We start from the raw sequence: 43997 nt of genomic DNA on the forward strand, positions 1-43997 counted from the left end.
AGAGGTCGCTCTTTGTACCATGAACTTGGCTCTATGCGGGAGATGTCTAAGAATTCACAAATTGCATCAACAGAGCTATTGCAAAGATTTGTTGGGGCAGCATCTTCAATGATGACATACCCATTTTTTTCTAAGAATTCCTTTTTTTCATTGGATAAAATACTTTCAAAATTATTGCTTTCTGATAAATACGGTTGCTTTTCTACAACGCTTTTATATTGGCTAATCATTTCCACTGTACAACCTAACCTTTAAAAATCAGGTTGTATAATATGCGGGAAAATTGCGCTTAAACAGGTGCGAAAGTATTAACTTTTATAGAGAAAATTACTATTTATCTTCAGTGTCATGCTTAGTTCGTAGATTCTGAACTCACCCTTGGCTTGATGTTGCCCCGAAAAGTAGGGTCGCCTTCCTAACGCTTCTCCCAGCCATGCTCTCGCGTCGATGAACCCTGGAATGAAGAAGTATCAATGGGTTGCTTTGCGAGAGTCATAAGCTGTAGCCAAAGCACCGGCGATACTCATCAAGAAAACTGCTCCCGAAAGTGCACCTTGTTGCTTTTATGTGTATTTTTTTTGCTCTTGGTTACAAAATTCACTTGTGTTCAAAAAGTAGCTTTGTTATTTTTCGCAACAATCTCGAACATCGCGCTTTTCGAGACACACGTGGCACGGCTTTTTTGAGTCTTGTTGTCGCACCGTAGGTACTGGGGACAACTCTCCAGTAGAAGGGCATTGATAATGCAATCCAGAAGGTCTGGGGCATATTGAGGAACCCAACTGTGATTAAGTCATACACACATTTCAGCTTCGTCTTACCCAACTGCAGTATCATTACTGAGCCTTGAACATTCCGTTCCATTGAGGCGCACTCCTAACGCTTGAGCTTTTTTCACGATCTGATCGTGCCGCTTTGCGTTCTAGAATCCGCGCTTCAATACACACTTTGGTTTCCGATGACTATGCATGATGCATTTGTCGCGGGTATTTCCCGATGAATTCGGGGGTGTGCGCTACCTACATTCTGATAATAACCGCATTTTCATGCACTTACGCCGTGCTGGGGGGTTGTGGTCGTCATTCAAACTGAATGTTGGAAGTGGAACATGGAAGATCAAAAATAATGATTAGCTTTACCAACAATAATATTCAAGACACAAACACAGCCCAAAACGTACCTGTTTTGAGTGGGCTACACGATCTTACACCTGATGAGCTGTTGCTGAGTCAGGAGCACTACGAATCCGAGGTTCGCTCTTATCCTCGTCGATTACCACTTGCCATTGCGAAAGCCTCTGGCGCGATGGTTGAAGACACCCGCGGTCAAACTTATCTGGATTGCCTTGCTGGAGCAGGAACGTTAACACTTGGCTATAACCACCCAGAAATTAATCAGGCAGTGATTGAGCAGTTGAATGCGGGTATTCCGTATCAAACACTTGATATCACGACCCCTGCTAAAGACCATTTCATTCGTGAATTGATGGCCTTCCTTCCGCAAGATTTCTCTGACAATACCAAGGTGCAGTTTTGTGGCCCTTCTGGTGCTGATGCTGTTGAAGCTGCTATCAAATTGGCGAAGCAAACCACCGGCAGAAATACCATTGCCGCCTTCCACGGTGCTTATCACGGTATGACAAATGGCACCATGGCGCTGATGGGCAATCTAGGTACTAAATCTCGTCGCCAAGGCCTGATGGCCGATGTGCACTTTTTACCATTCCCTTATGATTTGCGTTGTCCGTTTGGTCTTCAAGGTGAGCAAGGCGCGCGCCAAGGGCTTCGCTATATTGAGCGTATGTTGGCTGACGACGAAAGTGGCGTTCAAAAACCTGCGGCTATTATTGTTGAACCAGTACAAGGCGAAGGCGGTGTGATTCCAGCCCCTGCATTTTGGCTACAAGAACTGCGCCGTATTACCGAAGAAAACGGCATTTTGCTTATCTTTGATGAAATTCAGTGTGGCATTGGCAAAACTGGCGAGCATTTTGCTTTTGAAGAATCCGGCGTTACGCCAGATATCTTGTGTCTATCGAAAGCCGTTGGTGGCGGTCTACCCATGTCGCTACTGGTGTTTGATAAAGAGATAGATACTTGGTTGCCAGGCGAGCATACCGGTACCTTCCGTGGCAACCAGCTCGCGATGGTATCTGGTGCGAAAACAATGGAGATTATTCGCCGCGATAACCTTGCGAACAAAGCCAAAATCACGGGTGATTACCTTCGCCGTGGGCTTGAAAAGATCGCATCAACAACCAGTTGTATTGCAGAAGTGCGTGGCAAAGGTCTAATGCTAGGCGTTGAGATTTGTGACCCTGAGGGTGGCAAAAACAAATTTGGCGAACCGCTTTCTGCGCCCGAGCTGACAGTCGCTATTCAACGCGCTGCGTTAGAACGTGGTTTAATTATTGAGAAGGGCGGGCGTGAAGGATCGGTGCTTCGTTTCTTACCACCCATCATTATTACGTTCGAGCAAATCGACTTTGCACTCAAGTCTTTGCAAGACGCGATTGAATCGCTCGTTGAGCCAACGCAAGCTGTGCAGCCTGCCGATACTCTTCAGCAAAACTGGCGTGATCACTTTATCCATACGGGCAAAGATGGCGCAGAGAGCTTTGAAGCGGCGATGAACGCCACCACCCAAGCGTTGAAGAAGATCTTCGAAAACTCGGAATCGCCATACAGCGGCTTAGATCCTACTGTGTTGGCGTCGCAAATCCGCCATGCGAATTTGGGTGAAACGCCGCAGTCGTTAGATGACGTAATCGAAGAAACCAGCGATCTGATCGCGAAGAATTCGATCATCGTTCAGCATCCTCATTGTATTGCCCACCTTCACACGCCACCGCTGATCCCTGCTGTTGCCGCGGAAGCCTTTATTACTGCGCTGAACCAGTCGATGGACTCGTGGGATCAAGCAAGTGCAGCGACCTTCGTCGAACAAGAAGTGACGGATTGGTTATGCCAGCGCTTTGGGTTTGATGACAAAGCAGACGGTGTGTTCACGAGTGGTGGCACACAAAGCAACTTGATGGGTCTATTGATGGCGCGTGACTACGCCATTGAAAAGCTCTCGGGTAGTGATGTTCAAAAAGATGGCTTGCCAGAATACGCAGATAAACTGCGTCTCATCACCTCGAAGAACTCGCACTTCACCATGCAAAAATCTGCGTCCTTGTTAGGCCTTGGCGAGCATGCTGTCATCTGTGTTGATACCTATAGCGACGGCACCATGGACATTGAATCTGCCGATGCAACATTGGCTGCGTTGAAAGCCGAGGGATTAATCCCGTTTGCCATCACTGGCACGGCAGGTACCACAGACCATGGTGCGATTGACGATCTGGACGATGTAGCGATGCTTGCAGAAAAACACGGCCTATGGATGCACGTTGATGCGGCCTACGGCGGTGCGTTAATACTCAGCAGACACCACGCACGTTTGGAAGGCATCGAACGTGCTGACTCGTTAACTATCGACTTCCACAAGATGTTCTTCCAGCCGATCAGCTGTGGCGCTGTGATCCTCAAAGATAAAAACCACTTTGGGTATATTCGCCACCATGCAGACTACCTCAACCGTGAAGAAGACGTTCTGCCAAACTTGGTCGATAAGTCTATCGCGACAACACGCCGCTTCGACGCGCTCAAGCTGTGGATGACGTTGCAGAATGTTGGGCCTCAAGCGCTCGGTTCTATGGTTGATCACTTGCTTAATCAAACGCAGCTTGTGGCTGACATGGTCAACAACCGATCTCAATTTGAACTACTGGCAGCACCGTGTTTATCAACGGTTCTGTTTAGATATGTGGGTGTGAATCAAGGTCTCGACCTTGACTACCTCAACAAGCAAATCCGATTAGATGCTCTGGTCAAAGGGCGCGCAGTGGTTGGCGAAACCGTGGTTGATGGAAATGTGGCACTTAAGTTCACGCTTCTTAATCCATGCTTGAAGCTAAGCGACTTCGATAGCTTGTTGAATGAATTGGAGAGCCTTGCTGACGATGCGGTTAAGCAAGTTCAGGGTTAAATATTGAGTTTGATGTCTTTGCTTCATTGCTGATAGGCAAAGGCATCGCACTGTTTTCAAGACTATTTGTCTTATAAGGAATTAAGAACATGGCAATTTTACAGATTGGTGCGGGCGGTGTTGGTTGGGTGATTGCGCACAAAGCGGCACAGAACAATGACGTATTGGGCGACATAACAATCGCATCGCGCACGGTGGTAAAATGTGATGCGATCATTGCATCGATCAAAGGGCGTAATAACTTAAAAGATCCAAGCCTAAAGCTCGAATCACGCGCTGTTGACGCCGATGATGTAGACGCGCTTGTTGCGCTGATCCAAGACGTGAAACCGGACTTGGTGATAAATGCGGGGCCTCCATGGGTAAACATGGCAATCATGGAAGCGTGTTACCAAGCAAAAACCTCTTACCTTGATACGTCAGTCGCTGTTGACCTTTGCTCTGAAGGTCAGCAAGTGCCACAAGCCTACGATTGGCAGTGGGGCTACCGCGAGAAATTTGAAGAAGCGGGTATTACGGGTATTCTTGGTGCGGGCTTTGATCCGGGTGTGGTGAGTGTGTTTGCAGCATACGCAGTGAAGCACCTGTTTGACGAGATCGACACCATTGATGTGATGGATGTGAATGCCGGCGACCATGGTAAGAAGTTCGCGACCAACTTTGACCCTGAAACCAACATGCTAGAAATCCAAGGCGATTCTTTCTACTGGGAGAATGGCGAGTGGAAACAAGTGGCGTGTCATGCCCGTATGATGGAATTTGAATTCCCGCTGGTGGGCAGCCATAAAGTCTATTCCATGGCGCACGATGAAGTGCGTTCAATGAAAGAGTTCATCCCTGCAAAACGCATCGAGTTTTGGATGGGCTTTGGCGATGCCTACTTGAACTACTTCAACTGCATGCGCGACATCGGCCTGTTGAGCCCAGAGGCTGTCACTCTGCAAGACGGTACAGTGGTCGAGCCGCTAAAAGTGCTGAAAGCACTACTGCCAGACCCAACGTCGCTCGCACCTGGTTACACAGGTAAAACCTGTATCGGTACGTGGGTACAAGGCACGAAAGACGGTAAAGCACGCAGCGTGTTCATCTACAACAATGCTGACCATGAAGTGGCTTACAAAGATGTTGAGCATCAGGCCATTGCGTACACCACTGGCGTTCCTGCGATCACTGCCGCATTGCTTTACTTCAAAGGCGCATGGAACGGAAAAGGTGTGTTCAATATGGAACAGCTGGACCCAGACCCATTCCTTGAGTTAATGCCTTCAATTGGCCTCGATTGGGGTGTCGAAGAGCTTGAGCCTCAAGCGCCAACCATCAATACCCTGAAGTAAGTTTGCTGATAAAGCCTGCGATAGTTCGAATGAACGTCGCAGGCTTTTTGTGAGAAAAGTAATGAATGCATCGCCAATGAAAACATCGCAATTGACCCCATCGCAGTTAAAGACCCCGTACTTTCTGATTGATGAAGACAAACTGATCCGTAATCTCGAGATTGCAAAGCGCCTGAAAGCCTTGTCCGGTGTGAAACTGGTTCTGGCGCTGAAATGCTTTTCTACGTGGGGCGTGTTTGACATCATCAAGCCTTATCTTGATGGCACCACGAGCAGCGGCCCGTTTGAAGTGAAGCTTGGTCACGAAACGTTTGGCGGCGAAACCCATGCGTATAGCGTTGGCTATAGCGAAGATGACGTGCGTGAGGTTGCGGATATTTGTGACAAGCTGATTTTTAATAGTCAGTCTCAACTGAAAGCACACCGCCACTTAGTGGAAGGCAAAGCGTCGCTCGGCCTTCGGCTGAATCCAGGCGTGAGCTATGCCGGACAAGATCTTGCGGATCCTGCGCGTCAGTTTTCGCGTTTGGGTGTGCATGCTGACAAGATTGACCCTGAGGTGTTTGCATCGCTAGATGGTGTAATGTTCCACATGAACTGCGAAAACAAAGATGTGGATGCATTCATTGGGTTATTGGATGCCATTTCGGATCAGTTTGGCACTTATCTCGACTCGCTAGAGTGGGTGAGCTTGGGCGGCGGAGTGTTCTTCACATGGCCAGGGTATGACGTTGAAAAACTCGCGTCTGCGCTAAAAACATTCAGCGAGCGACACGGCGTGCAGCTGTATCTTGAGCCGGGTGAAGCCATTATCACCCAGACGACGGATCTTGTTGTCACTGTGGTCGATATTGTCGAAAACGACATGCAAACCGCCATTGTAGATAGCGCGACGGAGGCGCATCGCCTAGACACGCTGATCTACAACGAACCAGCATCGATTGAGGAAGCAACTGAAAGCGGCGAACACACGTATGTGATTGGCAGTTGTTCATGTTTAGCGGGTGACCAATTCTGTGTGGCAAACTTTGATGAACCGTTGCAGATTGGTCAACGTCTACATATTTCCGATAGCGCAGGTTACACCATGGTGAAGCTGAACTGGTTCAATGGGTTGAGAATGCCATCCATCTATTGCCAACGCAGCAACGGGGAAGTGCAGTTGTTGAATGAATTTGATTACCAAGATTTCAAGCGTACTCTGTCGCAATGGGCTGTGTCGTAGCCTGCTATGAGCGAAGATCAGCGGCAAGGAGTAGCGATTTAACCGTCTGTTATTCGTCAAATAAATATCAAAAGTGAGCGCCAAGTGCGCTCTTTTTATTCATATATATGATGTAACTCCTAGCATTTCTTCTACTCAATAGCGCAATTCCCCTAACTCCCTTATAAAGTCGGTGACCATGGATGGAGGAAAGAATATGGATGTGTTCTTGTTTGTGTTTGCCACCGTTGCTGTCGCGTTAGCGGCGAAAACGTTGCGTAGTTACTTTGTTTATCGTGCACAATTACGCGAATTTGAGATTAACCATCAAAAAACGACGGGCCTAAATCACGCATATCAGAAGGAACTGGATACGCTGAGATCCCGTGTGGAAGTGCTGGAAAAGATAGTCAGCAGTAAAGGCTATATCATCGATGAAGAGATCCAATCGCTAAGAAGTATTTAGCGGCGTCCTTCACTTAAAGGGAGAGAAAATGTTTTCTCTCCTCGCTATCTAGTTTTTCGATCGCATATCGCAGCATAGTTCTTGGTATATCTGCGATATGAGTGTTGAGAAAGCTTCGCAATAGAGCCACGTCTCGATTTCCGACGTCACGCAACATCCAACCGCAAACCTTGTGGATCAAGTCTTCTTTGTCAAACAGCAACTTTTCTGCAAGTGCAATTGTGTCATCAAACTGGTTGAGGCGAATAAAGGTAAAGGTTGCCATCATGGCAATGCGGCGTTCCCATAGGGATGTCGAGTCTGCTAGTTCATAGAGTATGGAACGATCTTTATCAGCTAAATAGCCACCCACGATATGGTGTGCAGAGCTGTCGACTAAATCCCAATTGTTGATGCGATGAGAGTGGGACAAGTAGAAATGGTAGATCGTTTCTCTGTCAGCAGTGTTCGCTTTCTTAAATTGCTCTGATAACAGTATTACTGCAAACAAGCGTATTTCATGCCACTCACTGGCAAGCAGTTGCGCGATGGTATCAAGAGTTGCTGCTCGGTGGAGTTTGACTGCATGTCGAAGAGCGGGTACTCGTACGCCAATAAACTTGTCGCCTTCTCCATATTCCCCTGGCCCTGATTTAAAAAAACGCGCGGAACTCTGGGCGGATTTTGGATCGCCTTGGCTTCTTAGCGATTCAATAATGGATGCGACATCGTTCATGGCATTCCTTTCTTTATAAAAGCGGCAATATACCCAAACAACCTGAATCGAACATCTTCAGGCTGATTGGGTAAATGCCAAAGATGCTAGCAGGCGTTGTTAGCGAGATATGTGGGTTCATCGCAGTGAGAGAAAATACGTTAACACATATGAATAATCTATGCGTTTGCGGTTGGCACTTGTTGTTTGTTGCATCTATACAGCCTGTGATTTTCATTGGTATCGGCAGTTTTTTAGCAGTTATTTCACACGTTCTGTTGCATAACATATTGATGTGACTCGGAAACCCATCATGTTAAACCTTTCGGGTGGGGCTACTGGCATTTGGCTCTCATTTTCACATTCCCACAGTGAATATATTGGTTTGGCTGTGAGGCAAAAATAGTCGCCACTTCTCCTTTTCAATCACAAAAACAGTCACGACACCGTATCGCATATTTCGTCGGTGGCGTTGGGCAAAGGTACAAGGTTGAGTAAGGCACAGATCCCGCAGCGTTAATTGGTTAAACCAGTGTACACACTGAATCAAATTTTCGATAAGGAACATTAACGATGAAACATTCAGTACTGGCCAGTGCTATTTTTAGTGCTAGCTTCCTCGCTCAAGCGGGCGTGACAATGAACCCACAACCAGACCCAGATAATCCTGGGGGATACGTTTTGTTGCGTTCAGAAGTTCAGGCCGCAGAATCAATGAAAGTGACAGACCCTATGTATGACGTATGGGCGCAAGCGCTTAGGACGGAATCAAATGCAGTCGTAGATGCCATTGATTCAGGGTTGGCATCTAACCCGGATAATGTAAAACGTGCTGAAAGGGTATTCACATCATCAGATTGGCAATTCCTGACGCAAATGGCCGCTCCTGAGTATACCTACACGCGTTTTCTTAAAGCGATAGGTAAGTTCCCGGCATTCTGTGGCGATTACACTGATGGTCGTGATGCCGATGCTATCTGTAAGAAATCCATCATTACTGCTTTTGCTCACTTTTCTCAAGAAACCGGCGGACACATTGCCGTTGATAATGTTTGGGATAACCCTTTAGCGTTGGAAGAATGGCAGCAGGCTCTGGTGCATGTCCGTGAGATGGGGTGGTCCGAAGGTCAGGAAGGTTATACGACCGGGTGTGGGCAAACCGATTGGCAAAACGCGCGTTGGCCTTGTGCAGCGGGTCAAGGCTATTTCGGTCGTGGTGCTAAACAGCTTTCCTACCATTTTAACTATGGCCCTTTCTCTGAAGTCATGTTCGATGGCGATGCCACCGTATTACTGAACAATCCTGCGCTTGTCGCGGATTCATGGTTAAACCTAGCGTCTGCAATTTGGTTCTTTTTGACGCCTCAAGCACCAAAACCCGCCATGTTGCATGTTATCGACCGTACATGGGCACCTTCTCAGCGCGAGACCGATGCAGGTATTGGTTATGGGTTTGGTACCACTATTAATATCATCAATGGTGGTATTGAATGTGGTGAGCAAAACAAAGACAAAGGCCAGCCAGTAAACCGAATTCGTTATTGGGAAGGCCTTGCTGCCCACTACCAAATCCCCATTGAAGCGGATGAAGCGAATACCTGTTGGCAACAAACGCCATACGGTAGCTTGAACCTCAATGGCGCGACGGATGTGCTCTATACCAATTGGGAGCAGGATTACACTTACACCCCAGGTTTCCCCGTTTCTTTCCAATGTAAGTTGGTGGGTTATCAAACCGCGTATTCTGCGCTCGTCCCGGGTGACTATGAAGCATGTGTCACCAATAAATATGGTTCGCATCAGGGCTATCCGAGCGTGAGAGTGATTGATGATGCGGGTCCTGTCACGGGTAAGCCTGTTTTCAATGGAGTTGATAACACGAGCGTACGTCAAAACGCAGCGTTTAATCCTTTGGACGGCGTGAGTGCCAGTGACAAAGAAGACGGTAGTTTGACAGCGAGCATCGTTGTTGAAGGCGCTGTTGATACAACCCGTTTGGGCACCACAGGTTTAGTGTACTCGGTGACAGATGCCGATAATAACGTCACGACAGCTAACCGCACGGTAGAAGTGTTCAGCGATAAGCCTGTGTTCGTGGGCACTGACAATGCCAGCATCAAAGTTGGTGCAGCGTTTAATGCGCTGAGTGGTGTGTCTGCCAGTGATACTGAAGACGGTGACCTTACATCTGCCATTAAGGTTATGGGACAAGTCGATACAGCGACTGTCGGCACGTATACCTTGACCTATTCAGTGGCAGATAGTGCCAACCAGTCAGTCTCTGTTTTGCGCACGGTTGAAGTAACCAGTGATAGCGTATGTGTTGTAACTGCTTGGGATTCAACATCGACCTATAACACCGGCGACGTTGTTAGCCATGCTGGAAAAACGTGGAAAGCTGGCTGGTGGACTCAAGGTAAAGAACCTGGCACGACAGGACCGTGGGGCGTTTGGACTGAAACGAGCGACAGCAGTTGTGGCGGCGATGTGACACCAAATCCCGATCCAACACCAACACCAACACCAGATCCTGAGCCAACACCGACACCAGACCCAACGCCAGATCCTACACCGGGTGACTCGACTTGGAATGCAACAGCAGTCTACGGCGGCGGTGATCAAGTGACGATAAATGGCGTGACTTACCAAGCGAAGTATTGGACTCAGGGTGATGACCCTACAGCCAGCGGAGAGTGGGGGCCTTGGCAAGTTATCTAAATTAGGAAAAATAACCGATAAAGGCTGCGTTTTTACGTGGCCTTTTCTTTGTCTGTTGAGAACAAGGTTCAAAGAACGCCGAATAGATTAGTTGCAACTGAAGAGTTGTTGGTTTTTATTGCTTTTAAAACAATAGGTTGGAAGCGAGGTGCGGCAGTGAGGAGTGTGGTTTTGGACAGTTTTTCAAGGATGTAATCTGATAAAAGGTATCATAAAAAAAATACTAATATCAGTCTTGTTAATAATATTTCTGTTCCTATAATGCTGAAAACCGGAGCGTCTGCCAACGCTCCGGTTTTTTTGTGCCTGCTCATTGGTGAATGTTTGCACTATCTGCCAATAGTGAAATGTCTCATGAGCATATGTCCGAAAGGGCAACGTCTTAATCAGTAAGGAAAAGACACATGCGTATCGAACAAGACTTGAAGTTGGGTTTCAAAGATGTACTGTTTCGCCCGAAACGTTCTACCCTAAAAAGCCGCTCTCAAGTTGAATTAACCCGCGATTTTACATTCAAGCACAGTGGTCGTCAATGGTCTGGTGTACCAGTTATTGCTGCGAACATGGATTCAGTCGGCTCATTCAAAATGGGCAAGGTGCTTGCTGAGCATGGTTGTATGACGGCAATTCACAAGCATTACACCGTTGAAGACTGGGCGGCGTTTGTTGCTGATGCTGATGTGAAGACACTAAACAATGTGATGGTGTCTACCGGTACGTCTGACGCTGATTTTCAAAAAACCAAAGATATCATGGCATTGTCTGATGAGTTGATCTTCATCTGCATCGACATTGCTAACGGTTATTCTGAGCATCTTGTTCAATACGTTGAGCGTGTACGTGCGGCATTCCCTGACAAAGTGATCAGTGCAGGTAACGTTGTGACTGGCGACATGGTTGAAGAGCTTATTCTTGCGGGTGCAGACATCGTGAAAGTGGGTATTGGCCCAGGTTCAGTATGTACCACTCGTGTGAAAACGGGCGTAGGTTACCCGCAACTTTCTGCCATTATTGAATGTGCGGATGCTGCGCACGGCCTTGGTGGTCGTATCATCGGTGACGGTGGTTGTTCATGCGCGGGTGACGTGTCTAAAGCCTTTGGTGGCGGTGCTGATTTCGTGATGCTTGGCGGTATGCTAGCAGGCCACGAAGAAAGCGGCGGTGAAGTGATTGAACAAGACGGTAAGCAGTTCATGAAGTTCTACGGTATGTCTTCTGAAAGCGCGATGGCGAAACACTCTGGTGGCGTTGCAAAATACCGCGCGGCAGAAGGTAAAACCGTGCTGCTTCCATTCCGCGGCACAGTGAATGACACTATTTCTGACATTCTTGGCGGCGTACGTTCTACTTGTACTTACGTTGGTGCTGCGCAACTAAAAGAACTCACAAAACGCACCACGTTCATTCGCGTTCAAGAACAAGAAAACAACGTGTTCGGTAAAGAATAAATCCGAAAAAGCAGATAAGAATTGTTGAAACAACCATAAGTTATAAGTTGGTTGGTTAAAATAATGCCACCCATTAGGGTGGCATTATTGTTTTTAGCGTTTCAATTATACTGTGGTGAAATCAAAGATATCTGCGGTTACATGGTCTGCATTAAACTGCTTGAGTGTAATGATTGTATTGTCGCCATCAAAGGTAATCACTGTTGATGCGCCCACTTGTTCAGCATTGACTTGAGAAAAACGCGTAATCAAAGAGGCATCGATTTCAATGGTGTCTTGGAACCTATTGAAGTCTTGAATGGTGTCATGACCATCACGGTCGCGAAAAACAAAAACGTCCTTGCCTGTGCCGCCGATGAGGTAATCGTCACCATTATGGCCCATGATGCGATCACTGCCATCTTGGCCTGCCAATTTGTCATTGCCAAGGCCACCCATCAGGATATCACTGCCTGAACCGCCCCATAAAGTATCATTTCCATCATGACCGGCAAGGTAATCGTCCCCAGCATTGCCCCCGAGAATGTCGTCGCCACCGCCACCATAAACAGTGTCGTTGCCATCACCACCCCAAACGCTATCATTTCCTTCATTGCCATTTAACGTATCGTCGCCGAGCCCACCACGCAAAATGTCATCACCAGTCCCACCAACGATTGTGTCCATACCATCGCCGCCGTCAATTTCGTCGTTATCGGCACCGCCATTGAGGTTGTCGTTGCCATCTCCCCCAAACATACGGTCGTTACCATTGCCGCCGCGTAAATTATCGTTACCAGTACCGCCCGACATCCAGTCATCGCCATTGGCACCAGCGAAATTGTCATCACCTTGGTTGCCTTTGATGATGTCGTTGCCCCACCCGCCGTCACCATAGTCGTTGCCATAGCCGCCTTGGATGGTGTCCTCGCCATAACCACCCCAGATACCATCATCGCCGTGGCCGCCTTGAATGTTGTCGTTGCCGTTGTCACCTTTGATGATGTCGTTGTCGCCACCACCGTGGATGCGATCATCGCCGTCACCACCGAGCAACATGTCTTCGCCAGTGTCGCCGAATATTTTGTCGTCGCCAGCACCGCCGTTTATGTTGTCATTGCCCCCATTTCCATGGAGGTAGTCATTGTCATCACCGCCATCGATAGCGTCATCTCCTTGACCACCATCAATATAGTCTGCGCCGATACCGCCTGAAAGGGTGTCGTTGCCACCATTGCCGTAGATTTCGTCCGCACCAGCGCCACCATTAATGACGTCATCACCTTCACAGTCATCGATGTTATACAGCGTGACATTATCAATCAGTGCACCAAACCCATCTGCAGCGCCATGGCCACTGAAGCTGACTGTGATGGATGAGGTGCTTTGAGGTATCGCTACCTGACCGTCAAACGTTTGGTAGATATCAATGTTCAATTCATTTTTGATAGACTTAGAAAACAGGACATTGCCGTCTTGGTCTGTTACGTCGATAGTAAAACCACTGGTTTTATTATCTCCGTCTTTAATTCGACTGGCATAATCAAATGAAAGATTGAAAGTGGTATCACTATTTGTTGTTAGGTATGCAACATTGACAGTCTGTTCAATAGATTCACCAGCAAGGTCGACTTCCATGACAGTATTTGTCACTGCATTGTGTGGCGTGCCGATAAACGAGCCTTGTTGCATTTCTACGGTACTGCCGTTGGACGAGTGCCATCCAACCAGTTCTGTTTCGTCGAGTAAGGCCCATTCATTCCCGGCGTTACTGCCCCAAGCTTCAAAGTTGCCGTTAACTAACAAGTTTGGAGAATCACCATAAATGATGTCATTGCCCGCGCCGCCTTCAATATCGTCGTCGTGACAACCGCCAGAAATCGTGTCGTTACCGTCACCGCCGTCAATAATATCGTTGTCATCACCAGCCCAAAGGTCATCATCACCAGCTCCGCCGATCAGCGTGTCTTCGCCAGTAAAGCCTTCAAGTTTGTCGTTACCTTCACCGCCGTTCAGGTAATCGTCACCTGCTTGGCCAAACAACATGTCATCTCCATCGTCGCCATACATGGTGTCGGCGCCATCGCCACCTAGTAGTGTGTCATTGCCTTCATCGCCATGCAGAAGGTCGTCGCCATTCTGACCTGACATGTAATCATCGCCAGTGCCGCCATTTTGGGTGTCATTGCCTTCGCCACCCCAAAGCACATCATTACCTTCTTCGCCGTTTAATATGTCGTTACCGTCATCGCCGAATAGAATGTCATTATCATTGCCACCATAAATGAGGTCGTCGCCATTACCACCAAACAAGCGGTCATCACCATCACCACCGTAAAGCTCATCCACACCATCTTGACCATAGAGAAAGTCGTTACCGCTGCCGCCGTATAGAAAGTCATCGCCATCGAAGCCTTCAAGCCGATCATTCCCTTCGTCGCCGTAGAGGTAATCGACATCTAATCCACCGCGAAGATGATCGTCTCCCTCACCGCCATGTAATTCATCACCGTCTTTCCCACCAATAAGTGTGTCGTTACCGGCTCCACCATAAATTGTGTCTGCGCCACCGTCAGCACGAATGAAGTCGTCACCATCGTGGCCATAGATGATTTCGGCATCATCAGTCGCAATTATGATGTCGTCGCCATTTGTACCGTTGATTATATTGGTCATAGTCCGTCCTTAGTCTTGTCTTTTACTACCTCTAACGACGCAGTAAGTGATGGCCGCAGGTGTGTTGCGATGATGTTACGGTAGGGGATTCACACACACAAGGTGAGGGAATTTAGGGCGAGGGCTTAAAATTAGAAATACCTAATGCAGGTCGGGAGTGAAGACTGATAAAAGACTTAGTCTCCTCGCGGCATTGAATTCATTCAGAACTAATGAATATTAGGCTTTTATGTACGTGAATGTTGATTTTCAAAGGGTTAGTGTGGTTTTGTATTGTCGTTTTACTCTTTTTTACACAGGTTTGGATGTGCAGATACTGTCAGTATGAAAATAATGCGAAATTCCCATTTCTGAGCGAGGAGGTCATGGCTAACACTTGGGTGTAAGGGCTTGGCTTGGAATTTTTGCGAGGACACTTAGTGGTATAGTGTCACTTCAGAATGAAATAGGGTCTAACAAGGAGCGTTAAATGGCTGAATGTGATCAGGTTATTCAGGCGTTGAAAAAGCAGCTAAAAGCCAGAGGTGTCAACTACCAAGATATTGCTGAAGTGCTTGATCTCAGTGAAGGGTCTGTAAAGCGGCTTTTTGCTAATGGAGGCAGTTTGAGTTTGGAACGCCTCAGTGCCGTGTGCAAACTGGTCGATATGGAAATGGCGGAGTTATTTAAACTCGCCTCAAAAGACAGCCAAAGCTTAACCACATTAACGTGGCAGCAAGAAGAAGAATTGGTGGCTGACAAAGCTTTGCTGTTGGTGGCTGTATGTATCACGAATGGGTATCGCTTTGATCAAATCCTTGAGCAATACAGCCTACCTGAAACCGTATTGATCCAGAAAATGGCGCATTTAGACCGCTTGAATCTGATTGAGCTTCAACCCGAGAATCGCATTAAACTCAAAATTTCGCCCTCATTTTCATGGGTTGCTGGAGGGCCTATCCAACAGTTTTTCCAGCAACAAGTGATCAGCGCGTTCTTCCAATCTCGCTTTGCGGGAGAGGAAGAGAAACTCGTAATGTCTACGGGGCTGATGTCGTTGCCGACAAACTACAAATTTCAGCAACGTATTCAACGTCTGGTGAGTGAGTTTTATGATTCATGTAACCAAGATACGGATTTAACGATGCAAGAACGCCATGGCACCTCAATGGTGGTTGCGATGCGTCGCTGGACGTTCCCGCTTTTCGATGAATACGAATAGCGAAACAAAAATCACGCCACTCATCGTTCTACACTTCATATCAATTAACGCTAAGATTTTGGGCGCTTAATCGCGATGGCGCTCCCCGCATTGGTCGGTGTTTCCAGTAAGTGATGGGCGACTTGTATTTCGTCAACCAATGCTTGGGTCTGGGCTAAAAAAGGCGCAGCCCTATGTGCTTGCATGTCCACGTGTAAGAGCAAAGTTTCCATGGTGGCTAATTCGTCATGCGTTTGCGCGTGATACATGGTCAGAAACAGTCTTAGCTTCTTGTTATCACTTTCTAACAATTGCCCCTGGATAAGAATGGGCTCGGCTTCGGCGACTTCTTTTTGGTAAGTCACCATGCTTTGTAGGGTATAGATGGAAACGCATTGCGCTTCTCTAAACGCTTTATCCAGACCAATACGCAGCATAAAGGCATCAATTGCCTGACTGAACGCCACCACATAATAGGCATCATTCATGTGCCCGTTATAATCAATCCATTCTGGTAAAACAGGACTTTCGAATAACAGGATCCTATCCGCTTGGTTTGGCATTTTTACTCCTTGCTCACGCAAATCTTATGGTTGGCTTCTATGCTAGGCATAAAAGGACAGTACCTTTGATCAAAATCGTATAGAACTTGATTTTTTTCGACGTGTTAGTGGAATGAGGAGACGAAAGGTGTTTGGTGATCCTTCTAGGTCGAAAATACAAAAGATTCATTTCCTGTTGTTGCCGGGCTTCTCTTTGTTTGGGCTAACCGCCATGTTAGACCCTTTGCGTCATGCTAATCGCACGCAGGGTGAAGCGTTATACGAGTGGCAACTTATCTCAGAAAGCGGGGGGCTTATCTCAAGTAGCGACAGCATTGAGATAATGACGCATACCCACCTTGATGCCGTTGAAAAATGTGAAACATTAATAATTTGCTCTGGCAGTGATCCTGATTTGGTGAATACACCGGCCTTGTTAGGTTTTATTCGTCAGCAGAGTCACTTTGGGGCCGATATAGGGTGTCAGGATACGGGCACTTATATTGCAGCCGCTGCTGGGATCTTGGATGGTTATCGTGCAACCATGCACTGGGAAAACCATGAAACGACGCAGGAGGCTTTCCCTAATGTAACGCTTGTTCAAGAGTTGCTGGTCATCGACAGAAAACGTTTTTCTTGCCCTGGGGCCTTATCTGGATTGGATATGATGCTCTATCTGATCAGAACACAGCATGGGCAGGAGCTGGCAACCCTCGTGGCGGATGAACTTGTTTATACCCACCAGAGAGAACACAGTGAACCTCAGCGTCGCTCCTTACAAATCCGCTTAGATAGCCGCAATCCTCACCTTATCGAAGCCGTTCAACTAATGGAGAAAAACATCGAAGAGCCGCTGTTAATTGCAGAGTTGGCTGAGGTGATTGGCATTTCCGATAGGGAGTTAGAACGTCTATTTAAACGGCACTTGGCACAAACGCCAAAAGCGTTTTATCGTCAACTTAGGCTAGAGAAAGCCCGTTGGATGCTGCAACAAACCAACGACAGCGTCACGTCGGTGGCGACAGCCTGTGGCTTTGTTTCCCTCTCCCATTTCACCCGCTGTTATCAAGAGCAATTCTCCAAACGCCCTAGCCGAGAAAGATAGATTCTAGGCAACACGCGTGAGTCAACATGTCGGAAATAGATAGCCATGCCTATTTTGCGACATGCCTTCATTTGCGTCTTTTTTAGGTTGGTAAGCATCGGGTTTAGGCAAAAACGTCCGTTTCTAACGTGTAACTCTGAGGGTGCGCAATAAAGAGAACGAGGCATGCCTAGCCAGCCTCTTGTTTTTATTTAACTAAAAAAAGAGCCCTTACGATGAATCAAGACGTCATTATTACTTGCGCCATTAATGGTGCTGGGGATACCGCGGACAAAAATCCAAATGTGCCGATCACACCAGAACAAATTGCCAATTCAGCGATAGAAGCATGGAATGCAGGTGCTGCAATTGCGCATATTCATGTTCGAGACCCAGAAACAAAACAAGGATCGAGACGCGTCGAATTGTACGCCGAGGTCTGTGAGCGTTTGCACGCGTCGAATTGTGACGTTGTGATTAACCTGACGGCGGGCATGGGGGGCGATCTCTATATCGGGCCGGAAGAAAATCCCACTGCCTTTTGTCCAGAAACGGATCTTGTGGGTGGTCTTGAGCGTCTTGTTCACATTGAAGCGCTCAAACCTGAAATCTGTACCCTCGATTGCGGCTCAGTAAATTTCGGAGATAACAACCTTGTGTATGTCTCAACGCCAGACATGCTTAGGCGTGGCGCTGCACGTATTAAAGAGCTTGGTGTCACTGTCGAACTGGAAATTTTCGATACGGGAAATCTTTGGTTTGCTCTGCAAATGATGAAAGAAGGCTTGCTTGATGACAACGCCATGTTCCAGCTGTGTCAGGGCATTCCTTGGGGGGCACCACCGGACTTTACGCTATTGAAAGGCATGGTGGATATGTTGCCAAATCACAGCCAATGGACAGCGTTTGCGTTGGGTCGTAACCAGTTGCCATGGGCGGCGCAGTCAGCCTTGTTAGGGGGTCATGTTCGAGTGGGCTTAGAAGACAATTTGTATCTCGAAAAAGGCGTGTTGGCGACAAATGGCCAATTGGTAGAACGCGCCGTCAATCTTATCGAAAACATGGGGGCGCGTGTTTTAAGCCCAACTGAAGCTCGTGAAAAATTGCGACTTCGTGGCACGCAATAGGAGGTTGATGATGGCGCGTCCGAATCCGGAACAAGTTTCAAAGGTGGGTGTCATTGGCACGGGTGTTATTGGTGGTGCTTGGGCCTTGCATTTCCTTCGCATGGGCATGGAGGTGGTCGCGTATGACCCCGGCCCTAATGCAAAAGAAAAGCTTCTAACCATGGTCGACAATATTTGGCCCACCATCGAAAAGCTGGGCTTGAGAGAAGGCGCAAGCAAAGACAAATTGCGTTTTGTTGATTCCTTAGAATCTCTTGCTAATCAGGTTGAAGTTATTCAAGAAAGTACGCCAGAGCGAATGGATGCCAAGCGTAGTTTATTCGCAGAACTTGATCGCATCGTACCCGCTGATGTGGTGATTATCTCCAGCACCTCAGGGTTTGCCATGACTGATATGGCTCGTGAGCTTGAAGCTCAGCCAGATAGGTTTGTGGTCGGTCATCCCTTTAACCCGCCTTATCTCGTGCCTTTCTGTGAAGTCTGTGGTGGAGAAAGAACCAGCCAAGAGGTGGTTGATTGGACCGCTGCGTTTTACGAGGCCACGGAAAAACAAGTCGCCAAAATGGACAAAGAACTGCCGGGCTTTATTGGTAACCGCTTACAAGAAGCGCTATGGCGTGAAGCCCTCCATATGGTGGCAAACAAAGAATGCTCCGTCGAAGATATCGATAAAGCAATTGCCTATGGGCCGGGTTTGCGTTGGGCCATTATGGGGCACTGTTTAACCTTCCATTTAGGCGGCGGGCAAGGGGGGATGGCGCATTTATTGGATCACTTTGAGGATGCGTTAGAAGAACCATGGACACGTCTGAAAGCGCCAAAACTTACACAAGAATTGAAAGATGACATGGTGGCGGGTTGCTTGACGCAAGCCAATGGTGCGTCCATTGATGAATTGGTGCAAGAGCGCGATGATTGCCTTATTCGAATTATGCAAACGCTCAACGAGTATCGCCAAGAAAAAGGGATAAAGCGTTAAGTGTTTGAAGTATTAACGTTCGGAGTGGCGGTTTGGCATGGGTCTAAAAGAGGTGGAAATGAAATTGTAAAGCGAGAAAGAAAGCTCACTCACTCAAAATCATAGCAAAGGAGGATTTGCTGATGTCGTCTACTCCTCAAGAAGGCTTTGAAGCCGCAGAGACTAGGATGTTTAAAGCTGAAAAGCTTGCCCCATCAGGACCATTTAAAGGTATGCATAAGGGGATGACGATATCTTCGTCTCTGATGGTACTCGTGTTCGTGTTTTTTACGGGAGTGAACACGGAATTTGCGGGTGAGATATTTGGCAGTGTTCGTTCTTGGATTGAAGTGACGTTTGGTTGGTATTACATGGTGACCATCGTTTTCTTAATCGCGGTTTGTGTTTTTATCGTGTTTAGTCGATTCGGTAGCGTGCGTTTAGGCGATGATGATAGCAGGCCGGATTTTACCAACTTCGCGTGGTTTTCGATGCTTTTTTCAGCGGGTATCGGTATTGGTATTTTATTCTTTGGCGTTGCTGAGCCGATCTTCTACCTCGATAACAGCGGGGCATTTGGTTATCCGAATAATCCCTATGCCGACATGGCGGGCGCCGAGGCCATTGGCTACGATCGCGCAGTAGATGCGCTGAGAGTCACTTTCTTTCATTGGGGTTTTCATGGCTGGGCAGTCTATGTGATTGTCGGTATGTCATTGGCCTACTTTGCTTATCGTAAAAAATTGCCATTAGCACTGCGCTCCGCACTCTATCCATTCATTGGCGATCGTATTTATGGACCCATCGGACACATGGTCGATATTTTCGGTGTGCTAGGGTGCGTTTTTGGTGTTGCAACCTCACTGGGATTGGGTGTCAGCCAGATGTCCGTCGGGCTTGAAAGGCTGTTTGGTATTGACCCAGGTATCTCGACTCAACTTACCCTGATTGCTTTAATTACGATCATTTCCATTTTATCCGCTCTGTCTGGGGTGGGCCGCGGTATCAGAATCATTTCTCAGTGGAATATTATTGTTTCTATTATTGTCGTTGCGCTGTTTTTGTTTGGTGGGCCAACAGGCTGGGTATTAGGTGCTTTTGGTTCTGCAGTTGGGGATTATCTCGCAAACTTTATTCAAATGGGACTTTGGTTTCCGGAAGAAGAAGGCCCAGCGAATTGGCAAAACGGCTGGACTGTTTTTTACTGGGGCTGGTGGTTAGCGTGGGCACCCTTTGTTGGATTGTTTATTGCGCGAATTTCTCGAGGTCGAACCTTAAGAGAATTTGTGATTGGTGTGCTTCTCGTGCCGACAACTATCATCTTCGTGTGGCTAGGTATCTTTGGTGGAACCGCACTTTATCAAGAGCTGACAGCCAGTTCTGGAGTTGGCACTGCGGGGATCATTGATCTTGTTAATGCGTGGAACTTGCCTGAAGCGTTATTCGCTAACGCTGATGGGATCTTTGGTAACGGTGCTCTCGGTTGGATCGTGTCTGCCATGATGGTTTTTCTTCTCATGAGTTGGTTCGTCACCTCTTCGGACTCAGGCATCGTCGTGTTAACGACCATTTTGTCTTTAGGGAATGAAGATCCGCCAAAAACATTCCGCGTTTTTTGGGGGGTTGTTGTTGGGTTAGTTGCTGCAGCCCTGTTAGTCGCAGGGGGGTTGAGCGCGCTGCAAACCGCCAATATTGCAGCGGCTTTGCCTCTTAGCTTGGTGATTATTCTGATGACGCTCGGTGTGCTTAAATCGCTCTTCAACGACGTTAGTGGTTTGGGGAAAGGAACCGATGGTGATAATGAAACACCGTTAGTCAAAGACGAATAATATTTTTGTTTAATGGCTAAGCTATGAAGATACGGCTGAAATAAGTTGGCCGTATTTTTTGCAGGAGACTCGATGCTATCCTCATCATCCCAGCCCTCTATCCTAAAGGTGCAAAAACCACTAATTGCCGATGATGACGGGGTTTTCACCCTCTCTTTTTTACTGTTACCTGAATATGCCATGGTGTCACTGCTCTCTGCGATTGAACCTTTACGAATAGCAAACCGTTTGGCCGGCAAAACCTTATTTCGTTGGCAATGTTTTAGTGAAGATGGGGAGCCCGTTTTAGCCAGCAATGGTTTAGCGTTGCAAGACTCCTTATCAATACATGCCAGTGAAAAACCTCGTAACCTTTTTGTGAATGCCAGTTTCCATCCAGAAAAACACGCGTCAGAGACATCTATAAAATGGCTGCGAGAGCTACATCGGCTTGGTTTCATGATCGGTGCGCTTGATACGGGCTGTTACTTGCTCGCCAAAGCCAAGCTATTAGAAGGCTATCCAATCACCTTGCATTGGGAAGCGAAGCCTTGTTTTCAAGAGCGTTATCCTGAGCTTGAAATCAGTGACGAGCTATTTGAAATTCAGGGTAAGCGCGTTACCTGTGCCGGTGGCACCGCCGCAACCGACATGATGTTGTATTTAATCGACGCCTATTTTGAGCCAGAACTCGCGATCCTTGTGTGCGAGCAATTAATTAAAAGTGCTGCGAGAAACCAAACTGACCATCAAAGAGCCAGCCAAGCCGAAAAGCTCAAATTACACCACCCTAAAATGGTAAAAGCCTTAGCGTTAATGGCTGCTAATATTGAAACCCCCTTAGCCACATCGGATTTGGCTGACCACCTAGCTATTTCTGTTAGGCATCTGGAAAGGCTGTTCTTACAATATTTAGCCTGTTCTCCGTCTGCGTATTATGTGCAAATGCGAGTGGAGCACGCGCGGTATCTGTTGTCTGACTCTGGGCTCAGCATCGCGGATATCGCCTTAGCGTGTGGCTTTAGCTCTACCGCCCATTTTAGCCGTCGTTATCGTGCACTTTATGGCACGACGGCCAGCCAATACCGCTCGGGTATTCAATAATTGAATCTCGGCGAAATTAAAGCGCGTCCCTTTCAAGCACCCTTATTCGAGATAAGAGTTCATCTCTGTCGATATAGCAGCCTTGTAAGTGTCTTGAGCCTGTTTTTAGGTCAAACGCATTGCGTGCGTGTAAGACGCGGCGGTTATCAAAGACGATCAGGTCACCGCCATTAAGGCGATGGAAAAACTGAAACTCTTCCTCTCGGGTTAACCGAATAAAACAGCGATATGCTTTATACAGGGCGAGGGTTTGGTGTGCGGGCACATCAATGGGGCCCCTGAGAAAATTAGCAAGGCGAACTTCAACAACCTGATCATTTTCATCAACCACAATGGCTTTACCGCGAAAGCGATAATCACTGTGTTTGTCCTTGTTGTAAAAGGCCATCGGTATGCTGGATAGGCTCTTAAACTCTTCGGGATAATGCTCGCGCATGTGTTCGGCTATTTTAAAGCCATCGACCAAAATGGACTCTCCGCCGGCAGCATCATTGATTAAACAATGTAAAAACTGCAGACCGGGCTGGAGTTCTCGTGTGGGTAAATCGGTATGCAGAGGTAAACGTAAATCGGTATACGCCGAGCTATTTGCATCCGCTTTCGCTTGCACATTAAAAATGGTGCCAAAGTTAGTTTCTCTGATAAAAGAGATGCGATTTGCGACATGAATGAGGGTGTTTGGCTCGGTATCTACGTTTTTAATCAGCGCGATTCCATAGTCCCTTAAATTCTTTAGCCACGCCAAAAGGTGTCGATCACTTTGCATGATGTTGAGGTAAGTGTTAGTGGGTAGGAACTGGTTTATGGCCTCTTTGTCCCACACTTTCGGTTGCCATTGCTTGGCGGCAAGTGCGCTTTCGCTGTAACAATGGCTGAATAACCAACCGGGATGATATTGGCTGCTGTGATCAGCGTGATCCCACTCGATGACAAGTCTGTTGTCTTCAGAGAGATAGGCTTCTTGCGGTTTAATGGTTTCGGGGACATCACAAATCTCAAAGACTTGCTCCCGAGTGAGCGAGGCGATGCATTCTGCACAATGGCAATTGTCCCTTAACCACAGGTAGTGGTATTCACTCTCATGCCCATTATCCCATTCGATCAAAAGCGACTCGCTGCCTAAATCAACACGAACAGGAAGATGTTTGATTGGATAAGGCGTAAAGGATGCAATTTCTGTGTGCGTATCGGCGACTGTCATCGTGCTTTCCCCGTAAATATCCCAATAAAAAAGAGGGTGATGCGTTGAGTCATCTTATTACGAGGATTCAGGATTTTCGTGATACCCAGTCGACATCATTTTGCACCAATCCGACATGTTTTCATGGGCAGTTTTATCGTTGACAACGTTCAGCCAATCTATAAGCCAATAACGTCTGCGAAAAAGTAACTGCCAACGCCCACCAACACGACGTTTCGGTGAGAAGGTGTCACATGATGCGACGTACCGTTACGTATATTGTCACTTCATGCGTGCCGCTTTTTATTGGCACTGTCTTGTTGCAAGCTTCTGAAAACGCAGAGAGTTAAAGGCGCGATGAACGCAAGCCTTCCCTTCCTGCACATGAGAGAACGAATCTCAAAGAAGCCACGCAATGGAGGCATACGATGCTAAACCAACAGCAAATGACGCAAAGATTCACGACGTGGGGAATGGTATTTCTCACGTTTGTATTTGGCTGGTTTGCACCTGCCGCAATGGCGAGCGGTTTATTAAAACCGATAAACAGCCAACATCAAGACCTCAACATTGAAACCCATAAGGTAGATGTCGTCATAGAAGATGGCTACGCAACGACGTCCATCGAACAAACCTTCCATAACCCGAATGACCAAATCCTTGAAGCACGTTACTCGTTCCCTGTGCCGCAAGAAGCCGTGGTGGGCGAATTTATCTACTGGATAAACGGCACGCCAGTGATTGCCGAATCGGTGGCGAAAGACAAAGCGAAAAAGATCTATGAAGAGCAAAAAGCACAAGGCAATGCGACGGCATTGACTGAAAAAGACGGATACAAAACGTTTGAGATGCGTGTCTTTCCTGTTCAGCCTCAGCAGAGTGTGAAGGTGAAGCTGGTTTATCTGCAAGATGCGTTAATTGACCATGGCATTGGCCGTTACGTGTATCCCATGGAAGAGGGCGGTGTTGATGAAGCGCGAGACAGCTTTTGGACCCGTAATGATGCGGTCGAGCAGGATTTCTCGTTTAACGTCACGTTGAAATCTGCGTATCCCGTTGATGGTGTGCGTTTGCCTTCGCACCCTAACGCAGCACTTACACAAGAAGCATTAGGTGAGCACACGATTTGGAAGGCGCAAGTAGCGAACCAAGCGTCAGGCGCGGTTGAAGAGGAAGGCGTGACAGCATCACCTTCTGCACCCGCGTACAGGTTGGATCAAGACATTGTGGTTTACTGGCGTCTACAAGACGGGTTACCTGGTCGTTTGGACATGGTTGCGTACCGTAACCCTGAAGAATCAAAGCGCGGCACGGTGAAACTTACCTTTACGCCCGGTGATGATTTGGGCCCCGTTACTCAAGGGCGTGATTGGGTCTTCGTATTAGACAAATCAGGATCGATGTCTGGCAAATATAATACTTTGGCAGAAGGGGTTCGACAGGGGCTGAACAAACTGCCACAGCAAGACCGTTTTCGTGTTGTGATGTTTGATAACACAACGTATGACCTTACCAACGGCTTTCTGTCAGCCAACAAGGAAAACGTGGAAAAAGCCTTGAGTGAAATCTCTGCCATGCAGCCGAGTAACGGCACCAACCTCTATGAAGGTTTAGGTGCAGCGGTGCGTAAACTGGATGCCGACCGTCCAACAGGTATTGTGCTGGTGACCGATGGTGTCGCGAATGTTGGGGTGACGGAGAAGCGAAAGTTTTTCCAAATGATGGAGAAATACGATGTCCGCTTGTTTACCTTCATTATGGGTAACAGTGCGAACACTCCACTATTGGTGCCGATGACCAAGTTATCAAATGGTGTTGCTACATCCGTTTCGAACGCTGACGATATCATGGGGCACTTGCTTAATATCTCTAGCAAACTAACGCATCAAGCGTATCGCGACATTCAATTGGATATCGACGGTGTGAAGGTAAAAGATCTGACACCAGAAGCTATCAGCAGCTTATATCGCGGTGAGCAACTGACGGTATTCGGCCACTACTTTAAAGCCGGCACTGCCGACGTCACTTTGAGCATGAAAGTGAATGGCGAGACGCGTCGTTATACCACCAAGGTATCGTTACCAGAGAAAACGTTGCGTAACCCTGAACTTGAGAGAATGTGGGCATTCTCAGCGATTCGAGATCTTGAAGCGCAGATGGATTACCTAGAGCAGAAAGATGCCGACAAAGAACAAGCGATAGAAGACATCGCTGTCGAGTATGGTTTATTGACGGACTACACCTCGTTGCTGGTGGTTGAAGAAGATGTATTCCAACAGATTGGTGTTGATCGAAATAACCAAGCACGCGTGCAGAAAGAACAGCAAGCACGACAAACGCGCCAAGCTCAGAATGTTCAACCTACCCAAGCCGACACAAGTCAGCCAATGTTCACCCAACCTGCACCAACCCATTCGCGTAGTGGCGGTGGAAGCAGTGGTGGCAGCATGAGCTGGATGGTGTTTATGTTGCTAGGACTGGGGATGTTTGGGCGATGGGGGTTAGCTAACAAGCGATAGTGGCATTTTGTACAGAAACAGGGCGCTCGAGCGAGGGTCCTGTTTCATTTGTGACGTCACCAACAAAGAGTATTCTTGATTAAGAACTGGCATGTTTTTTTCTTCCATCGAAATCAAAATAAGTCTTTACAATGGCCCTGACTAGCGTAATATTGCCCTCGCTCTGTAAGTCAGAGTTATTAATAAAGCGTAAAGTAAAAGTAAAACCTCAGATTTCGTCACTAGTTGTAGTTCTCTGTGTTTCCCTTAGCTTCATCGTCACATTAAATAATTCCAGCACAGTGCATCGCATTAATGCGAATATTTTTTGAATTAAATATAAGGGACACAAAATGTCTAACAAAACAACTGGTCTAGTAAAGTGGTTTAACGAAGATAAAGGTTTCGGTTTCATCACTCAAGACAACGGCGGTGCTGACGTATTCGTTCACTTCCGTGCAATCGCTTCTGAGGGTTTCAAAACTCTTTCTGAAGGCCAAAAAGTATCTTTCGAAGTTGAGCAAGGCCAAAAAGGCCCACAAGCTGCTAACGTAGTAGCTCTATAATTTCGAAAGTCGGCGCAAATGGTTTTACCATTTGCGCTACTTTTTTATCTGCGCCATCTGAGTTACCTCCTCGCTACACCCTCAAAAAGCACCGCACTCTCTCTTAGCTCAACTATTTCTTCAATACTCCCTAGTTAGATACTGTTACTCTACTTTCGTTATCTCTGCTTCTGTCTTCACTGTACCTTCTGAAAGACTTCTACTGTCTTGTATGTCTTGTATGTCTTGTATGTCTTGTATGTCTTGAGTTCTATTTCTATCCTGAATATTCACTTTTTTTTCAACAGTTAGTTGAAAATAGCGATCCTAGCTATTTCTTAGCGCGGCATTAGCTTAAGCCCAACCCACCATCCATGACCAGTGTATGACCCACAACATAACTCGCCTGCTCAGAGCTTAACCACAAGATGGCACTAGCAATTTCTTCAGGTATGGCAAACCTGCCATTGGGCACTTGTCTTGCGACCGTTTCCTTTAAGGCACCGCCCAATTCTGCCTGTTGCTGCTCCCAACGAGGCGTCCAAGTAACGCCAGGGGCGACGGCATTGACGCGAATACCTTTACGGATAGCATCAATCGCGACTGAGCGTGTTAGGCCTTCAATGGCATGCTTTGTCGCTGAAAACATAGCTGCGTTTGGGTTAGGGCGAGATCCATTGATTGAACTGACATTGACGATTGAACTGCCCTCGGACATGAGGTTGAGCTCATAACGTAGGCATAGTGCAGGTAACCAGAAATCCCCAATCATGGTGCTATAGAGGGCATCAATCGGCACGTTCCCATAGTCGCCACGGGATTCAAGTGGCGGGGCTGCGTTGTTGATGGCGACATCGAGATGACCATAATTCTCGCGTATATAACCGAAGAAGCGGTCAACTTGTTGAACGTCTTTCAGGTCAACAGGGAGATAATCAATCGAGGACAAGTGAGGATAGCGAGCCAGCACCGTGTTCCATTTCTCTTCATTGCGAGAGCAGGTAATGACTTTGAATCCCGCATGATGAAATGCAAGGACTGTGTGAAGGCCAATACCGCTGCTGCCTCCCGTGACAAGGGCTATTTTCATGAGCGCTCCATTTGGAGAGTGAGAAGCGCTTGGCTAGCGGTGGGTAAATAAATCGTCCAGCAGTAATTTCTTTGTTCCGCGGACTTTTCTCTGTTCTTCGTGTTCTTCGTGAAATTGCTGCTCGCCAAGCATGACAAGAATATCAAAAAAGTAACTAGCGCTACCTCTTTGATTATTCATTGTTTTAAGCATAGCATCGCTGAAAATTTCTGGGTCGTTATGGATTAAGTCTGATGCGATTTTTCCAATTTGCTGGCAGCAATAGGTGGTTCTTGGCTTGTCTGCCGTGTGGGCGTAACTGACGCATGTGGTCCACTCCTCGCTTCGAAGTGACTTCCAAATATGGTTAGCGATTTGCAGGCGTTCCTCGAGAGGGGTATTCGATAATGATTTTATCAAGTATGTGTTTTTGGATTGAGCGACTCGACTTTTTACTCTGTCGGACTCGACAAAGGTGTTGGTTAGCATCGGCATTGAAACCAGATAGACCAATAGGGTTACGCTAAGAGCCGCGATAAAGAATGCATCTTGCGTTAAGCCAAAATAGACACAACTGGCGATGGTGATCGCTGAAAACACTAAGAACGCTAGCGAAATAACAAGGCGCGCGCGCCATTTGGAAGTAGCAATAAAGTCAGGCATGCTTTTGTTAAGTGCCTGTAAGGACGCACTTTTAAAGGTCATGTCTGGGAGTTTAGGGACAGGGAATTGCTCCTGATGCATCACAAGTCTCCACATAAAAAGAATGCCTTATCAACACCATACGTCTTTGGACATGAAAAACGTTAATACATATCAACGAAACGAGCGATATTCGTGATATGTGCATCAAGTGCTGGTTTTCAGGGTAAGTTAGTCTCCTTGACCTTGCTGAATCCACCCTTGTTCGATTGCGTATTTCACTAGCCCTGCGGTGGATGTAACCCCAAGTTTCTTTTTGACGCGTAGGCGATGTGTTTCAACGGTTCTTACGCTGATGTCGAGCTCTCTGGCGATGGTTTTATTACACGCGCCATTGGCGATGAGAACCAAGACGTCTTTTTCACGAGGTGTGGGAAGGTTATCGTCATTCTCTTTCTGTTCTAAGGCGTTCATACTTTCAAGCAATGTTTCAGAGACACCAGCGCTAAAATATGACCCCCCGTTGGCAATAATATCCAACGCCTGAACCAGTTCTAACGATGATACATCTTTTAGCACGTATCCTTTAGCGCCGCCGCGCATTGCGGCCATGATGTATTCCTTGTTGTTGTGCATGCTCAAGATGACAACTTTAATTTCTGGTGCTTTTTCGCGTAAAACGGAGAGAACGTCTAAGCCCGATTTTTTCGGCATAGAGATATCAGTGAGAAGAATGTCCGGTTTCAGCTCGATCGCTTTCTCGATGGCTGCTTCACCGTCATTCGCGGCGCCCAAAATGGTAAACTGCGGCTGCTTAGACAGTCGCTCCATGAGTCCGTCTTGAAGCAATACATGATCGTCGGCGAGCAGGAGCGTCGTCATCTTTTTTCTCCTTGTTTAACGTTAACTGCCATTTTCTTTTCCTCAGCAATCCTTGCGAGCGTAACTAGTATGAGATGGGGACAATTGCACGAATCTCAGTGCCCTGATTAGGCAGGCTATTGATCGAAAAGGAGCCCTCCAAATTATCGATACGTTCACGCATGTTCTTTAAGCCCATCGACTGGGTTGAATGGTTGATACTATGTTCCTCAAATCCAACGCCATCATCTGCGATAGTCAGCACAATTTCTTGTTCTTCTTGCTGAAGTATGATGTCTACCCCGTTAGCATTAGCGTGTTTCTCGGCGTTATGCAACGCCTCTTGGGCGACCCGATAGAGTGTGGTTTCCGCAAGTTTTGATACTTCTGTCATGTCGAGGTGGTGCTCAAAAATCACCTGCATTCCTGAGCGTTCAGAGACCTCTTTGGCGAGATCTTCTAACGCAGATAGCAAGCCTAGGTCGTCCAAAAGAGCAGGGCGTAAGTCTTTCGATATTCGTCTGAGTTCGCGGACCGCATCATCGAGAGTGGTTTGACCGAGTGCAATGTTGTTGTCACGCTCTTGGTGGGTTTTTGCATCTTTGATGCTGTCCAGGCGGTACTTGACGGAAACCAGCATTTGATTGATGCCATCATGTAACTCTCTTGCTACTCGCGTTCTTTCTTCTTCTTGTGACTCGATAATTTGCCTATTCAGTGATTGCAGCTTTTTGTCGGCTAATTCACGCGCGTTTATGTGAATACTGGTGGCAAGGCTAGCCATGATGCCAATGGTGATCACGAGCGTGATGCCAAGACCGATAAATGTTTTGCTGATGGTTTCATCAATTTTCCCATGAACAGAAGCAACCTGTGTATCGATATCATCAATATACACACCGGTTCCGACCATCCATCCCCACTTATCCAGCCCAATGGCGTAACTCAGTTTTTTGACCTGTTCTTTTCGCGAAGGCTTATGCCAGTAGTAGTCCACATATCCGCCACCTTGCTGCGCAACGCGTATGAGCGCTTGAAGGAGTTTGAAGCCGCGGTTGTCTTGGACATCCCAAATATTCTTCCCAACCATTTCGGGTTGATATGGCAAAACGAGGTTGGTGCCGTCATAGGTATACGCAAAGAAGTAACCATCTTCGCCGTAGGTGAGATTATTCAAAGTATTGATGACAGCTTGTTTAGCTTCATCATCATTTTCGTTAGCGGTGTCATAAATCGGCGCAATAGAGGCACGAGCCAGTTCGACGTATTTGAGCAGTTCTTGTTTTTTGGACAACAAGGTTTCTGAACGGATGAGATTGGCCTGATTCTTAGACAGTGCATCGGATTGAATAACGACGAGCCCAATAATTAGCCCAAACATCAACAATAAGGGTAGCATCGCCAGAATTAAAATCTTGGCTCTTAACCGCGTGCTTATGCCTGATAATTTCGTCAACATGATTTCAATTTTTCTTTAATTCCCACTTAACTACGTAAAAACACGTACGTCGATTACGCATTGCTATGTACGGTAAGTACGTTTTCTAACTGATATTTTTTTATTTGTTGCACCGATAATCTAGACGGTAACAAATTATTAACAGCCCCAATGTGCTCTAAACCTCAACCCGACAAGCAGCATAACAATACATACAAAACAGTGATGCTGCGCACCAAGGAGTGGACAATGAATCGACCAATTTCAACGACATTAAAAGCACTGGCCGTCGCTACCCTCTGTGTCTCAGGCACAGCACTCGCGGACAAAGTGTTACTGAAAACCCCAATCGCATTTGGTACTCATCTACCTGCACTAGGCACGCCGATCAAATGGGTGTCTGAACGAATTGAACCTGTTACTGGAAACACCATCAGAATGAAAGTGTATGAGCCAGGTAAGCTGGTTGCGCCACTTGAAATCCTTGATGCAGTTTCCAGTGGCAAAGTGAATTCTGGATACGCTACTGCTGGCTATTGGCAAGGGAAAATGCCAGCAGCGGCTCTGTTCTCTGCTGTCCCTTTTGGCCCTGAAGCGCCCGAATATATGGCTTGGTTGTTTTATGGGAACGGCTTGAAGTTGTATCAAGGCATGTACGATGAAGCGGGTTACAACGTGAAAGTTCTCCCTTGTGCCATTATCTCGCCAGAGACATCAGGCTGGTTCAAAAAGCCGATTGATAAACCGGAAGATCTAAAAGGTTTGACCATGCGCTTCTTTGGTCTTGGCGGTCAGGTGATGGAGAAGCTGGGCGTGGGCACAGTGCAGCTGCCTGGCGGTGAAATCTTTGGTGCGCTAGAGAAAGGTGCGATCGATGCAAGTGAGTTTTCTCAACCTGCCATCGACCAGCGTTTGGGTTTCCAAAAAATCGTTAAATATAATTACTTCCCAGGTTGGCACCAACAAGCCACGGTCTTTGAGCTTCTAATTAACAAAGACACATGGAACAAGATGGATGAAGACCAACAGTCTGCAGTAGAAACTTTGTGTTTGGCTTCTATGACTAACTCGATTGCTGAAGGTGAATCGATGCAGTTTGAAGCGATGCAAAAGGCGCAGGAGCAAGGCGTAGAGCTTCGCTATTGGAATGACGACATGCTGAACTTGTTCCAAACCACTTGGCTAGATGTCGTGGAAGAGCAGAAGCAAGACCCGTATTTCGACAAAGTGTGGAAAGACATGTCTGAGTTCCGCCAAAACTATCAGATCTGGGAATCGAAAGGCTTCCTACCTCGCAATTAATCCCCGTGTTATGACGGGCAGCAGGACGCTGCTCGTCATTGTTAACTTGGGTGAAGGAGCAAGTTATGACCCAGCCTTCTCACTCACTTCCTGCCTCTCCGTTAGCCGATAGCATTGACCAAGTTGTTCGTATCGTAGGACGAACATTTGCTTGGAGTTATTTGTTATTGGTAGCGGTGATTATCGCGCAGGTAGTGCTTCGTAAGGTCTTTAGTAATGGCCAGATCGCGTTAGAAGAGTTGCAATGGCATCTTTACGCGATTGGTGTGTTGTTCGGTTTGTCTTATGCCGAAATCACGGGTACTCACGTTCGCGTCGATATCTTCTACCATCGTTTTTCAGCGAGAACGAAAGCATGGATTGAGATCATCACAGTGGCGTTTTTCGTCTGGCCATTTACCTATGTCCTTTTTATTCACTCGCTCGACTTTGTGTATGAAGCGTGGCGTGTCGGTGAGCGTTCGAACGCGCCGTCCGGTTTGCCATGGCGATGGCTGATTAAATCCGCTATCCCATTTAGTGTGGCATTGTTGGCATTTGCTAGTTTGTCGCGGCTACTTCGTGCGGTCGCTTTGTTGCGTCAAGGAGGCTCGCATGGAAGCGAATGAAATTCTCATCATGGCGATGTTTGGCAGTTTTATTTTATTGCTGTTCGTCGGAATTCCAGTTGCATGGGTGCTAGGTGGCGTAGGCGTCGCGTTTGCCATTATCGGCTACTATAGCGATATCTATCTCGACACGTGGACGGGGCTCGACTTCACCACGCTGGGGCTTGTGGTTAACCGCCTCTATAAGATCATGGATAACTGGATATTGGTGGCGCTGCCCATGTTCATTTTCATGGGAAATATGCTGGATAGATCAGGTGTCGCGGATCGATTGATGCAAGCGATGCAGGCGTTGTTCGGGCGTGTTCGCGGCGGTTTGGCGATCACAGTGATGGCGATTGGTATTATCCTCGCGGCATCCACGGGGATCATTGGCGCATCCGTGGTGCTGTTGGCGACCATGTCTTTACCTGCCATGATGAAGCAGGGCTACAACTTGCCCCTCGCATTGGGTACGGTGGCGTCAGCGGGTACGTTAGGCATTTTGTTACCGCCTTCGATTATGCTGGTGATCATGGCCGATCAACTCGGTTTGTCCGTGGGTGATCTGTTCATGGGCGCAATGTTTCCCGGCTTAATGCTGGGCACTATCTACATAGTGTACTTACTCATCATTGGTGTGGTGAAACCAGAAGCTGCACCGTTACCTGAGAATGCAAAACGTGCAGATTGGAATGTGGTTAAAGATGTTGCGAAGGCCATTGTGCCTACGTTCGCTCTGATCATCGCGGTGTTAGGTTCTATCTTCATGGGTATTGCCACGCCGACTGAAGCTTCAGGTGTTGGGGCGTTTGGTGCGATGTTGCTTGCTATCTACTACAAACGTTTTTCGCTTGCCGTATTGAAAGATGTCTTACTTGATAGCTATAAAACCACAGCGTACATTTTTGCGATATTCATTGGTGCCACGTGTTTTGCGCTGGTGCTTCGTGAGTTGGGTGGTGATGAGTTCATTGAGCAAGCATTTGAAGCGCTGCCATTTGGTCCGTATGGCATTGTGGCGTTCATACTCTTGGTCATTTTCCTTCTGGGTTTCTTTCTAGACTGGATTGAAATTACGCTTATTGTACTGCCATTGTTGGCGCCAGTGGTTCTTGGCCTTGATCTGGATATCGGTACCTATCCTGGGCTGGATAATGCAGAGTTGGTGTGGTTTGTGATGTTGGTGGCGATGGCGCTGCAAACGAGCTTTTTAACACCACCCGTCGGGTTTGCTTTGTTCTATCTCAAAGGCGTGTGTCCTCCGGGTGTGAAGTTGATGGATATCTATAAGGGCGTTGTACCGTTTATTATCCTTCAATTGATTGCTCTGGTTACGTTAGTGCTCTGGCCAAACTTGATCCTTTGGTTACCGTCGATTGCATATGGTTGATTGCGAATAGTTGATTACGAATGCTTGATAGGCGTAACACCAGAGTAATCGTGCAGTGCTCTAAAAAGGGATGACACAAAAAAGAGGCCGACATCATGTCGGCCTCTTTCATATTATGTTGTCCGCCTTAGTTCACTGCCTCGAGCAAGTGAGCGCACTGATGTAGAGTTAGTCTTTGCTTGTCTGCCTCAGCGCTTCAAGTTGCGTGAAGGCTTCGTGGAGCACGGTTCCTTTTTTGAATGTGCCCTTAGCGCCAATTTCACCTGCTGGCATACCTGTAAACAACGCGATAGCTTCGCTTACATGATCAATAGCGTAGATATGGAATTTCCCTTTCTCGACGGCATGAATGACGTCTTTGCGCAGCATGAGGTTATGCACGTTTGAGCGAGGAATGATCACGCCTTGTTTGGACTTCGGCCCCTTAATGGTACAAACATCGAAGAAGCCTTCGATTTTCTCATTAACACCACCGATAGGTTGCGATTGACCAAATTGGTTCATCGACCCTGTTATCGCCAGATCTTGTCGCAATGCCACACCAGAAATTGCAGAGATAACGGCGCAGAATTCTGCCATTGAAGCACTATCCCCATCGACACCACCATAAGATTGCTCAAATGTAATGTGAGTTGTCACAGGGATCTTCGCGGTTTTTCCAAGCAAGGAAGCAAGGTAGGCCGTGAGGATCATGACGCCTTTCGAGTGAATGTTACCGCCGAGCTTCACGCTGCGTTCAATATCTAGCACTTCGCCATCACCAAAGGAGGTGGTTGCCGTAATTCGGTTTGGTGCGCCAAAGCTAAAGTCATTGGTTGTTAGCACAGAAAGCGCATTCACCTGACCCACTTTAGTGCCTTGGGTATCGATGAGTGTCGTCCCTGTGGTAAAGCCTTCCATCACGTAATCACGCAGGCGACTCACTCGGAGATCACGACTGGCGAGGGCTTTCTCGACGTGGGACGCGCGGATCAGGTTCGACTTACCGCTACGGGCTTGGTAGTTCGACTCGCGAAGTAAATTGGCAATATCTGACGAATGCAAAGATAGCTTGTCTTGGTCACCAGACTGACGCGAGCTGTGCTCAATGATTCGACCGATAGCACCTTGATCGCAATGTAGCAGGCTGTTGTCGTGACAGATGCTCGAAATGAACTTGGCATATTTCAGCTCACTGTCATCGTTTCGTGGCATGTCATCTTCGAAATCTGCCGTCACACGGAACAGCTCGCTGAACTCCGGATCATAGTGTTGAAGCAGGGTGTATGTTTTGTAGTCGCCGAACAGAATGATTTTGACATTTAAGGGAATAGGTTGGGGCTCTAGCGAAATCGTGCCACTGAGCGTCACTTCGCGCTCTAGCGAGCTTAAGCTGACTTTGCGGGAGCTGAGCGCACGTTTTAGGCCATCCCAAACGTAAGGGCGCTCAAGGACTTTGACGGCATCAATCAGCAACACACCACCGTTGGCGCGATGAATACTACCGGGGCGAATTAAGGAGAAGTCAGTAAATACCGTGCCTTTGTAAGTTGCGTTTTCAACGTAACCAAAAATGTTGTGGTAGGTCGGGCTGTCTTCTACGATGACTGGCGGCACATCTTCTTCTTGCGCAACCAATACGTTCACTTGGTAACGACGCGGTAGTTTTTTATCGAGAGCGGCGTAAGCGAGAGCCGCTTGTTCTTCACTTTCTTGTAGGAAGATATCCAAGTTCTCGACGATATCACTTTGCATCGCCTTTAAGTACTTCTTAACTTGAGGCAAATCTTGATACGTCTCGACAATCTTTTTAAACAGATGAGAAACGACCTCTGTTGCCACTTCTTCATCAAGTTTTAATTGTTTTTCGGCGTACTGTTCTTCCCAGTCTGTCAGTGTGCGTACAAGCCCGCGAAGTTGAACTTCTAAGTCTTTAATGACCTGGTCGAATAGCGCTTGTTCTTCTTCAGGTAATTCGTCGAAGGTTTCTTCTGTGTGGGGTTCTTCGCCATTTAAGGCGATAAATTGATAGTCACCTGAACCTGTAATAGAAAGGCTGACATGCTGCGATTTTGCTGCATCACTGAGTTCTTGCAGTGCGCCTTCTTGTTGTTCGGTTAAGCCGTTTTTCAGCACGTCGGCACGCGAATAATACATTTCATTGTCAAAAGCCATCGGCAGGGAATTACTGAGTCTTCCCATCAACTTCTCGATGTCTTTTTTGAGTTTTAAACCGCGGCCTGCAGGCAACTGAAGTACGGTTGGCATGCGTGAATCATCAAAATTCACGACGTAGCACCAATCATAAATAGGGTGGCTGTAATCCCAGTGGCGACTCAAGTAGCGCATAACCATAGTGCGCTTTCCAAGGCCGTTCTGGCCAACTGCGTATATGTTGTAGCCTTTCTCTTGAATCGACATCGCGAACTCAACGGCTTGACGAGCGCGGTCTTGACCGACGATTTCGTCTAAAGGCTCAAGGTGCTTAGTAGAAGAAACGTTGAGTCGATTGAGTTCTGAAGTGCGATAGAGCTTGTCACTGGATAATGGCGAGTGTGTCATAGCGCTCTCCTTACACTGATTTCCTTGTATAGAGTCAGTGTAGCGCTCTTAACTTACTGATTTTGAGATAAAGCCGTGAGGAGTTGTTGGCAATGTGGGCTGGCGCACTATATTCACCTGACAAAGGTGAACAAGTGCGCAAAAAGTGTTCGTTGAGCAGCTTAATACTAGTGCGCGGTCCAACCGCCATCAATGGCAATCGCTTGTGCCGTGATGTTTTTGGCGCTGGGGGAGCTGAGAAAAAGGGCGGTATCAGCCAATTCACTAAGGGCAATGAATGCCTTCTTAGGCATAGGTTTCAGCATGATTGTGTTGATGACTTCTTCTTCGCTGATTTGATGATTCTGCGCCTGCGAAATGATTTGGTTTTCTACTAGCGGTGTTTTGACGTAAGAAGGGCAGAGTGTGTTAATGGTGACATCATGCTCTGCGCTTTCGAGTGCGATGGTCTTGGAAAACCCTAACAACCCGTGTTTTGCTGCGACATAGGCTGATTTATAGGGGGAGGCGACCAAGCTATGTATTGACCCAACATTGATGATGCGGCCGAAGTTTTGTTGATACATCTGAGGCAAGAAGGCTTTGGTCAGCATGGCGGGTCCTGTGAGCAAAATGTCGATAATGAGTCGCCATTTATCTTCAGGGAATGATTCAAGTGCGGAGACAAATTGAATGCCAGCATTATTGATGAGTATATCCACTGGCGCATCTACACGATCCGGTGCGCTCGCGATTTGCGCTGAATCTGTCACGTCGAGTTTGATGCCTTTTACCGTAACATCATACGCCGAGGTGAGCTGTTCAACGGCGGCGTTTAGTGCGTTTGCGTTGATGTCAGATAACGTGACGCGATAGCCTGCTTGTGCAAAACCTTGCGCCATGCCCAAACCAATGCCACTTGCTCCACCCGTGATCAATACATGTTTTGCCGTCATCCGTGCTCTCCGTTGCTATTCATGTTTGTATCTATACTCAAGCAACCTGAAGTCCTGTAACTTCAAGTGGCTTGGATATAAATTATGCAGCTTTTTGGAGAGCGTCAATCCGCAGTATTACGCAGTCATGGAACTAATTTTAAGATTTGCTGGGTTTAAGTTTACTTAGCAAGGTAACAATGCCGACAACGACGATGCCAGCGATAAGGCCAATAATGCCATTGAGCAGGGTGGGGAGTATGGCGGAGATAATAGCGCCGACTGAAGGTATCAAGGCGGTTTCCTGTGCAGCATCTCCAATCCATTCTGACAATACGTGCACCCCATGAGTAAGGATTCCGCCCCCAACTAAGAACATGGCAAGCGTTCCGACGATCGACAGACCTTTCATGAGAATTGGAGCAAAGGCCAGTAAGCCACGCCCAATAGCTTGAGTGATAGCCATGCGCTTTTGACTGAGGTACAGCCCTGCATCATCAATTTTGACAATAACCGCGACCAATCCGTAAACGCCGATTGTCATGACAAAGGCAATACCAAAAAGCGTGATCACTTGGGTGAGAAATGTACTCTCTGAGACGACACCTAACGTGATGACAATGATTTCCGCGGACAAGATAAAATCTGTGCGAATTGCCCCTTTGATTTTCTGAGTCTCATATTCTGCGGCGTTTAATGTGGTCGTATTGAAATCTTCCTCGTCATTTTGATGGGATGCCGCGGTATCATGTGAGTCTTTCTTGTGAAAGAAGGTGTGAATGATCTTTTCTGCGCCTTCGAAGCAGAGGAATAGCCCTCCTAACATGAGTAGCGGGGTGATGAGCCATGGTGCAATCGCGCTAATCGCCAGTGCAGCTGGGACGATTATCAGCTTGTTGAGAAAAGAGCCCTTCGCGACGGCCCACACCACGGGGAGTTCGCGGTCCGCTTTTACACCTGACACTTGCTCCGCGTTCAATGCAAGATCATCCCCTAACACGCCGGCAGTTTTTTTCGCCGCGACTTTACTCATCAGGGAGACATCGTCGAGGATCGTCGCAATGTCATCGAGTAGGGTAAGCAAACTAGCTCCAGCCATGATGTTTCCTCATCAGATATAGAAAGAGGCGGAAATCCGCCCCTGTTTAATCGCTGTTCATTGTTTGTCTCATCGACACATTGACACCAATTGACTGTGTTTAATCGAGATTATAGCTGCTTTTCAATGGCTGAAAGCAGCTGGTCAATATCGGCTTTGGTGACATCTTTGTGCGTGACAAAACGCATTGATTTGTATCCAGGTGATACAAGAATACCTTGCTCTTTCAGTGCACTGGCAATGGCATGAATATCGATGTGTGGCGCCACGTCAGCATAGACAATGTTTGTTTGCACTGGGTAAATGAAGGTATTGAACCCCTGAATCGCACCCAAACTTTCGGATAGATAACGGGCGTTGTCATGATCATCTTTGAGACGTTCTACATTTTCAGTCAGCGCGATCATGCCTGCTGCGGCAAGAATACCCGCTTGGCGCATGCCGCCACCGACCATTTTGCGAAGACGACGTGCTCGTTGAATGTAGTCAGCATCACCAAGTAACAATGAACCAATAGGTGCGCCCAATCCTTTAGACAAGCAAATGGTCATCGAGTCGAAATGTTGACTGATCTCTTTGATATCAACGTTTAGCGCGACAGAAGCGTTATACACGCGTGCGCCATCCAAATGCAGTTTAAGTTGGTGTTTATTGGCAAATTCACGTGCTTGCGCTAAATAGCTCAAAGGCAACACTTTACCGCCGATGGTGTTTTCAAGGCTAAGCAACTTGGTTCGCGCAAAGTGAACGTCGTCAGGCTTGACGGCTGCAGCCAGTTTTTCAAAGCAAAGTGTGCCATCTTTATTGTTTTCGATAGGTTGTGGCTGGACTGAACCAAGCACAGCAGCTCCACCTGCCTCATATTTGTAATTGTGCGCTTGTTGGCCGCACAGATACTCGTCACCACGATCACAGTGTGCGAGAATACCTAAAAGGTTGGCTTGTGTGCCTGACGAAGTGAAAACCGCAGCTTCAAAACCATGTCTTTCTGCTGCCCATCGCTCAAGTTCGTTGACTGTCGGGTCATCCCCATAAACGTCGTCGCCTACCGGCGCATTCGCCATGGCTTCACGCATTTTTGCATCGGGTTGAGTTACTGTATCTGAGCGAAAATCAATCATTCTGAGCTATCCTGATTACAACGGTGATCGAGGTGTAAGATTACTCCCGATTCCGAGAAAAGTAATTATAAAACATCATGAATTTCGCCAACGTCCATATGTTGAGTCATTCAATATTTGATGCATTAGTGTGCAGATAAGACCAACAGAGGAACGGCAATGGAAATGTCATGGCTATTTATTTCACTCGCATGTTTGGTGACAGGCTTTTCCAAGTTTTCCATTGGTGGACTTGGCCTCATTATCCTTCCTTTGATGATGCTTGCATTTCCCGGCCCTGAAGCTTTAGGGGTTATCGTCCCGCTTTATTTGCTGACTGATTTAGTCGCTGTCATGACTTATCGAAAAAATGTTAATTGGGGCGTGTTGGCGAAACTCGTTCCATTCGGTGCGCTTGGCGTATTGGTGGGGACGATGGTGCTCGGTAGCATTGATCCGAGTACCTTTATGACCATGTTAGGCGTGTTGATCTTCGCGTTGCTAGGATTGTCTCTTTGGCTTGATTACCACCCTTTGCCCGTGTTCTCGCACCGCTATTCCGCTGGTTTTGCTGGCGCCTTGTGCGGGTTTGTTGGCGTGTTGGCTAATGCCGCAGGGCCACTGATGGGGCTGTTTCTGCTTGAGCAGAAAATGGAAAAGCATGCGTACGTGGCGACTCGCGTCTGGGCGTTTCTTACCCTAAATATCCTGAAGTTGGTTGGGTTAGTTAGCTTAGGCTTGGTGAACATGGAAACGCTACAAGCGAGTGCCGTTGGGCTGCCAGCCTTGTTCGTGGGCATGTTTATCGGTTTTAAGGTTTTTGCGAAAATTTCGGCGGATCAACTGAAATTGATTGTTCGAGGTGCGATTTCTCTCAGTGCTGCTCACTTACTTTTCTTTAAATCGAGCTAGATGTTGTGAGCAACGGGGTAGCAGTAATAAAGGGCTGCCCCTACCAACAGAAACCGCAGCCTAAGCTGCGGTTTTTTTTGAACTAAGTGGCATCGTTGAAATATGGAGCCTGTTAGCTTTTCAGCAGTTGCCAGTAACGGTTGTAAATTCCTACCGCACTGCCAATATCGTTAGTGAACTCACCTTTTTCAACATCAATGTCCGAAGGGAAGATGACATTGTTTTCAGTGTATTCAGCAGACAGTTTCTCTTTGGCGCGTTTGCTTGGTGCAGGGTAGCCAAGCTCTTCAACCATTGCCGCCTGATTTTCAGGTCGGTATAGGAAATCAATAAACTGATGGGCAAGGTCTACTTTTTCTGCACCTTTTGGAATAATGAAGTTATCCATCCAAAGAATTGAACCCTCGTCAGGATAAATGAACTTAATGTTATCCATTTCAGCCTGTGCCAAGTAGGCATTGCCATTCCACTGCTGACCTATTCCTACTTCACCTGTTACAAACGGTACGTGAGGCGCATCTGAGTTATAGACCACTACATTCGGGCGCAGTGTTTTTAGCAGTTCATAGGCTTCTTTGATTTCAGCTTCGTTCTTGGTGTTGATGCTGTAACCCTTAGATTTTAGCGCCATCCCAAATACGTCACGCACGTCATCAAGCAGCATCAGTTGCCCTGCGAATTCGGGTTTCCACAAATCCGCCCACTTGGTGACAGCGCTACCGTCGACGATATCGCCGTTATAGCTAATGCCTGTCACGCCCCAGATATATGGCAGTGAGTAGTCGTTGTTTTTATCAAAGGGTTGCGCCAGCAAACCGGGGATAATGTCTTTAACATGCGGGATTTTCGATTTGTCGATTTTAGCCAGCATGCCTTCGTTGCTCATTCTTTCGATAAAGTACGTTGACGCGAATGCGAGGTCGTAACCTTTACCGTCAAGCAACTTTAGCTTGGTATACATGGATTCATTGTTTTCAAACGTCGAGTAGTTAACCGTCACACCGTATTCTTTTTCGAATGCGTTGATGACGTTCATGGGCATATATTCTGCCCAGTTGTAAATGTTAAGTACTTCGTTGTTTGCTGAAACGCCGAAAGACAAAGTTGCGGTAAGTGCGATGCTCGCCGCGGTCACCCCTTTAAGATGTTGGTTCATTACGTTAGTCCTAAGATGGCTATACCAAGCCGGAATTTGAACGCGCATCATCAAAACAATTGTATAAATAGTCAACCAAATTCAGAGTGATTGAGTAACAATTTGTTTGTTAGTGCAACAGCGGATTCCGCTTGCCAGATTGGGGGGTTGGTGCGAATATTCGCCATCTTTTTACGCATAGGCAGGATTAAGTCGCAAAATGGCGAAAGAAAACGGGTATATCGATAGTTACTACCAAGCAACGGCAAACGTATTACCAGAGCAACCAACGTTAACCAATGATATTCAAGCGGATGTTTGTATTATTGGAGCGGGTTTGACGGGAACCAATGCTGCCATCGAGCTTCGTAAACAGGGTATGAGCGTTGTTGTTCTTGAGAGCCAACGTATTGCTTTTGGCGGTTCTGGTCGTAATGGCGGTCAAGCGCTGGTGGGGTATTGTCTTGGATTGCGTGAAGTAGACGAAACCTATGGCCCTGAATGGGGAAAACAGCTGTGGGATTTGTCTGTCGAGTCTATCGATATCATTCGTGAGCGTATTAAGGAGTTCGATATTGGGTGTGACTTCCAAGAAGGTTACATCGAATTGGCATTAAATAAAGGCCAAGAAGAAGAACTTAAGTCATGGCATGAACTCAAACAAGGACGCTACAACTATCCGGTTGCTCAGTGGTGGGACACAGATAAAATTGATGAAGTGGCGCACACTCGTCGTTATCTTGGTGGTCTATTTGACCCGAACAGTGGTCACGTTCATACCTTAAATTACACACTTGGCCTTGCTCAGGCTGCGATTTCAATGGGTGCGGAAATCTATGAAAATAGTCCGGTCATTAAAATTGAGAAAGGCTCAGGTGTTAACACAGTAAAAACAGCAACAGGCAGCGTTAAAGCCAAGCAAGTATTGTTGGCGTGCAATGCGTACCTAGATGGTTTAAATCGTAGAGCACAGTCAAAGGTACTTCCCGTTGCATCATATATTGCTGTAACAGAACAGCTGGGCGACCGACAGCCAATCAGTAACATGATGGCTATGTCTGATTTGAACAATTGTTTGGATTATTTGCGTCCTACCGCCGATGGCCGAATTCTGTTTGGTGGTGTAAACCATCCGTTTAATGGCGAATACCCTGATAGCCAAGAGCGCTTGCGACAGCGTATGCTGAAAGTGTTCCCACAACTGGGCGATGTGAAAATGGAATACCACTGGGGTGGGCTATTTGCAGTAACGCGAAGCTACATGCCAGAAATCGCCCACTTGGGTAACGACATTTATACGGCACATGGTTATACCGGCCATGGTGTTGGCTTAACAAACATTGCAGGCCGTGTGGTTGCTGAGGCAATGGCAGGGCAGGCTGGTCGATTTGATGTATTCTCTCGTGTTAAGCAAAGTTGGATTCCGACCCCTGAAGTGCTGCGTAAGCCGGCACTTGCGATGGCGATTTGGAAAGCAAAACTAGAAGATGCTCTAGCAAAATAATCTGACATGCCTTCACTGTTGTTCCTTCATGTTCGGTGTGGTTAAAGTGAGCAGCGAAGTGGAAATGAGAGTGAAGGCATGAATCAAGGTGATTTGTTTGAACAAACGGGTTGGATAGATTTACCTGATGGTAAATTGTATTGGCAACCTGACTTTATCAGCACTAGTGAAGCGGAGCTGATGTATGACGCTCTTCTTAATACACTTCCATGGCAGCAATTGCCGATAAAGATGTTTGGCCGTGAAGTTCTCCAACCGCGCTTGCAAGCTTGGTTCGGTGAGCATGGTTATACGTATTCCGGTCTAAGGCTACCTCCTGCTCAATTCCCTCCACTTCTTGAAAGTCTAAAAATCAAATGCTCTCGTGTTGCGGGTGATGCATTTAACTCTGTGTTGGCGAATCTTTACCGAGATGGGCAAGACTACATGGGATGGCATCAAGACAATGAGGCAGAGCTTGGACCTGCGCCAAACATTGCTTCACTAACGTTTGGGGAAAGTCGTCGCTTTGTGTTGAAGCATATTCGAACTGGAGAAAAGCGTGAATTTGAATTGGGATCGGGTTCTTTGCTCATAATGGCAGGCAAAACTCAGACTTATTGGCAACATGCACTCCCGAAAACCGCCAAAACGAGGGGGGCGAGAATCAACCTTACTTTCCGCAAGATCATTTATTAGCGTGATTACAGGCTAAATATGGCTCGAAATGGTCGATTTATGTCGTCTTTGCCGTGATTTTGAGCGAACGAACTTTTTTTTATGAAATAGTGTTGACTAGATCACGTGAATCCGTAGAATGCCCACCCATACCGCAGCGGGAAACAACTTCCAGAAGCGGATGGACAAAGGCGCGTTGGCAGAGTGGCTATGCAGCGGATTGCAAATCCGTGTACCTCGGTTCGACTCCGGGACGCGCCTCCATA

The 43997-nt window shown here is 47.2% G+C and carries 34 protein-coding genes and 1 tRNA gene (1 of these 35 only partly in view); 21 read left to right on the forward strand and 14 right to left on the reverse strand.

The features are described from left to right. A protein-coding gene (locus LRP50_RS17110) for a phytanoyl-CoA dioxygenase family protein (protein WP_274165707.1) crosses the window boundary here: on the reverse strand, positions 1–230 show its start. It extends 709 nt beyond the left edge of the window; the window shows 230 of its 939 coding nt (coding positions 1–230); it begins with the start codon at positions 228–230; its stop codon lies beyond the left edge, outside the window. Between the two features lie 895 nt (positions 231–1125). On the opposite strand from LRP50_RS17110, the gene LRP50_RS17115 reads away from it, so the two are divergent. The 4 genes from LRP50_RS17115 (at position 1126) to LRP50_RS17130 (ending at position 7036) form a co-directional block, all read left to right on the forward strand. Continuing rightward, on the forward strand, positions 1126–4032 hold the full coding sequence (locus tag LRP50_RS17115; RefSeq protein ID WP_274165675.1) for a pyridoxal phosphate-dependent class III aminotransferase: 2907 nt from the start codon (positions 1126–1128) through the stop codon (positions 4030–4032). A gap of 89 nt (positions 4033–4121) precedes the next feature. Beyond that, positions 4122–5366 carry a carboxynorspermidine synthase gene (locus LRP50_RS17120; RefSeq protein WP_274165676.1) on the forward strand — a complete coding sequence of 415 codons (1245 nt, stop codon included), beginning with the start codon at positions 4122–4124 and terminating at the stop codon, positions 5364–5366. Between the two features lie 91 nt (positions 5367–5457). Next, the gene (gene nspC / locus LRP50_RS17125; RefSeq protein WP_274165708.1) at positions 5458–6591 is read left to right on the forward strand and encodes a carboxynorspermidine decarboxylase; all 1134 of its coding nucleotides are present in this window, start codon (positions 5458–5460) and stop codon (positions 6589–6591) included. Positions 6592–6787: 196 nt separating this feature from the next. Beyond that, positions 6788–7036, forward strand: coding sequence for a hypothetical protein (locus LRP50_RS17130; protein WP_274165677.1), 249 nt, complete (start codon positions 6788–6790; stop codon positions 7034–7036). Between the two features lie 13 nt (positions 7037–7049). Here the strand turns inward: LRP50_RS17130 and LRP50_RS17135 are convergent, their stop codons facing one another. After that, entirely contained in the window at positions 7050–7751 is a 702-nt protein-coding gene (locus LRP50_RS17135; protein WP_274165678.1) for a DNA alkylation repair protein, read from the reverse strand. Between the two features lie 552 nt (positions 7752–8303). On the opposite strand from LRP50_RS17135, the gene LRP50_RS17140 reads away from it, so the two are divergent. Together LRP50_RS17140 and LRP50_RS17145 are read left to right on the forward strand one after the other, a co-directional pair. Next, a complete protein-coding gene (locus LRP50_RS17140) occupies positions 8304–10448 on the forward strand; it encodes a glycoside hydrolase family 19 protein (protein ID WP_274165679.1) in 2145 nt (714 codons plus the stop codon). A gap of 404 nt (positions 10449–10852) precedes the next feature. Continuing rightward, on the forward strand, positions 10853–11896 hold the full coding sequence (locus LRP50_RS17145) for a GMP reductase (protein ID WP_274165680.1): 1044 nt from the start codon (positions 10853–10855) through the stop codon (positions 11894–11896). A 105-nt stretch (positions 11897–12001) separates the two neighbouring features. Here the strand turns inward: LRP50_RS17145 and LRP50_RS17150 are convergent, their stop codons facing one another. Next, the gene (locus tag LRP50_RS17150; RefSeq protein ID WP_274165681.1) at positions 12002–14551 is read right to left on the reverse strand and encodes a calcium-binding protein; all 2550 of its coding nucleotides are present in this window, start codon (positions 14549–14551) and stop codon (positions 12002–12004) included. A gap of 469 nt (positions 14552–15020) precedes the next feature. Between LRP50_RS17150 and LRP50_RS17155 the strand changes: the two genes are divergently transcribed. Beyond that, positions 15021–15752, forward strand: a complete 732-nt coding sequence (locus LRP50_RS17155; protein WP_274165682.1) for a helix-turn-helix domain-containing protein — start codon at positions 15021–15023, stop codon at positions 15750–15752. A 50-nt stretch (positions 15753–15802) separates the two neighbouring features. On the opposite strand, the gene LRP50_RS17160 is transcribed toward LRP50_RS17155, so the two are convergent. Beyond that, complete coding sequence (locus LRP50_RS17160; protein WP_274165683.1) at positions 15803–16294, reverse strand: thioesterase family protein; 492 nt, start codon at positions 16292–16294, stop codon at positions 15803–15805. 127 nt (positions 16295–16421) lie between these two features. On the opposite strand from LRP50_RS17160, the gene LRP50_RS17165 reads away from it, so the two are divergent. The 5 genes from LRP50_RS17165 to LRP50_RS17185 all read left to right on the forward strand — a co-directional run bounded on the left by LRP50_RS17165 (position 16422) and on the right by LRP50_RS17185 (position 22354). Then, positions 16422–17378, forward strand: coding sequence for a GlxA family transcriptional regulator (locus tag LRP50_RS17165; protein WP_274165684.1), 957 nt, complete (start codon positions 16422–16424; stop codon positions 17376–17378). Positions 17379–17593: 215 nt separating this feature from the next. Further along, on the forward strand, positions 17594–18484 hold the full coding sequence (locus LRP50_RS17170) for a beta-keto acid cleavage family enzyme (protein WP_274165685.1): 891 nt from the start codon (positions 17594–17596) through the stop codon (positions 18482–18484). A gap of 7 nt (positions 18485–18491) precedes the next feature. Further along, positions 18492–19463, forward strand: a complete 972-nt coding sequence (locus tag LRP50_RS17175) for a 3-hydroxyacyl-CoA dehydrogenase NAD-binding domain-containing protein (protein WP_274165686.1) — start codon at positions 18492–18494, stop codon at positions 19461–19463. Positions 19464–19585: 122 nt separating this feature from the next. Next, complete coding sequence (locus LRP50_RS17180) at positions 19586–21271, forward strand: BCCT family transporter (RefSeq protein ID WP_274165687.1); 1686 nt, start codon at positions 19586–19588, stop codon at positions 21269–21271. A gap of 72 nt (positions 21272–21343) precedes the next feature. Then, the gene (locus LRP50_RS17185) at positions 21344–22354 is read left to right on the forward strand and encodes a GlxA family transcriptional regulator (RefSeq protein ID WP_274165688.1); all 1011 of its coding nucleotides are present in this window, start codon (positions 21344–21346) and stop codon (positions 22352–22354) included. Between the two features lie 16 nt (positions 22355–22370). Here LRP50_RS17185 and LRP50_RS17190 read toward each other — a convergent pair whose 3' ends face one another. Beyond that, positions 22371–23555: a TauD/TfdA family dioxygenase gene (locus LRP50_RS17190; protein WP_274165689.1), complete on the reverse strand. Its 1185-nt coding sequence runs from the start codon at positions 23553–23555 to the stop codon at positions 22371–22373. Between the two features lie 407 nt (positions 23556–23962). Between LRP50_RS17190 and LRP50_RS17195 the strand changes: the two genes are divergently transcribed. Continuing rightward, entirely contained in the window at positions 23963–26053 is a 2091-nt protein-coding gene (locus LRP50_RS17195; protein WP_274165690.1) for a VIT and vWA domain-containing protein, read from the forward strand. Between the two features lie 332 nt (positions 26054–26385). Next, complete coding sequence (gene cspE / locus LRP50_RS17200) at positions 26386–26598, forward strand: transcription antiterminator/RNA stability regulator CspE (RefSeq protein ID WP_016958898.1); 213 nt, start codon at positions 26386–26388, stop codon at positions 26596–26598. 328 nt (positions 26599–26926) lie between these two features. On the opposite strand, the gene LRP50_RS17205 is transcribed toward cspE, so the two are convergent. From LRP50_RS17205 to LRP50_RS17220, 4 genes are all read right to left on the reverse strand, one after another. Next, positions 26927–27667: an SDR family NAD(P)-dependent oxidoreductase gene (locus LRP50_RS17205; RefSeq protein ID WP_274165691.1), complete on the reverse strand. Its 741-nt coding sequence runs from the start codon at positions 27665–27667 to the stop codon at positions 26927–26929. 33 nt (positions 27668–27700) lie between these two features. After that, positions 27701–28309: a hypothetical protein gene (locus LRP50_RS17210; protein ID WP_274165692.1), complete on the reverse strand. Its 609-nt coding sequence runs from the start codon at positions 28307–28309 to the stop codon at positions 27701–27703. A gap of 210 nt (positions 28310–28519) precedes the next feature. Continuing rightward, positions 28520–29170, reverse strand: coding sequence for a response regulator (locus LRP50_RS17215; protein WP_274165693.1), 651 nt, complete (start codon positions 29168–29170; stop codon positions 28520–28522). A 64-nt stretch (positions 29171–29234) separates the two neighbouring features. Beyond that, the gene (locus LRP50_RS17220; protein ID WP_274165694.1) at positions 29235–30608 is read right to left on the reverse strand and encodes a cache domain-containing protein; all 1374 of its coding nucleotides are present in this window, start codon (positions 30606–30608) and stop codon (positions 29235–29237) included. 228 nt (positions 30609–30836) lie between these two features. Here LRP50_RS17220 and LRP50_RS17225 point away from each other — a divergent pair, with 228 nt between their 5' ends. The 3 genes from LRP50_RS17225 (at position 30837) to LRP50_RS17235 (ending at position 33869) form a co-directional block, all read left to right on the forward strand. Further along, positions 30837–31889 carry a TRAP transporter substrate-binding protein gene (locus tag LRP50_RS17225; RefSeq protein ID WP_274165695.1) on the forward strand — a complete coding sequence of 351 codons (1053 nt, stop codon included), beginning with the start codon at positions 30837–30839 and terminating at the stop codon, positions 31887–31889. 65 nt (positions 31890–31954) lie between these two features. Further along, complete coding sequence (locus LRP50_RS17230) at positions 31955–32497, forward strand: TRAP transporter small permease subunit (protein ID WP_274165696.1); 543 nt, start codon at positions 31955–31957, stop codon at positions 32495–32497. Next, on the forward strand, positions 32484–33869 hold the full coding sequence (locus LRP50_RS17235; protein ID WP_274165697.1) for a TRAP transporter large permease: 1386 nt from the start codon (positions 32484–32486) through the stop codon (positions 33867–33869). The genes LRP50_RS17230 and LRP50_RS17235 overlap by 14 nt, the downstream gene beginning before the upstream one ends. A gap of 168 nt (positions 33870–34037) precedes the next feature. On the opposite strand, the gene LRP50_RS17240 is transcribed toward LRP50_RS17235, so the two are convergent. The 4 genes from LRP50_RS17240 to ltaE form a co-directional block, all read right to left on the reverse strand. After that, a complete protein-coding gene (locus tag LRP50_RS17240; protein ID WP_274165698.1) occupies positions 34038–36410 on the reverse strand; it encodes a Lon protease family protein in 2373 nt (790 codons plus the stop codon). A gap of 167 nt (positions 36411–36577) precedes the next feature. Further along, entirely contained in the window at positions 36578–37345 is a 768-nt protein-coding gene (locus LRP50_RS17245; protein ID WP_274165699.1) for a 3-hydroxybutyrate dehydrogenase, read from the reverse strand. 139 nt (positions 37346–37484) lie between these two features. Then, complete coding sequence (locus tag LRP50_RS17250) at positions 37485–38423, reverse strand: DUF808 domain-containing protein (RefSeq protein WP_274165700.1); 939 nt, start codon at positions 38421–38423, stop codon at positions 37485–37487. Positions 38424–38533: 110 nt separating this feature from the next. After that, positions 38534–39544 (reverse strand): low-specificity L-threonine aldolase, encoded by a 1011-nt coding sequence (ltaE, locus tag LRP50_RS17255; protein WP_274165701.1) that lies wholly within the window; start codon positions 39542–39544, stop codon positions 38534–38536. 159 nt (positions 39545–39703) lie between these two features. Between ltaE and LRP50_RS17260 the strand changes: the two genes are divergently transcribed. After that, entirely contained in the window at positions 39704–40435 is a 732-nt protein-coding gene (locus LRP50_RS17260) for a sulfite exporter TauE/SafE family protein (RefSeq protein ID WP_274165702.1), read from the forward strand. A 112-nt stretch (positions 40436–40547) separates the two neighbouring features. Here LRP50_RS17260 and LRP50_RS17265 read toward each other — a convergent pair whose 3' ends face one another. Then, complete coding sequence (locus LRP50_RS17265; RefSeq protein ID WP_274165703.1) at positions 40548–41591, reverse strand: ABC transporter substrate-binding protein; 1044 nt, start codon at positions 41589–41591, stop codon at positions 40548–40550. Between the two features lie 199 nt (positions 41592–41790). Between LRP50_RS17265 and LRP50_RS17270 the strand changes: the two genes are divergently transcribed. The 3 genes from LRP50_RS17270 (at position 41791) to LRP50_RS17280 (ending at position 43995) form a co-directional block, all read left to right on the forward strand. Next, positions 41791–43074, forward strand: coding sequence for an NAD(P)/FAD-dependent oxidoreductase (locus LRP50_RS17270; protein WP_274165704.1), 1284 nt, complete (start codon positions 41791–41793; stop codon positions 43072–43074). 78 nt (positions 43075–43152) lie between these two features. Then, complete coding sequence (locus LRP50_RS17275) at positions 43153–43752, forward strand: alpha-ketoglutarate-dependent dioxygenase AlkB family protein (protein ID WP_274165705.1); 600 nt, start codon at positions 43153–43155, stop codon at positions 43750–43752. A 169-nt stretch (positions 43753–43921) separates the two neighbouring features. Beyond that, positions 43922–43995 (forward strand) — tRNA-Cys (locus LRP50_RS17280). The last annotated feature ends 2 nt before the right edge of the window (positions 43996–43997 follow it).

Origin of the sequence: Enterovibrio gelatinilyticus (assembly GCF_028683095.1) — a bacterium.
Classification (GTDB): Bacteria; Pseudomonadota; Gammaproteobacteria; order Enterobacterales; family Vibrionaceae; genus Enterovibrio; species Enterovibrio gelatinilyticus.

Excerpts from the sequence above, each read along its gene's own strand:
- LRP50_RS17150 (WP_274165681.1), bottom strand. The coding sequence starts at position 14,551 with ATGACCAATATAATCAACGGTACAAATGGCGACGACATCATAATTGCG.
- LRP50_RS17260 (WP_274165702.1), top strand. The coding sequence starts at position 39,704 with ATGGAAATGTCATGGCTATTTATTTCACTCGCATGTTTGGTGACAGGC.
- LRP50_RS17185 (WP_274165688.1), top strand. The coding sequence starts at position 21,344 with ATGCTATCCTCATCATCCCAGCCCTCTATCCTAAAGGTGCAAAAACCA.
- LRP50_RS17175 (WP_274165686.1), top strand. The coding sequence starts at position 18,492 with ATGATGGCGCGTCCGAATCCGGAACAAGTTTCAAAGGTGGGTGTCATT.
- LRP50_RS17245 (WP_274165699.1), bottom strand. The coding sequence starts at position 37,345 with ATGACGGCAAAACATGTATTGATCACGGGTGGAGCAAGTGGCATTGGT.
- ltaE (WP_274165701.1), bottom strand. The coding sequence starts at position 39,544 with ATGATTGATTTTCGCTCAGATACAGTAACTCAACCCGATGCAAAAATG.
- LRP50_RS17235 (WP_274165697.1), top strand. The coding sequence starts at position 32,484 with ATGGAAGCGAATGAAATTCTCATCATGGCGATGTTTGGCAGTTTTATT.
- LRP50_RS17250 (WP_274165700.1), bottom strand. The coding sequence starts at position 38,423 with ATGGCTGGAGCTAGTTTGCTTACCCTACTCGATGACATTGCGACGATC.
- LRP50_RS17195 (WP_274165690.1), top strand. The coding sequence starts at position 23,963 with ATGCTAAACCAACAGCAAATGACGCAAAGATTCACGACGTGGGGAATG.
- LRP50_RS17120 (WP_274165676.1), top strand. The coding sequence starts at position 4,122 with ATGGCAATTTTACAGATTGGTGCGGGCGGTGTTGGTTGGGTGATTGCG.
- LRP50_RS17210 (WP_274165692.1), bottom strand. The coding sequence starts at position 28,309 with ATGCCTGACTTTATTGCTACTTCCAAATGGCGCGCGCGCCTTGTTATT.
- LRP50_RS17220 (WP_274165694.1), bottom strand. The coding sequence starts at position 30,608 with ATGTTGACGAAATTATCAGGCATAAGCACGCGGTTAAGAGCCAAGATT.
- LRP50_RS17135 (WP_274165678.1), bottom strand. The coding sequence starts at position 7,751 with ATGAACGATGTCGCATCCATTATTGAATCGCTAAGAAGCCAAGGCGAT.
- LRP50_RS17215 (WP_274165693.1), bottom strand. The coding sequence starts at position 29,170 with ATGACGACGCTCCTGCTCGCCGACGATCATGTATTGCTTCAAGACGGA.
- LRP50_RS17230 (WP_274165696.1), top strand. The coding sequence starts at position 31,955 with ATGACCCAGCCTTCTCACTCACTTCCTGCCTCTCCGTTAGCCGATAGC.
- LRP50_RS17160 (WP_274165683.1), bottom strand. The coding sequence starts at position 16,294 with ATGCCAAACCAAGCGGATAGGATCCTGTTATTCGAAAGTCCTGTTTTA.
- LRP50_RS17155 (WP_274165682.1), top strand. The coding sequence starts at position 15,021 with ATGGCTGAATGTGATCAGGTTATTCAGGCGTTGAAAAAGCAGCTAAAA.
- LRP50_RS17225 (WP_274165695.1), top strand. The coding sequence starts at position 30,837 with ATGAATCGACCAATTTCAACGACATTAAAAGCACTGGCCGTCGCTACC.
- LRP50_RS17140 (WP_274165679.1), top strand. The coding sequence starts at position 8,304 with ATGAAACATTCAGTACTGGCCAGTGCTATTTTTAGTGCTAGCTTCCTC.
- cspE (WP_016958898.1), top strand. The coding sequence starts at position 26,386 with ATGTCTAACAAAACAACTGGTCTAGTAAAGTGGTTTAACGAAGATAAA.
- LRP50_RS17115 (WP_274165675.1), top strand. The coding sequence starts at position 1,126 with ATGATTAGCTTTACCAACAATAATATTCAAGACACAAACACAGCCCAA.
- LRP50_RS17240 (WP_274165698.1), bottom strand. The coding sequence starts at position 36,410 with ATGACACACTCGCCATTATCCAGTGACAAGCTCTATCGCACTTCAGAA.
- LRP50_RS17275 (WP_274165705.1), top strand. The coding sequence starts at position 43,153 with ATGAATCAAGGTGATTTGTTTGAACAAACGGGTTGGATAGATTTACCT.
- LRP50_RS17130 (WP_274165677.1), top strand. The coding sequence starts at position 6,788 with ATGGATGTGTTCTTGTTTGTGTTTGCCACCGTTGCTGTCGCGTTAGCG.
- LRP50_RS17145 (WP_274165680.1), top strand. The coding sequence starts at position 10,853 with ATGCGTATCGAACAAGACTTGAAGTTGGGTTTCAAAGATGTACTGTTT.
- LRP50_RS17270 (WP_274165704.1), top strand. The coding sequence starts at position 41,791 with ATGGCGAAAGAAAACGGGTATATCGATAGTTACTACCAAGCAACGGCA.
- LRP50_RS17170 (WP_274165685.1), top strand. The coding sequence starts at position 17,594 with ATGAATCAAGACGTCATTATTACTTGCGCCATTAATGGTGCTGGGGAT.
- LRP50_RS17180 (WP_274165687.1), top strand. The coding sequence starts at position 19,586 with ATGTCGTCTACTCCTCAAGAAGGCTTTGAAGCCGCAGAGACTAGGATG.
- LRP50_RS17205 (WP_274165691.1), bottom strand. The coding sequence starts at position 27,667 with ATGAAAATAGCCCTTGTCACGGGAGGCAGCAGCGGTATTGGCCTTCAC.
- LRP50_RS17265 (WP_274165703.1), bottom strand. The coding sequence starts at position 41,591 with ATGAACCAACATCTTAAAGGGGTGACCGCGGCGAGCATCGCACTTACC.
- LRP50_RS17190 (WP_274165689.1), bottom strand. The coding sequence starts at position 23,555 with ATGACAGTCGCCGATACGCACACAGAAATTGCATCCTTTACGCCTTAT.